46 protein-coding genes, 1 tRNA gene and 8 pseudogenes (1 of these 55 only partly in view) are annotated in these 57,671 nt (G+C 36.3%); 38 read left to right on the top strand and 17 right to left on the bottom strand.

What is annotated here, in order from left to right; all coding sequences use genetic code 11:
* The 4 genes from glyS to ACFILN_RS07440 all read right to left on the bottom strand — a co-directional run.
* Positions 1 to 554, bottom strand: partial view of a glycine--tRNA ligase subunit beta gene (gene glyS, locus ACFILN_RS07455; protein ID WP_375671200.1) — the beginning only. The gene continues 1,669 nt to the left of window position 1, outside the view; 554 of the gene's 2,223 nt are visible here — the first part of the coding sequence; it begins with the start codon at positions 552 to 554; its stop codon lies off the left edge, out of view.
* Positions 554 to 1,495, bottom strand: a complete 942-nt coding sequence (locus ACFILN_RS07450; protein ID WP_375606430.1) for a glycine--tRNA ligase subunit alpha — start codon at positions 1,493 to 1,495, stop codon at positions 554 to 556. Before ACFILN_RS07450 ends, glyS begins: the two co-directional genes overlap by 1 nt.
* Positions 1,496 to 1,587: 92 nt before the next feature.
* The gene (locus tag ACFILN_RS07445) at positions 1,588 to 3,282 is read right to left on the bottom strand and encodes a tetratricopeptide repeat protein (RefSeq protein WP_273790402.1); all 1,695 of its coding nucleotides are present in this window, start codon (positions 3,280 to 3,282) and stop codon (positions 1,588 to 1,590) included.
* 95 nt (positions 3,283 to 3,377) lie between these two features.
* Positions 3,378 to 4,454 (bottom strand): polyprenyl synthetase family protein, encoded by a 1,077-nt coding sequence (locus tag ACFILN_RS07440; RefSeq protein WP_375671198.1) that lies wholly within the window; start codon positions 4,452 to 4,454, stop codon positions 3,378 to 3,380.
* A 179-nt stretch (positions 4,455 to 4,633) separates the two neighbouring features.
* Here ACFILN_RS07440 and ACFILN_RS07435 point away from each other — a divergent pair, with 179 nt between their 5' ends.
* The 6 genes and pseudogenes from ACFILN_RS07435 (at position 4,634) to ACFILN_RS07410 (ending at position 9,246) form a co-directional block, all read left to right on the top strand.
* Positions 4,634 to 5,422: a tRNA1(Val) (adenine(37)-N6)-methyltransferase gene (locus ACFILN_RS07435; protein WP_375631021.1), complete on the top strand. Its 789-nt coding sequence runs from the start codon at positions 4,634 to 4,636 to the stop codon at positions 5,420 to 5,422.
* A gap of 191 nt (positions 5,423 to 5,613) precedes the next feature.
* On the top strand, positions 5,614 to 6,462 hold the full coding sequence (locus tag ACFILN_RS07430; protein ID WP_273790405.1) for a S49 family peptidase: 849 nt from the start codon (positions 5,614 to 5,616) through the stop codon (positions 6,460 to 6,462).
* A gap of 237 nt (positions 6,463 to 6,699) precedes the next feature.
* Positions 6,700 to 7,608 carry a 4-(cytidine 5'-diphospho)-2-C-methyl-D-erythritol kinase gene (locus ACFILN_RS07425; protein ID WP_273790406.1) on the top strand — a complete coding sequence of 303 codons (909 nt, stop codon included), beginning with the start codon at positions 6,700 to 6,702 and terminating at the stop codon, positions 7,606 to 7,608.
* A gap of 165 nt (positions 7,609 to 7,773) precedes the next feature.
* Complete coding sequence (locus tag ACFILN_RS07420; protein WP_375631022.1) at positions 7,774 to 8,442, top strand: ribonuclease HII; 669 nt, start codon at positions 7,774 to 7,776, stop codon at positions 8,440 to 8,442.
* Positions 8,443 to 8,647: 205 nt separating this feature from the next.
* A pseudogene (locus ACFILN_RS07415) lies at positions 8,648 to 8,928 on the top strand (type II toxin-antitoxin system RelE/ParE family toxin).
* A gap of 18 nt (positions 8,929 to 8,946) precedes the next feature.
* Entirely contained in the window at positions 8,947 to 9,246 is a 300-nt protein-coding gene (locus ACFILN_RS07410) for a HigA family addiction module antitoxin (RefSeq protein WP_375671196.1), read from the top strand.
* Positions 9,247 to 9,299: 53 nt separating this feature from the next.
* Here the strand turns inward: ACFILN_RS07410 and ACFILN_RS07405 are convergent.
* The 4 genes and pseudogenes from ACFILN_RS07405 to ACFILN_RS07390 all read right to left on the bottom strand — a co-directional run.
* A pseudogene (locus tag ACFILN_RS07405) lies at positions 9,300 to 10,092 on the bottom strand (phage integrase central domain-containing protein); the annotation flags it as partial.
* Positions 10,044 to 10,343: a hypothetical protein gene (locus ACFILN_RS07400; RefSeq protein ID WP_375637538.1), complete on the bottom strand. Its 300-nt coding sequence runs from the start codon at positions 10,341 to 10,343 to the stop codon at positions 10,044 to 10,046. The pseudogene ACFILN_RS07405 and the gene ACFILN_RS07400, both read right to left, overlap by 49 nt.
* Positions 10,303 to 10,449: a hypothetical protein gene (locus tag ACFILN_RS07395; protein WP_375658099.1), complete on the bottom strand. Its 147-nt coding sequence runs from the start codon at positions 10,447 to 10,449 to the stop codon at positions 10,303 to 10,305. Before ACFILN_RS07395 ends, ACFILN_RS07400 begins: the two co-directional genes overlap by 41 nt.
* Before the next feature lie 252 nt (positions 10,450 to 10,701).
* A complete protein-coding gene (locus ACFILN_RS07390) occupies positions 10,702 to 10,941 on the bottom strand; it encodes a DUF488 family protein (RefSeq protein WP_375671194.1) in 240 nt (79 codons plus the stop codon).
* Between the two features lie 161 nt (positions 10,942 to 11,102).
* Here ACFILN_RS07390 and ACFILN_RS07385 point away from each other — a divergent pair, with 161 nt between their 5' ends.
* From ACFILN_RS07385 to ACFILN_RS07370, 4 genes are all read left to right on the top strand, one after another.
* A complete protein-coding gene (locus tag ACFILN_RS07385; RefSeq protein ID WP_375667868.1) occupies positions 11,103 to 11,462 on the top strand; it encodes a hypothetical protein in 360 nt (119 codons plus the stop codon).
* Positions 11,404 to 11,754, top strand: a complete 351-nt coding sequence (locus tag ACFILN_RS07380; protein ID WP_375671192.1) for a hypothetical protein — start codon at positions 11,404 to 11,406, stop codon at positions 11,752 to 11,754. The genes ACFILN_RS07385 and ACFILN_RS07380 overlap by 59 nt, the downstream gene beginning before the upstream one ends.
* Before the next feature lie 270 nt (positions 11,755 to 12,024).
* Entirely contained in the window at positions 12,025 to 12,339 is a 315-nt protein-coding gene (locus ACFILN_RS07375; protein WP_375631025.1) for a hypothetical protein, read from the top strand.
* A gap of 135 nt (positions 12,340 to 12,474) precedes the next feature.
* On the top strand, positions 12,475 to 12,879 hold the full coding sequence (locus ACFILN_RS07370; RefSeq protein ID WP_375664118.1) for a hypothetical protein: 405 nt from the start codon (positions 12,475 to 12,477) through the stop codon (positions 12,877 to 12,879).
* 100 nt (positions 12,880 to 12,979) lie between these two features.
* On the opposite strand, the gene ACFILN_RS07365 is transcribed toward ACFILN_RS07370, so the two are convergent.
* Together ACFILN_RS07365 and ACFILN_RS07360 are read right to left on the bottom strand one after the other, a co-directional pair.
* Positions 12,980 to 13,180, bottom strand: a complete 201-nt coding sequence (locus ACFILN_RS07365; RefSeq protein WP_004860538.1) for an AlpA family transcriptional regulator — start codon at positions 13,178 to 13,180, stop codon at positions 12,980 to 12,982.
* Between the two features lie 221 nt (positions 13,181 to 13,401).
* Positions 13,402 to 14,569 (bottom strand): annotated as a pseudogene (locus tag ACFILN_RS07360) (tyrosine-type recombinase/integrase).
* Between the two features lie 684 nt (positions 14,570 to 15,253).
* Between ACFILN_RS07360 and ACFILN_RS07355 the strand changes: the two are divergent.
* The 3 genes from ACFILN_RS07355 to ACFILN_RS07345 all read left to right on the top strand — a co-directional run bounded on the left by ACFILN_RS07355 (position 15,254) and on the right by ACFILN_RS07345 (position 20,889).
* A complete protein-coding gene (locus ACFILN_RS07355; RefSeq protein ID WP_375671190.1) occupies positions 15,254 to 17,056 on the top strand; it encodes a porin in 1,803 nt (600 codons plus the stop codon).
* 248 nt (positions 17,057 to 17,304) lie between these two features.
* Positions 17,305 to 20,220: an isoleucine--tRNA ligase gene (ileS, locus tag ACFILN_RS07350; RefSeq protein ID WP_375671188.1), complete on the top strand. Its 2,916-nt coding sequence runs from the start codon at positions 17,305 to 17,307 to the stop codon at positions 20,218 to 20,220.
* A gap of 177 nt (positions 20,221 to 20,397) precedes the next feature.
* Positions 20,398 to 20,889, top strand: coding sequence for a hypothetical protein (locus ACFILN_RS07345; RefSeq protein ID WP_375671186.1), 492 nt, complete (start codon positions 20,398 to 20,400; stop codon positions 20,887 to 20,889).
* A gap of 646 nt (positions 20,890 to 21,535) precedes the next feature.
* Here the strand turns inward: ACFILN_RS07345 and ACFILN_RS07340 are convergent.
* Positions 21,536 to 21,982 (bottom strand): nucleoside deaminase, encoded by a 447-nt coding sequence (locus ACFILN_RS07340; RefSeq protein WP_273790416.1) that lies wholly within the window; start codon positions 21,980 to 21,982, stop codon positions 21,536 to 21,538.
* Between the two features lie 270 nt (positions 21,983 to 22,252).
* On the opposite strand from ACFILN_RS07340, the gene ACFILN_RS07335 reads away from it, so the two are divergent.
* The 3 genes from ACFILN_RS07335 (at position 22,253) to ACFILN_RS07325 (ending at position 25,189) form a co-directional block, all read left to right on the top strand.
* Positions 22,253 to 23,647 carry a pseudouridine synthase gene (locus ACFILN_RS07335; protein WP_375671184.1) on the top strand — a complete coding sequence of 465 codons (1,395 nt, stop codon included), beginning with the start codon at positions 22,253 to 22,255 and terminating at the stop codon, positions 23,645 to 23,647.
* The gene (gene rsmD, locus ACFILN_RS07330) at positions 23,628 to 24,194 is read left to right on the top strand and encodes a 16S rRNA (guanine(966)-N(2))-methyltransferase RsmD (protein WP_273790418.1); all 567 of its coding nucleotides are present in this window, start codon (positions 23,628 to 23,630) and stop codon (positions 24,192 to 24,194) included. The genes ACFILN_RS07335 and rsmD overlap by 20 nt, the downstream gene beginning before the upstream one ends.
* A gap of 545 nt (positions 24,195 to 24,739) precedes the next feature.
* Positions 24,740 to 25,189 carry a hypothetical protein gene (locus tag ACFILN_RS07325; protein ID WP_273790419.1) on the top strand — a complete coding sequence of 150 codons (450 nt, stop codon included), beginning with the start codon at positions 24,740 to 24,742 and terminating at the stop codon, positions 25,187 to 25,189.
* 210 nt (positions 25,190 to 25,399) lie between these two features.
* Here ACFILN_RS07325 and ACFILN_RS07320 read toward each other — a convergent pair whose 3' ends face one another.
* Complete coding sequence (locus ACFILN_RS07320) at positions 25,400 to 25,546, bottom strand: hypothetical protein (RefSeq protein ID WP_273790420.1); 147 nt, start codon at positions 25,544 to 25,546, stop codon at positions 25,400 to 25,402.
* 1,372 nt (positions 25,547 to 26,918) lie between these two features.
* Here ACFILN_RS07320 and ACFILN_RS07315 point away from each other — a divergent pair.
* From ACFILN_RS07315 to lpxK, 5 genes are all read left to right on the top strand, one after another.
* Entirely contained in the window at positions 26,919 to 28,250 is a 1,332-nt protein-coding gene (locus ACFILN_RS07315) for a TldD/PmbA family protein (protein WP_273790421.1), read from the top strand.
* Positions 28,237 to 29,043 carry a 3'(2'),5'-bisphosphate nucleotidase CysQ gene (locus tag ACFILN_RS07310; protein ID WP_273790422.1) on the top strand — a complete coding sequence of 269 codons (807 nt, stop codon included), beginning with the start codon at positions 28,237 to 28,239 and terminating at the stop codon, positions 29,041 to 29,043. Before ACFILN_RS07315 ends, ACFILN_RS07310 begins: the two co-directional genes overlap by 14 nt.
* A gap of 46 nt (positions 29,044 to 29,089) precedes the next feature.
* The gene (locus tag ACFILN_RS07305) at positions 29,090 to 29,335 is read left to right on the top strand and encodes a DUF4170 domain-containing protein (RefSeq protein ID WP_273790423.1); all 246 of its coding nucleotides are present in this window, start codon (positions 29,090 to 29,092) and stop codon (positions 29,333 to 29,335) included.
* A 1,408-nt stretch (positions 29,336 to 30,743) separates the two neighbouring features.
* The gene (gene waaA, locus ACFILN_RS07300; RefSeq protein ID WP_375631033.1) at positions 30,744 to 32,066 is read left to right on the top strand and encodes a lipid IV(A) 3-deoxy-D-manno-octulosonic acid transferase; all 1,323 of its coding nucleotides are present in this window, start codon (positions 30,744 to 30,746) and stop codon (positions 32,064 to 32,066) included.
* A complete protein-coding gene (gene lpxK / locus ACFILN_RS07295) occupies positions 32,056 to 33,096 on the top strand; it encodes a tetraacyldisaccharide 4'-kinase (RefSeq protein ID WP_273790425.1) in 1,041 nt (346 codons plus the stop codon). Before waaA ends, lpxK begins: the two co-directional genes overlap by 11 nt.
* A gap of 19 nt (positions 33,097 to 33,115) precedes the next feature.
* Here lpxK and ACFILN_RS07290 read toward each other — a convergent pair whose 3' ends face one another.
* Together ACFILN_RS07290 and mutL are read right to left on the bottom strand one after the other, a co-directional pair.
* On the bottom strand, positions 33,116 to 33,352 hold the full coding sequence (locus ACFILN_RS07290; RefSeq protein ID WP_273787833.1) for a DUF2093 domain-containing protein: 237 nt from the start codon (positions 33,350 to 33,352) through the stop codon (positions 33,116 to 33,118).
* A 109-nt stretch (positions 33,353 to 33,461) separates the two neighbouring features.
* Positions 33,462 to 35,315 (bottom strand): DNA mismatch repair endonuclease MutL, encoded by a 1,854-nt coding sequence (gene mutL / locus ACFILN_RS07285; protein WP_375671182.1) that lies wholly within the window; start codon positions 35,313 to 35,315, stop codon positions 33,462 to 33,464.
* A gap of 237 nt (positions 35,316 to 35,552) precedes the next feature.
* Here mutL and ACFILN_RS07280 point away from each other — a divergent pair, with 237 nt between their 5' ends.
* The 3 genes and pseudogenes from ACFILN_RS07280 to ACFILN_RS07270 all read left to right on the top strand — a co-directional run bounded on the left by ACFILN_RS07280 (position 35,553) and on the right by ACFILN_RS07270 (position 41,949).
* Positions 35,553 to 36,641: a 2'-deoxycytidine 5'-triphosphate deaminase gene (locus ACFILN_RS07280; RefSeq protein WP_375671180.1), complete on the top strand. Its 1,089-nt coding sequence runs from the start codon at positions 35,553 to 35,555 to the stop codon at positions 36,639 to 36,641.
* Positions 36,642 to 37,779: 1,138 nt separating this feature from the next.
* A complete protein-coding gene (gene lldD / locus ACFILN_RS07275) occupies positions 37,780 to 38,928 on the top strand; it encodes an FMN-dependent L-lactate dehydrogenase LldD (RefSeq protein WP_273790428.1) in 1,149 nt (382 codons plus the stop codon).
* Positions 38,929 to 41,746: 2,818 nt separating this feature from the next.
* Positions 41,747 to 41,949, top strand: a pseudogene (locus ACFILN_RS07270) (helix-turn-helix transcriptional regulator).
* A 99-nt stretch (positions 41,950 to 42,048) separates the two neighbouring features.
* On the opposite strand, the gene ACFILN_RS07265 reads toward ACFILN_RS07270, so the two are convergent.
* Positions 42,049 to 42,124, bottom strand: a tRNA-Thr gene (locus tag ACFILN_RS07265).
* A 455-nt stretch (positions 42,125 to 42,579) separates the two neighbouring features.
* On the opposite strand from ACFILN_RS07265, the gene ACFILN_RS07260 reads away from it, so the two are divergent.
* From ACFILN_RS07260 to ACFILN_RS07235, 6 genes are all read left to right on the top strand, one after another.
* Positions 42,580 to 42,714 (top strand): SlyX family protein, encoded by a 135-nt coding sequence (locus tag ACFILN_RS07260; RefSeq protein WP_273790429.1) that lies wholly within the window; start codon positions 42,580 to 42,582, stop codon positions 42,712 to 42,714.
* A 1,069-nt stretch (positions 42,715 to 43,783) separates the two neighbouring features.
* Positions 43,784 to 45,211 carry an amino acid permease gene (locus tag ACFILN_RS07255; RefSeq protein WP_375631049.1) on the top strand — a complete coding sequence of 476 codons (1,428 nt, stop codon included), beginning with the start codon at positions 43,784 to 43,786 and terminating at the stop codon, positions 45,209 to 45,211.
* Between the two features lie 40 nt (positions 45,212 to 45,251).
* Complete coding sequence (locus ACFILN_RS07250; RefSeq protein ID WP_273790432.1) at positions 45,252 to 45,932, top strand: energy-coupling factor ABC transporter ATP-binding protein; 681 nt, start codon at positions 45,252 to 45,254, stop codon at positions 45,930 to 45,932.
* On the top strand, positions 45,929 to 46,585 hold the full coding sequence (locus ACFILN_RS07245; RefSeq protein ID WP_273790433.1) for an energy-coupling factor transporter transmembrane protein EcfT: 657 nt from the start codon (positions 45,929 to 45,931) through the stop codon (positions 46,583 to 46,585). Before ACFILN_RS07250 ends, ACFILN_RS07245 begins: the two co-directional genes overlap by 4 nt.
* Entirely contained in the window at positions 46,582 to 47,139 is a 558-nt protein-coding gene (locus tag ACFILN_RS07240; RefSeq protein WP_273790434.1) for a biotin transporter BioY, read from the top strand. The genes ACFILN_RS07245 and ACFILN_RS07240 overlap by 4 nt, the downstream gene beginning before the upstream one ends.
* Before the next feature lie 257 nt (positions 47,140 to 47,396).
* Positions 47,397 to 47,963: a biotin transporter BioY gene (locus ACFILN_RS07235; protein ID WP_375671178.1), complete on the top strand. Its 567-nt coding sequence runs from the start codon at positions 47,397 to 47,399 to the stop codon at positions 47,961 to 47,963.
* Between the two features lie 21 nt (positions 47,964 to 47,984).
* Here ACFILN_RS07235 and ACFILN_RS07230 read toward each other — a convergent pair.
* Positions 47,985 to 48,163, bottom strand: a pseudogene (locus tag ACFILN_RS07230) (single-stranded DNA-binding protein); the annotation flags it as partial.
* A 363-nt stretch (positions 48,164 to 48,526) separates the two neighbouring features.
* Between ACFILN_RS07230 and ACFILN_RS07225 the strand changes: the two are divergent.
* The 4 genes and pseudogenes from ACFILN_RS07225 to ACFILN_RS07210 all read left to right on the top strand — a co-directional run bounded on the left by ACFILN_RS07225 (position 48,527) and on the right by ACFILN_RS07210 (position 50,051).
* Positions 48,527 to 48,664 (top strand): hypothetical protein, encoded by a 138-nt coding sequence (locus ACFILN_RS07225; protein ID WP_375631040.1) that lies wholly within the window; start codon positions 48,527 to 48,529, stop codon positions 48,662 to 48,664.
* 25 nt (positions 48,665 to 48,689) lie between these two features.
* On the top strand, positions 48,690 to 48,869 hold the full coding sequence (locus ACFILN_RS07220) for a hypothetical protein (protein WP_375671176.1): 180 nt from the start codon (positions 48,690 to 48,692) through the stop codon (positions 48,867 to 48,869).
* Positions 48,870 to 48,894: 25 nt separating this feature from the next.
* Positions 48,895 to 48,948 (top strand): annotated as a pseudogene (locus ACFILN_RS07215) (hypothetical protein); the annotation flags it as partial.
* A 245-nt stretch (positions 48,949 to 49,193) separates the two neighbouring features.
* Complete coding sequence (locus ACFILN_RS07210; RefSeq protein WP_375665149.1) at positions 49,194 to 50,051, top strand: hypothetical protein; 858 nt, start codon at positions 49,194 to 49,196, stop codon at positions 50,049 to 50,051.
* Here ACFILN_RS07210 and ACFILN_RS07205 read toward each other — a convergent pair.
* Positions 50,035 to 50,574, bottom strand: a complete 540-nt coding sequence (locus tag ACFILN_RS07205) for a hypothetical protein (protein WP_375671175.1) — start codon at positions 50,572 to 50,574, stop codon at positions 50,035 to 50,037. The genes ACFILN_RS07210 and ACFILN_RS07205 overlap by 17 nt on opposite strands.
* A gap of 1,011 nt (positions 50,575 to 51,585) precedes the next feature.
* On the opposite strand from ACFILN_RS07205, the pseudogene ACFILN_RS07200 reads away from it, so the two are divergent.
* The 4 genes and pseudogenes from ACFILN_RS07200 to ACFILN_RS07185 all read left to right on the top strand — a co-directional run.
* A pseudogene (locus tag ACFILN_RS07200) lies at positions 51,586 to 53,269 on the top strand (DUF637 domain-containing protein); the annotation flags it as partial.
* A 12-nt stretch (positions 53,270 to 53,281) separates the two neighbouring features.
* Positions 53,282 to 55,854, top strand: a pseudogene (locus ACFILN_RS07195) (DUF6990 domain-containing protein).
* A gap of 88 nt (positions 55,855 to 55,942) precedes the next feature.
* Positions 55,943 to 56,290 (top strand): HNH/ENDO VII family nuclease, encoded by a 348-nt coding sequence (locus ACFILN_RS07190; RefSeq protein WP_375671173.1) that lies wholly within the window; start codon positions 55,943 to 55,945, stop codon positions 56,288 to 56,290.
* 275 nt (positions 56,291 to 56,565) lie between these two features.
* A complete protein-coding gene (locus ACFILN_RS07185; RefSeq protein ID WP_375621053.1) occupies positions 56,566 to 57,036 on the top strand; it encodes an SMI1/KNR4 family protein in 471 nt (156 codons plus the stop codon).
* Positions 57,037 to 57,671 lie beyond the last annotated feature (635 nt).

Here is a 57,671-nt window from a genome sequence, read left to right as displayed (position 1 = left end):
CTTTTAAGAGAACCAATTGTAAATGGAATAACATGTGTTTCACCAATTTCTGGTCCGAAAATACAAAGAATGTTTTGTAAAGGTCGAATCCACTTCAAAGTACCACTTTGTGCTGAATCTTTTCCCCAACGCATAGATTTCGGCCACGGAAAGTTGCGGATAATATCCGGTAAAATATCGGCAATAATTTCTTCTGCTGCTCGACCTTTTTTAACAATTTTAGCAATATAAAAATGACCTTTTTTATCATCATGTCCAATATGCGCTTCAGAAATATCGTTTAATCCTGTTGCACGTAGAAAACCATCAATTACATGCTGTGGTGATTTTATACTGGGACCTTTGCGTTCTTCATGGATATCTTTTGAGCGTGTGGAAAGTCCGCGTATGTCCAATGTTAGCCGACGAGGTGTCCAATATTCACGAGCAGCTTCATAGATCAATCCAGCATTCACAAGTTGATCTGTAACAGATTTTTTAAGATCAGCAGCAGCTTTTCGTTGCATACGTGCGGGGATTTCTTCACTGAAAAGTTCAAGAAGAAGATCAGACATTAGGCTTCTCCAGTGTATATTTGTCCAGCTTCTGTGAGTAAGAAGGCTTCCCCACAACGGCGCGCGAGATTACGAACGCGAAGAATGTAATTTTGTCGTTCGGTTACAGAAATAACGCCACGTGCTTGCAAAAGGTTAAAGATATGGCTCGCTTTAATACATTGATCATAGGCAGGAAAAACACAGCGATGGAATACATTTTCTTTATTTGGTTTTCCAGCATCAAGAAGTGCGCTGCATTCGCGTTCTGCATCGATAAAGTGCTGATGGAGCAGTTTTGTATCAGCAAATTCAAAATTATAATATGAGTATTCCTGTTCTGCCTGTAAAAAAATATCTCTATAACTTATTTTGTTTTCTCCCTCCAAACCATTAAAGTTAAGGTCATAGACGTTATCAACCCCTTGGATATACATCGCTAGACGCTCAAGACCGTATGTGAGTTCCCCTGAAACTGGAGCGCATTCAATGCCGCACACTTGTTGAAAATAAGTAAATTGAGAGACTTCCATTCCATCGCACCAACATTCCCATCCGAGCCCCCAAGCACCAAGAGTGGGACTTTCCCAATCATCTTCAACAAAGCGAATATCATGCAGTTTTGTATCAAGCCCGATAGCTTGTAGCGACTTTATATAAAGTTCTTGTAGATTGAGCGGAGAGGGTTTGAGAAGCACTTGGAATTGATAATAGTGTTGTAAACGATTTGGATTCTTACCATATCGGCCATCTGTTGGACGTCGAGAGGGTTGGACATAAGCAACTTTCCAAGGGCGTGGACCTAGAGAGCGTAATGTTGTTGCTGGATGAAAAGTCCCAGCTCCGACTTCCATATCGTAAGGTTGCAAAATTGCACATCCATAGTGTGCCCAATAATTTTGCAAAGTTAAGATTAGTCCCTGAAAAGAACGTTTGGGGTTAAGATGTTCAGGCAGTTTCACGCTTTATACTCTTTATATTGGACTAAACAAAAAACCAAAGTAATTTTAGTTTCTCTATTTATTATTTCATGTGGTTTATGGTTAAGCATCATTTATTGCAAACCAAATTTCAACTTTTCTTGAATTTGTTCAGAATTTTCTGGTTTTCCGTCAATTGCGTGGTTCCATTGAAAGATTGCTTCACGTTTACGTCCAACTTTCCAATAAGCATCCCCTAAATGATCATTCAGTGTTGGGTCCTCAGGTTGTAATCTGACAGCATTTTCTAATATTTGCACTGCTTTATTATATTCTTTTAGTTTATAATAAGCCCATCCTAAAGAATCGAGAATATGACTGTTGTGAGCTTGCAAAGCAGAAGCTTTTTGCAGCATACGGAGCGATTCTTCAAGCTTCTCACCACGTTCCACAAGGGAATAGGCTAAATAATTAAGAACTTGCGGTTGGTTTGGGAAAAATTCAAGTGATTTTCGCAAGTCAATTTCTGCTTTTGGCCATTGCTTTAAACGTTCAAAAGCAATACCACGCTGATAAAAGAGTTTCCAATCGTCCTGCTGAAAGTTTTTTATCTTTGTAATAGCGTAGTCTAGAGTTTTAATGGCCTCAAGAAATTTATTGTCCTGCATATAAAAAGCAACGAGCGTTATCAAAATATTACGATCATTGGGAAATTTTTTATTTAACAATGTGAGTAATTTTATTGCTTCTTTGTAATTGTTGTTATTAGCAAGAAGGAATGCAAGATGAAGTTGTCCATCTTTATAATAAGGAGATTTAGGGGATAAAGCGCGATAAAGTTTAATTGCTTGATGTGGATCGTTCAATTTAGCAGAAATGTGTGCGAGCTGAAACAGTGTTGCGTCATTTTGAGGGTATAATGCGAAAGATAATTGCTTAAAAATACGTGCAATTCGCCCTGAGTTTTTGTAGTTGAGGGCTGTTCCAAAATTATATAATACCTCGGCTGCTCCTTGTTGAGGTGTTTTAATAACTCTCTCTAAGAAAGCATTTTTTTCAATTTTTTCTCGAAAGTTTTTAAGGACTTCGCGACCTGACAACATTTGTTCGCCATGCTGGATTGTTTGAAGAGCTTGGTTGCGCATACTATGGCGCAATTGGAATGAGGCATAGGCTATGATAATACGCTCATAAGTATTAGGAGCGATAAGAGTTCCCTGTTTGTTACTCAGTGCTTTAATGAAATATTTTTTTGCATCCTTTGGCCGTTCTGCAAGATCGCTCATAAGTGCTAGATGATAAGATATAAAAAGGTCATACCAGACAGGACCTTTGAGTTTCTTAAGATCAGCGATTGCTTGAGATTTTTGTCCAGATCCAAATGTAATCCAAGCGCCGATGAGTTCAGGTATTGGATTATTGGACGTAGGAAGTTCTTTTAATTGGAGAAGAGTCTTGGCATTCTTATAGTCTTTTTTGATGAGACTTTCTACTGACAAAGTTAAGGAAACAAAGGGAGTTATAACATCGTTCTCTTTGAGTTTTTGGGCTTGTTGGACAGCTTCTTTAAAGTTTCCGACCGAGAGCATAGCTTCAAGGAGCTCTTTTTGTGTTTCAATGTTATCAGGTTGATAAACCAGTGCTTGTTTAAAATAATTGATAGCAAGTTCTGTTTTATTTTCATGATTTGCAACCCTTCCAGCTAAATAAGCACCTGTAAATGAGCTTGTATGAGTTGCTGCACTTATTTTACTGTAGGTGGGGGATGGCATCAGCATGATACCCACGATAAAAAGGGCAAAAAGTCGAGATACCGTTGCAGAGCACATGGAGCTAATCCTTTTCAAGATAATCAATTGATGGTGTTGTTTATAAATCATATCTCATTACTTTGTTGAGAAATACTGCGATTCTTGCAAAGAATTCAGTTTACGCGTGAAATACAAAATTCAACAGTCTCAACGAGAGCATTGTAAGCAAGATTTTCATTCATGGGAACAAGAGCATCAATTGCATATTTTCCATAGATGCGTGCTTGTTCTATTGTATCTATGATACTATCATACTTTTCCATTAAGTGTTGCGCGTGTGCAAAGGATTCATCATTATTATTGCCATCTTCAAGCGCTTTTTTCCAGAAATCTTTTTCTGCCATATTCCCACGCTCATATGCGAGAATAACAGGCATTGTGATTTTTCCTTCTCTAAAATCATCCCCTATATTTTTTCCTAAGTTTTGAGCACTACCGCTATAGTCAAGTGCATCATCAATTAATTGGAAAGCTAAACCTAAGGATGTTCCATATTCACGTAATGAAGAACGCTCTTTATTTCCATAGCCAGCAATAATGGGTCCTACTTCAGCGGCTGCTGAAAAAAGTGCTGCTGTTTTTGCATTGATGATTTTGAGATATTCTGAAGGGCTGGTTTTTATATTTTTTGCGGCAGAAAGTTGCATAACTTCTCCTTCAGCAATAATTGCAGCAGCGTTGGCTAGGACAGAGAGCGCTTCTATGGAACCGACATCGACCATCATTTTAAAGGCCTGGCCCAATAGGAAATCACCAACAAGTACACTTGCTTGATTCCCCCAAATCATCCGTGCTGTAGATTTTCCACGTCGTAAATTACTTTCGTCAATCACATCATCGTGTAGTAATGTTGCTGTATGCATAAATTCAACAGCTGTTGCGAGTTTTATATGCCCGTCACTTTGATAACCGAACATATGAGCAGAAGCGAGCGTAATCATTGGGCGTAATCGCTTTCCACCTGATGAAATAAGATGGTTAGAAATTTCAGGGATCATCTCAACCTCTGATTTTGCCATAGAGAGAATAAATTGATTTACGCAATCCATATCTTTTTGAGTAAGATTGACAAGAGATTGAAGAGAAATTTGATTATTTCTTATTTGTTTTAGTTTGATAGCTGCACTCAATGTGTTTACTCCTAGAGTATTGCAATGGACATATATAAAAATTACTTTATTCATTAGCATAAAGGGGGTTTGGTTTTGACTCAAGCTTTTGATGTCGTTTAAAAGTGTTAGCTTGGAATGTTATTGGCAAGAAATGTTCTTTAGCGAGTGTAATCTTATTGTTATGAAATAATAAAAAATTTAAAATAGCAGCTGAATGGCAAAAATGCAGTTTATAAAGATGAACATTAGGCTTTTAAATGAATAAAGCAGCGAATCAAATTGGTGAAACAATTGACAGTTTTCACCGCGGAAAATTTTATTTGGTTCAACCCCATAAATATGGTCATCGTTCTGGAATGGATGCGATGTTATTAGCTAGTTTGGTTCCAAGTGATTTAAAGGGCAAGGTTGTTGATTTAGGGGCAGGTGCTGGAGCTGCAGGGTTGGCTGTTGCTTCGCGTTGTCTGAAAGTTCATGTTACCTTAGTTGAACGTTCAGCTTTTATGGTATCTTACGCTCAAAAAACGCTTATGCTAAAACAAAATAAACAATTTGCTAGCCGAATTTGTTTGCTAGAAGCAGATGTTACCTTCAAAGGGAATGCCCGTATAAGAGCAGGTTTGATAGATAATAGCTTTGATTTTGCGATTATGAATCCACCTTTTAATAATCCCACCGATCGTAAGACACCTGATAAACAAAAATCTGAAGCACATGTTATGTCTGAAGCGATGTTTGATAACTGGTTGCGGAGTGCAGCAGCCATTGTTAAGCCAGGTGGATACTTAGGGCTCATTGCGCGTCCACAATCGCTGACAGATATCTTGCGTGCTTTAGAAGGGCGTTTTGGTGGTATTTGTATAATTCCTGTGCATGCACGTGCGAAAACAGCAGCAATTCGTCTTTTATTTTACGCAAAACGAGGAAGCAGAGCAGCTTTATCTGTTTTGCCGGCATTGGTTATACATGAAGGTAATGACCATACTTTTTCACCACGGGTTGATGCAATTAATAATGGATATATAAGCTTGTGGGAACTTTTCTAATAGTATCTTGTGTTTTTTAGTTTATTATTTAGAGTCCAAACTTTGTTATTAGGGAGGTTTGACTTTGGGTGAAGTTATATTTCTGCTTGTAATGTGGGGATTGATTGGCGCTTTTGGATATTATCGCGTTCTTCCTTTTTGTTGTCCTTTCCTATTTAATTGTTCTTAATTTATAAGGAGATTTTGTTTTGATGGATTTTATTAAAAGTTTTATTCCACGCCGTTTTTCTTCCGATAAACTTGAAATTCCTGTGGTGCGCCTTCAAGGAGCAATTATGGATTCATCAGCGTCTATATCTCGTACTCTTTCCCTCAGTAGGTGTGCAAATCTTTTAGAGAAGGCTTTCGGACACAAAAAGTCACCGGCTGTTGCACTTATTATTAATTCTCCTGGTGGTTCACCTGTACAGTCGCGTTTTATCTTCAAGCGTATTCGTGATTTGGCAGAAGAAAAAAATAAAAAGGTTCTTGTGTTTATTGAAGATATTGCAGCATCCGGTGGTTATATGATTGCTTGTGCGGGGGATGAAATTTTTGCAGATCCTTCTTCAATTGTTGGTTCCATTGGAGTGGTTTCAGCTTCCTTTGGTTTTCCGGAACTTTTGAAAAAAATTGGTATCGAACGGCGTGTCTACACAGCAGGAAAGAACAAAGTTACATTAGATCCATTTCAGCCAGAAAAAAAGGCGGATATTGAGCATTTGAAATCTCTCCAACTTGAAGTGCATCAAACTTTTATCGATTTGGTTAAAGAACGGCGTGCTGAAAAATTATCAGATGATTCGAATCTCTTTACAGGAATGTTTTGGAGTGGAAAACAAAGCGTTGAGCTTGGTCTTGTTGATGGATTGAATGATGTACGTTCTGTTATTAAAGAGCGCTTTGGTAATGATGCAAAACTTCGACTTATTACGCCTCCAAAAAGTTTTTTAGGACCTAAAACGCCTTCAGGAGTGACGGCACATACGGTTTATACAGTCATTGATAGTGCATTGATGGCAGCAGAAGAGCGAGCACTTTGGCAGCGTTATGGTTTGTGATGGAAAGGATCATTCAAGCCAGAGAGATTTTTATCTAAAAACAGATGCTAGAAGAAAAAAGGCTTGAAATGATACGAATGAGAACATGTCGTTTGTTTTGTATGAGAACTCTTTATATTTATTGTTTTTTAGAAAACGATTAAGAATATTCCAAGCTGTTTATAGGGCTAGTGCTAAAAGTGTGGATAAAAGGGGGGAATTTGTAAAAGAACCCTATACAGGTTAATATTACGTCATATGATGCCAAATGTACAAGCTTCGTTCCAAAGACATTCCTATTTATTTACACCTATTAAATTGAATTTAGCTCTACATGTTGTGGGGCAACGTGCTGATGGGTATCATTTAATAGAAAGTTTGGTTTATTTTAGTCTTAGCGGTGATTGTCTACACTATGCACCTTGTGAAAATAATCAGTTTGTTTTGACGGGGCCGTTTGCAAAAGGACTTGTTTCTCATTTAGACAATTTGGTTATTCGCGCACGGGACTTTATGCATAAGACTTTTCCGGAATGTGCTCAACCTGCTTTTTTTCGGCTTGTAAAAACATTACCTGTTGCTTCAGGCATTGGTGGCGGCTCAGGTGATGCAGCTGGGGTTATCAGCATGTTGCGTCAACAGTGGAATCTTGATTGCCCTTACGAAGAATTAGCAAAAAAGAGCTTAGTTCTTGGTGCTGATGTTCCCATGTGCCTTTGTGCATTAGAATATCAGCAGCCGCTTTTGGTCAAAGGAATTGGTCAAGAGATGATACAAATAAAAGGAGCCTGTTCTCTTGCAATAGTATTGGTTAATCATGGACAAGAGATTTCAACACCAACTGTTTTTAAAGCGTTAGAGAAGCGTCATAATCCTTCTTTAAAAATTAATACAGACGCTTTAAAAAGTGTTGATTCATTGGTTAAAGCTTTACAAGAAACGCGTAATGATCTTTTTTCTCCTGCATTAAAAATAGCACCTCAGTTAGCTGAAGTGTTATCTATATTAGATGAATGTGGAGCTCTTTTTTCCCGTATGTCTGGAACGGGAGCAACTTGCTTTGGCATTTTTAAAAATAAACAAACGGCGCAACAAGCAGCTCTTTTTATCAAATCAATGCACCCAAATTGGTTTGTAAAACCTATCATGACTTTAGGAAATATTTGATAAATAAATATAAAAGCTTTTATTTCATCATGATTTTATTATACATAATGAAAGAGGGGAACCAAAGAAATGTGCTTTTTATCTTTTGTGTAAGAGTTCGCAGAATATTTGAAGAGCCATTTAAAACTGTAATGCTTGCAAAAAATGATCAGGCTACAGAAATAGATGTATGTTTGTTGTATGTGTGATTTATCAAAGATGTTTAATTTGCCGCTTCAACCAAATTTTTCGTGCGAATTGGATTTGCAAAAACAGGGTTTTTTTCATATAGCAGGTGTTGATGAAGTAGGACGGGGGCCTCTCGCGGGACCTGTGGTAACAGCAGCCGTTATCTTGGATAGAGATCGTATTCCTAATGGGTTAAATGATTCAAAAAAACTTTCTTTTTTCCAACGAAATAGACTTTATCATGAAATTTTGCAAAGTGCATTAGCGGTTTCAGTCGCCAGTCTTTGTGCTCGTACAATTGATCAATCTAATATTAGAAAAGCAACTTTAGAAGCAATGCGTCGCTGTATTATAGGATTAGCCATTCCAGCCCACTATGTCCTTGTTGATGGGCGTGATATTCCTTCTGAGTTGTCCTGTTCTGCAATGGCGTTGATTAAGGGCGATCAGCGTTCAGTTTCAATTGCAGCCGCATCTATTATTGCGAAAGTAACGCGTGATCGGATGATGGAATGTGCAGGACAAGTTTATAAAGGGTATGGTTTAGAGAAGCATGTAGGTTATGCAACGCTAGCGCATCGTACAGCTCTTGATAAATATGGACCAGTTATAGGGTTACATCGTTATAGTTTTGCACCACTAAAAGAGTGTAAAAAAGGTAATTAAAATCAGTTACTTATTACAAGAGTAAGGGGTTTTATAATCATTGATTCTATTATGTTTTTTGAGTGTCTATCCCTAACCTTTTTGAAGCTTTTTTATCACTTATTCCTATCTATTTTTTCCAGATATAGAATCAGATATTTCTAACATGGGCTTAACTCTTATTTGTTATTAACCGTATAGCGATGATATACGACAAGGGGTGGTAATGGCAATTGTGAGTTTTAAACATAAGGGCTTAAAATTATTTTGTACAACAGGTTCCACAAAAGCTATTTGACCAGATCATGTAAAAAAATTCGCGTTATCTTAACGGTTTTAACAAGTGCTACTACGCTTGAAATATTGAGAGAGCCTGCCTTTAAAATGCACCATCTTAAAGGTGAACTTATAGAGTACTGTTCTATATGGGTGAATGGAAATTGGCGTGCTACTTTTCGCTTTATAGGAACAGATGTGGAGCTTGTTGATTATCAAGATTACCATTGAAGAAAGGAATGAAAAAAAATGATGCACAACCCCGCACATCCGGGTAAAGTTCTGAAAGTAGCTTTCTTAGAAGAAATGGGGATAACAATACAAAAATTAGCTGATCATGTCCATATGACAAGAGCTTCTTTATCAAGAGTGATTAACGGACATGCTTCTATAAGTACCGAGCTTGCTGTTAAATTAGAATTAGCTGGTTTTAGTAAAGCAAAATTTTGGTTGGGTATGCAAACAAACTATAATTTATGGCAAACAATGCAACAGGCACAACCACCTATTTCTCCTCTGGTTTCTGATACATCTCAAACGCCGCTTTGATTTCGTTAATAATTTTGATAGCAATTTAGTTTGTTAAGCGGTGCTTTGTGAGGCTAACTTTTTTGGAGCTTTTTGATTGCTTCAAGGGAAAGTTTTTACGGTCTGCACTCTTTGTATAAAGGGATGCCATTTTATCTTCGGTTCAACCTAAAAGCGCTTTCATTTGTGAAACCGTAGCACCAGCATTGGCAGTATGTTTTGCTGCTAATTTTTGCAATCCGTGCGCTGATTTTTTAATACCCGCCGCATTACATGCTTCACGAAAGAGGTTGCCAAAACTTTCTTTGATAAGCTTATTTCCACCTTTACCACAAATGAATGTTTCATCACCTATGGGACCAATTTTAAGGGTTGCCTCTAGTTCTGGTAAAACAAGCCCGTATAAAGAAGAAGGTTAATCCAGACGCGTTCATGTGTACCATGTGACCAACGGTGATAATATTTGTCTATGTCCTATTCTAGCCAAGGCAGTAATCCCTCGTTGTTAAGAGATTTTGGTGCTTTTATATTAAAGGCAGGATTTTTATTTAAAAGGGCATTATCAACCGCCCAATTAAAGAGACCGTTTAAAGAGGTCAAAAAATGTTTTGCTGCTGCGAGAGTATGTCGCCTTCTGTCTACGGCGTCAAGGATATGGTGTCTTTCTATACTTTTATATGCACGATCAGCAATATGTTTAGAAACATTATTCAGAATTCGATATTTAACTTTTTGAGTAGATTCTGATTGATTATGCCATTGCATGCTTTGTAAATACTGATGCAATAACCAATTGAAAGAGCCTTTTGTAAGTCTGGTTATTTTCTTGGAGATGCCATTTTGCACTTATTTAATAGCCAGTGTATATTTGCTCTGATGGAAATCAAAGGACTGTCATAAATTTTAGCATTTCTATAAATTTTAGCTTTTCCACTAATAAATGTAGCACCGGAAACTTGTGCATTGGCAAAAACACATGCGTTTTCATAAATATCAGAAATGTTATCAATATAAGCATCACCAAAAACCTTGGCATAACCATAGACTTTTGCATCATCACCTACCCAGCAATTACCATCATGACTTAGGTTGTCTTTTTTTTGTATAAAGCCCGCCAAGATCACCTGCTTTAACAGCATCAAAATCCCTTAAAGCACGAATTCGGTGAAGAGTTTTTCCATCAACCTCAGTTATTTCATCAGTCAGTTCATATTTATTTTCCATGGTTTATTTCCTTGATTTGCGTACAATCCACCCGTAGCGTGAATCATGCATTGTTTAAAAGTTGTTAGGAATGGGGAGAGGGCTAGAGGTTGTAAATGCCCCCCATATGTAAAAAGTTTGTAAGTTTATTTTTTAAAATGTGCTTAATTTCATATTTCCAATCAGACAATTGAGTGAGAGCTAATGCGAGTTGTCCTCTATGACACATGCATACATTGGCTTCAAAACAGGTGATTGCAACACGCTTTTTTTTTAAAAAATTTGATATAATTTGTTTATTGCACAAGAATTATTCTTGAGAGTTGTATTTTGATAATCTTCAAAAAGGCGGTCATAATCTTTTTGTGTTTTCAAATTTCTTCGTTTTTCAGAAGCAATTCCAAGTTCAGGCATATGCATATATTCAATATCAATATTGCTTATAGCTTTCTCTAATTGTCTTTTCGAAAATCCGCGGTTTCTACTTATTGAATTTTTACGAACATCACACAAAAGTTTAATATTATTTTTGATCAGTTGATTGAGATAGTCTTCAGAGGATTTTCTTTCATAGCCAATGGTAAAAAAATAAAGCTCTCATCTTTAGCAGGCTGTATGATGATATGTTTGGTGTTACACACATTTAATTTCCTTAGTAAATGGGTGGGGGCTCTATGAGCGCCTCTTTCCAAAAGGATAAATCCTCTAGCGATTATCATAGTGTTGTGGAGCAATCAGGCATCAAAACCGGTGATGGCGGCTTTAATATCATTGTTAAAGACAAAACGACCCTAACGGGAGGTATCATTGTCAGCAGCGCACCGGCAGACAAAAACAACTTGATCACAGGAAGCATAAGCACCAGTGATATAACCAACAGTGCACATGCTCAAGCTAGCAGCCAAGGGTTTAGCATTTCTGGGAATGACACGATAAAAAACATTGCCAAAAATGCTTTAAGTCACGGCAAAGCCCGTGATGGAGCGGAAGGATATACAAATCCGCTATCAGCGGTGCACCATCATCCTCACTGATACAACTGGACAGAGGGCGATGGGGCAAGATGCTGGACAAATCATTGGCTCTCTCTCAACCACAACACCGCAGCAGTCCACCAGGGCTGTCGCACCGATAGATGCCATATTGCTTGAGGGCATCGTTCATAATCGCTTAGACATGATCAATGATTTATCGCATGAAGGTCTTGGATACTGGGACAAAGTGCGTGAAATGACAAATGTCAAAGAGCATCCAGTAGGTGAGGTTGAGCATGATGAAAATGGCAATGTCCTCTATTTAACTGATGAAAATGGAGAACCTATATAAAGACAGTGATGGAGAATATATTACTCTGTATCACTTTTTAAAAGCTGAAGATGAGCAGCAAGCATTTACAAGTTGGTTCTGATGGCAACAGGCGTATGTTCTAAAATGGCATTTTTAACACATCCGATGATGCAGCGTGTTATGCTGTCCAATTTGCTGACAATGATCATGGTCCCCTTTATTTTACATACTTCCCACAAGCTAAAGACTGGGAAGTGGAAATAGGGATAGCGATTTTTCAGAAGCTTCTGGAAAGTAAACTTTTTTTGATTGACCAATTCAACCAAGAAATTTCAGGATACAATGTATCTTTATGGCAATACAGGATTGCATATTGATGCCCATAGTTGTGGCAGTTTGACAGGCTTTAATATGCTGAATTCTTTCAAACAAGAAGGTATGCACGGGATAGCCGACAACACGAATATCAATTTCTATAGACCAGCCTTTAATGTTTTAGTTGCATCTGGTCTGTTAGGTTATGTGAGTGATGGCAAACAAACTACTATTGGCTTTGATGGGAATAGATATGACTTTGTAAGCAGAATTATTGGTGTATACCTACGAGACAATACCTGCTGGTAGTAACGTTTGGAAAGAATGATTGAGAGTGGCTACAAATCCCATAAGTTCCCATACCTGTCTTGGAGATGCGGGCCAAGCATGTCGGTATATTTACGGCTCATCCAATCGAGTACAAGTCCTTTTAAGGAGGAACAAATGAAACAAACTCTAAAATTATTAAGCGCTGTAACTTTGTTCAGTATAGCCGGATGTCAATTTAACAAACCTCCTCTAGGAGAGGTGACAGCGTGGAAGAAACTAGGAGCAGATTTTACAGAGGTAGGAAAAGCCTTGTTAGAATGTGGAATGCCAACACCTTATTATACCGATCCAGAAAGCAGAAAGCTAAGTAACAATGCATGGGCAACAATTCATGCGTGTATGGTTCAATCAGGTTTCCATTATGAAAATGAACATGAGGGAGGATGGTGTTATACTTTTAGAGACGAAAACCTTCCCATTTGTCGTCCAGGCACTGTCATACCACAGCGAAGTGTCAAGAAGCGCTTAAATAGCCCTTATTGTAAAAAGCATTCAGAACAACTTGAATGCAAACCTTAAGTCGTGCTTCAGCAGAGAAAGCCTTGAATTTACACCAAATAAAGCTCTAGGTTGATGAGCTTGAGAAAGCCTTGTCCGTCCTTACGTGACAAGGTTTTTTTTATGCCGCGTCGTTATAACGTTGCTGCTTTGCTTGCTCGATGACATTGATAAGATCTGATTGTAACCAACGCGATAAAAAACCAAATTTTAAAGGTTTTGGGAGAGAGCCATTGGTTACATGACGGCGGAATGTTGAAACACTCATATGAAGCAATTTTGCACTTTCACGGTCTGTTAAAAGAATATCATTTTCTGTCATAATAATTTCCTTTCACTATCAAAAAATGGTAACAAATCATAAGCATTTATTAACCATATTTTTGTTCATTTTTGAAGGTATTTTATTTATAGAAAACAATATTTTATCATATTTTTTCTGATGTGATAATTGATGTGATAAATTATGACTCTTATTGAGAAAGAATGAGAGACAAGAGAGTTAAAGTTATCCACAGATAATGGGGTTATTCACCCCATATCTTAAGATTGACCGGTGACATAAGCCGCCCATTTATCCATATAAACACGGCGCTGTTCTAGATAATCAGTACGACGATAGGCACGCTCTACTTGCCCTCCTACTGTATGACTTAGAATGGTTTCAGCGACCTCATAAGGGGCATTGGTTGTTTCTGCTAGCCAATCGCGTAAACTAGAGCGAAAACCATGGGGACAAGTTTCAATTTTATTTTTTCTCATATACGCCGCCATCATCGTATGTGAAAGAGGACCACGACCGGTAAGTGAAAAGATGAAATCACTTTTAGAGATACAGCGGGCTTGTTCAATTACTTTTAATGCTTCAGATGATAGGGGCACGCGAAACTCTGTTGTGGCATCACGCTTGCCTTTCATATTCTCAGCAGGGATTGTCCAGATATCATCTTCAATCTGATCTTCACGAATATGACGCAAAGGATTGCTACGAACGCCTGTCAGAATAAGCAAACGCAAAGCCAGTTGTGTTATGGTTGATGCTTCACAGAGTGTTTTATAAAAAGCCGGCACATCTCTCCAATCCATGGCTGGTAAGCTTTGTTTTTTATGACGTTGTTTGCCTAAGAGAGCTTTTGCTTTTTCTACTGCTTGTAAATCAACATCTAACCCTAATGCAGCCGCATGTTTGAGACAAAGATTAAGACGCATCAGTGCTGTTCGAGCAGTTCCAGCTTTTGTATGCCAAATAGGGGCAAGAACATTGCGTATCTCTGTTTGTGTAATCTCAGAAACGGGAAGACAGCCTAGTTTAGGGAGAATATGAAGGCGTAATGGTAAAAACCAATCCTCATCTTTACCATCATTTTTTAATTCAGCTTTACGACTTTCAAAAGCATCCAACGCGATATCTTTTAAATAATGGAGATTACTTATTGCCTCACGCTTTTGTTTTTCACGTTCTTTAATAGGGGCACGCCCTTCACGAAGAACAGAACGCCACCCAGTTGCCAATTCACGAGCTTGTTTTAAAGAAACATCTCGCAACGCTCCCAAGCCCATTTCACGACGCCGACCATGAATGGTACAACGGTAAATCCATTGAGCACCTCCATCTTTACGCTTATGAAGTAACAAGCCGGCACCATCATTATATTTACCAGCTCGTGGGTGTTGCGACAGTCCTTGCATTAAGACGGTTCATAAGAGCCATTTTTAGTCCTTTCTTCTATAGTTTTTACCCATACGCCAGCCCCGCTTGTGATGTGCAAGCAAGCGGTTTTGATTGATTCAAGATAAACAGATTTAAAATGAGAGAATCCTACAGTATTAGTTTTTTCATTCAATATGAAAACAAAAAGTTATCCTTATAAATCAATGTGATGTAGCAGGATGAAGATGTTTATGCAAAGAATCTAAAAGTTTTTTTGCGAGTGTTTGAATAAGTCCTTTGTTTTTCTGAATTTTAGATACAAAATACTATTGCTAAAGTACTAAAAGTAGATCATGCTGGTAAATAGATGAGACTTTGATGATGGCGCTTGGTTTTAAAAAAGGCAATATTTGATTTCACTGTTTGCGCTGGCATTGATTTTGCAATAACAGATAATAGTTTATTGTATGCAGAATACTGTTATTTAGATTTTGATAAAAAGAAATTTATAAAGAATATTATCATTAACAGTTATGCGAAACTTTAATGAAAATGAATCCAACTTTAATACACATAATTTTAGTGTGATTTAGTTTACAAATGCTCATTGAATGCAAAATTAAAAGTTTAAGAAGCCTTATTTTCAAAAATTCTTTATTTTTTTGTGAGTGTGTCATTTTTGCTACAGATCTTTCAAAAAAGATGCTCTATATACATTTCATTTTGGATATTTGGAGAGATTTTATGAATACAAAACGTTTAATAACAGCGTCTATTTTTTCTTTAATTTCAGCGTCTACAGCACTGGCTGCCGATGTTATAATTCCTCATCAGCCAGCATCATCGACTTCTTCTACCATTATCGCGCCTACTTTTTCATGGACAGGTCTTTATTTAGGTGTTCAAGCGGGTGGTTTTTCGAGCAAAGCTGATATGGCTCTTGTTGGTCAAGAAAAGAGTTTAGCACTGGATAAAGAGTTCTCTCCTAAACTTTCAGGTTTTGCAGGTGGTTTTTATGCAGGTTCTAATATTGATCTGGGTGACAACTTTATTTTTGGCATCGATACGGATTTAATGATATCTGGAAAAAAGCACACAAAGACCATTACCATAGGTGCAGCTGATAACACTACAGTAGAAAATGCAGTCGTAAGATCTCGCAGATCCGCAGAAGGTGTAACCACAACAGGAACACCAGTGTCACCAGTAGCAGGAACCCTAACGTCAAATACACCAATACAATCAACTGTCCAAGCGCAATCTACGCAGGCAAATTTAAATCAACAACCAAATCCAGGCGTAAGCCAATCAGGGAAAACAGCAACAACTGGCAATCCTAATTCTACAAAAGTAAAAGAAACAGTGAAAGTGGAAGGAAAAACATTAGGAGTTTCAAATCCAACATCAGCATCGTCAGCTGGACAACGAGGGTCCTCTAAGCCAGTGACAAAACCACAAACAGGCGCAGAAACAGCAACAATTTCTACATCTAAACAATCCTCCTCCAGCACAGAGACAAGAACACTGGTCCAGTCAGAGCTTTCGTTAGGAAGATCAGATACAGAAAACCAATCATCAAGAGTTGAGACAAAAAGAGCAGATGCGCCTGCAAAATCTGCAGAAACAACATCTATATTAGCGGGATCTTCACAAGTACAATCCATCTCAGCCACACCAGCAGTACAGTCAGCGGTGGCGGTACCTGCAAAACCAGTTGTAACAAAACTAACATTCTCTACCCCATCAACAGGAACAGAAGCAAGTCAGCCAGCAGTAAAAGCACCTACACCGGTACAATCTGGATCACAACCATCAGCAGTAGAAAGAACAGTACCGAGCGGGGGGACACTTTTACTCGCGAGATCAGGATCATCCTCTGGTTCAGAGACAAACGCTTCTAATGGAACAAGCGTAGCCCAACGGGGAGGTCATCATAGCTCTTTCCATGGTAGCGGAAATGCTAATTCGCGTGGTGCATCTCATGCAGGTGGGCATGGCTCTGGTGCTCATGCGCATGGTGCTAATCCACATGCTTCTAGTTCTCATGGTGGACGGAATATGGCTGGACACGGTGCACAAAGTACACAAGTGGTGGATAAAAACGATTCCAGTGTGTATGGTATAGAACAAATAAAAAAGATGGCTTCTGAACTTGGTCTTGATCAAGAGTATGAAGTTGAAACGTTAAGTCATACTTTCAAACAAAATTGGGGTGGTGCTACACGGGTACGTATTGGTTTTGCTGCTGATCGCTTTATGCCTTATCTTGCTGGTGGTATTGCTTATGGGCAATTCCAAGACACTGTATCAATATCCGTTAAGGATGAGGATGGAAGAGTCGTTTCTTCTAAGAACTTAGCTGATGAAACAAAAACCATGATTGGTTACACACTTGGTGGTGGCGTTGATTTCTCGCTTCTGGATAATGTGATTGTACGTGCAGAATATCGTTACTCTGATTTTGGTAAAAAGAAATTTGCAAAGGAAAAACTTGAAGTTAACTACAAAACCAATGATTTCCGTGTTGGTGTAGCTTATAAATTCTAATTTTTTAAAGAGTAAATTTCTAAGAGGCTCCACTGTCAGTGGAGCCTTTATTTTTTAAAAGATCACTTTTTGGTTTCTTTTCTTGTGAATTTCATGATAAAGCCCATAGAGTGTGATGATATATTTTCCTGATCGCTGCTTAATACGAATGATAAGCTCGGCTTTCCCTATAGATAAAAACCAGAGTTGCAGGGTTCAGGGAAGTTATGCAAAAATGAAATCGTAAAAGTGGACAGGGATATTTCACAATGGCTGTGAAAAATGAAACAATAGATTATTCAAAAACTCTTTATCTCCCACAGACAAATTTTCCTATGCGTGCAGGGCTTCCGCAAAAAGAGCTTGAATTGATGGCGCGTTGGGAAGATATGGGGCTTTATGCGCAATTGCGCCAACAAGCAAAAGATCGTCCATTTTATATTCTTCATGATGGTCCACCTTATGCAAATGGTCATATTCATATCGGGCATGCTTTAAACAAAGTTCTAAAGGATGTGGTTGTCCGGTCATTCCAAATGCGCGGTTTTAATGCAAATTATGTTCCTGGTTGGGATTGCCATGGGCTTCCAATTGAATGGAAAATTGAAGAAAAATATCGAGCACAAGGAAAAAATAAGGATGAGGTGCCTCTTAACGAGTTTCGTCAAGAATGCCGTGAATTTGCACAGCATTGGGTGACCGTTCAAAGTGAAGAATTTAAACGCCTTGGTGTTGTGGGAGATTTTAACACGCCCTATACTACAATGGCTTTTCATGCAGAAGCGCGCATTGCCAGTGAATTGATAAAATTTGCTATGTCAGATCAGATTTATCGTGGTTCCAAGCCAGTGATGTGGTCTGTTGTGGAGCGTACGGCCTTGGCAGAGGCTGAGATTGAATATCATGATCATGAATCAGAGGTGCTTTGGGTTAAGTTTCCTGTTTTTGAAGCAAATTCTGATGATTTATATGGTGCTCATGTCGTCATTTGGACAACAACACCGTGGACAATTCCAAGCAATCGTGCAGTGAGTTATTCTTCGCAAATTTCTTATAGTATTTACGAAGTTGAAAGTGCTGAAAATGATTTTGGTCCTCAAGTGGGAGAAAAGCTTCTTTTTGCAGACGCTTTAGCGATGAGTTGTGGAGAAAAAGCCAAACTTGTTTTGAAGCGTTTGCGTGTTATTTCTGCTGAGGAATTGAAAGCTCTTGTTCTTTCTCATCCACTCAAAGGTTTGGCTGGGGGGTATAACTTTAAAATTCCATTGCTTGATGGTTCGCACGTAACAGAGAGTGCTGGTACAGGTTTTGTCCATACAGCACCAAGCCATGGACGTGAGGACTTTGAAATTTGGAATGATTATAAGTCCTTACTGGAGCAAGCGGGGATTGATTCATCTATACCGTTTCCTGTTGATGATGCAGGGTTCTATACGAAAGATGTTCCAGGTTTAGGACCAGATCGTGAAGGAGGACCTGCACGTGTTATTGATGATAATGGAAAAATGGGTGACGCCAATAAAGAGGTCATTAACGCTTTAATTAAAGCAGATCGATTGTTTGCACGGGGGCGTTTAAAGCATTCCTATCCCCATAGTTGGCGTTCAAAAAAACCCGTTATTTTTCGCAATACACCACAATGGTTTATTTCAATGGATAAAGATTTTGGGGATGGTTCAACTTTACGTAGTCGGGCTTTGGAAGCTGTTTCAAAAACGCGTTTTGTGCCATCTTCTGGACAAAACCGCCTAGCTTCTATGATAGAGGATCGTCCTGATTGGGTTCTTTCTCGTCAGCGTTCTTGGGGGGTTCCTATTTGTATTTTTGCGAATGAGGATGGTGTTATTCTAAAAGATGAAGGTGTGAACGAGCGTATTTTACGGGCTTTTGAAGCAGAAGGGGCAGATGCATGGTTTGCTGAAGGAGCACGTGAACGTTTTTTAGGTGAGCGTGCACATGAGCCTTGGGTACAGGTTTATGATATTTTGGATGTTTGGTTTGATTCTGGAGCAAGCCATAGCTTTGTGTTAGAAGATCGGGCTGATTTGAAATGGCCTGCTGATGTTTATTTTGAAGGTTCAGATCAACATCGCGGATGGTTCCAATCTTCTCTTTTGGAAAGCTGTGGTACGCGTGCTTGTTCTCCCTATAAAGCCGTGATCACACACGGTTTTACTTTGGATGAGAATGGTAAGAAAATGTCTAAATCTTTAGGCAATACGGTTGTTCCGCAAGAGATCATTAAAACATCTGGAGCTGATATTTTTCGTCTCTGGGTTATGACAACCGATTATTGGGAAGATCAGCGTTTAGGCAAAAAAATTCTTCAAACAAATGTGGATTCATATCGTAAACTACGCAATGCAATTCGTTGGATGCTAGGAACTTTAGCACATGATGATGGGGAAGAAATATCTTATGGTGCACTGCCGGATCTTGAAAAATTTATATTGCATAGGCTTTTTGAACTTGATCAGTTGATTAATCGCGCTTACGACGAATTTGATTTTAAAAAGATTATGCGTGCATTATTGGATTTTTCAATCATTGAGTTATCGGCATTTTATTTTGATATCCGCAAGGATTCTCTTTATTGTGATGCGCCTTCATCAAAAAAACGCAAGGCCTCCTTGCAGGTTGTCCGTGAGATTTTTGAGCGTATGGTAACATGGCTTTCTCCAATGTTGCCTTTTACTATGGAGGAAGCTTGGTTAGAGCGTTATCCAGAAAGCCAATCGGTGCATTTGGAACAATTTCGCTCTGTACCAGAAGAATGGCAAAACCAATCTTTGGCTGAGCGTTGGAAAAAAATTCGGCAGGTCCGTAAAGTTGTGACAGGTGCTTTAGAGCTTGAACGTGCTAATAAGCGTATTGGATCCTCTTTGGAAGCTGCGCCTATTGTTTTTATTTCCAATCTGGTTTTACGAGAGGCATTAGAAAATGTGGATATGGCGGAGATCTGTATTACCAGTGCACTCACAATTAGGCAGGACACGATACCTTCCGATGCTTTTACTTTGAATGATGTTGAAGGTGTTGGTGTATATCCAGAGAAGGCATTAGGAAAAAAATGTGCTCGATCATGGCGTTATACACAAGATGTTGGGAGTGATCCAGCTTATCCGGATGTATCTGCTCGTGATGCAGCTGCTTTGCGGGAACTACAGATTCTTGGTAAGATTTAAAATTTTAAATCAAGGGAAAGGAGTACAAGTATATTTCTCATATTGATGAATATAGTTTTTTGTGGTACAAAGTAAATTCCGTTGTTTTTTCTGCAGGGGGGAAATTTGTGTATGGACCGTTCTCTCATAAATAACGGGAATATTAATCAGCCATATACTTAGGAAATGGAATAGGCAGTGAGAAAACGTGAAATAAAAATATTTCCAATAGGAATTTTAGGGATGTGCTTTGTTCTAACGGGATGCAATTTATCCGCTCCTACCTATGGTACTAATAAACCGGTTTCGATACAGTTTTTTGAAGATGTTGCTAATATTACTTCATTAACACCAACAAATAATAGCAGCCAGATTGTTATGAAACCTCATCCAAAACTTGTAATACCAAGCCCTAGTTCACGCAGATTTTTGCCGGTACCACAACAAGATAGATCTGTCAATGAAATGGCAGCATCGAAGAAGCATCAAGGAAATACTCCTTTTCCTCATAAAGGATCGTCAGTTAATGGCGCTGGTTCAGAAAACCCTTTACAGTTGAATGCGAAGCAACGACAGGAATATTTACGTCGTCAGAGAGCACAAGTTGGAAGTTCAAAATACCGTCGCTATCTCACTGAACCACCTTTAAGTTATCGCCAACCGGCAAAAACCGCACCTATTGGTCGATAAGGGAAAGACAAAATATTTAAAGTAAAGTATTTTTCCAATTACTTATGATACTAAGCTCTCATTCACGCACAGTTATAATGCTGCTGTAGGAGGTGTGTTATTCTCATGAAATAGCAATATGACAACAGCATCGAGAGAGTCCTTATGCGTTTTCTAACACGAAAAATTTCTCAAGCTCATTTTACAACATCGCTCATGTGGATAGTATAACGTAAAATCTATTGTGCTCCAGCAGCTTTATGCTTAGGAAGGAGAAATCTGATACCATCATTTTATTTTCCAGATTCTAATATTGCGACAATTCTTGCATTTGAGAGCCTTCATAAGAGACATTTTTAATCTTTTCTAAAACGTTCTTTATCTAGACGATAATCCCGCTTATGATATGCAAGAAAGTGATTTTTATTGCTTCAATGTAATTTGAAATGAGAGTATATCTACGATATGTTGGACTTTATATTTTATTATATAAAATAATGAATTATTCTTATGAATGAATGTATCATCTAATAGAAGCAATATGCAGGATTAAAAGAGAGAAAAATGCTTCGAAATAGCTTTTACTATATATGTCAGAAGAATTAATAGTCTTTTTGAGAAGTAGGATAGTTTTTTAAGAGTGAAAGTTATGGAAGAAGAATTGTTTTTAGTATCGCTTTTGTACAAAAAAATCTTTAAGTAATTGAGCAGCTTCTTTTTCTTTAAAACCAGAATAAATCTCAGGTTTGTGATGACAGGTTGGTTGCTGATAAAAACGTGGACCATTTTCTATAGCACCCCCTTTGGGATCATTTGTTGCGTAATAGAGACGACGTATGCGTGCAAATGAAATGGCAGCAGCACACATAGCACAAGGCTCAAGTGTTACATAAAGATCGCAATCAGGAAGCCTTTCATTTTGCAATGTTTCGCAAGCCATACGGATTGCGCGTATTTCTGCGTGTCCTGTAGGGTCATATGCAGATTTTATAAAGTTACCAGCGCGTGCAATGATAGCTTTTCCACGTGTAATGACAGCACCTACGGGAACTTCATCTTTTTTTGCAGCCTCTTGTGCTTCTAAAAGGGCTATTTCCATGGGCGTCAAAGTCATAATATTCTTTCTACTGAAGGTATAGAAAATCTAAAGGTTATCTCGATAAGGAATGCTATAGAATGAATAATTTATTACGCTTTTATAATGAAAAGAATACCTCTATTTTTTTTAAGAGTTTAAAACAAACTTGCAAGTCGGCAGATACATTATTGTCGTTAAAGGATAGAAAATGATCAATGATTATGCTACTTCATTTTTCAGGATAAGCGGTATGGTGCATGTGAATAATTTTCTGAACATACTTGCAAAGATTGGTTTGAAACGCAAATGAATGAAAATAATGAGAGTGAACGAATTGCTAAAAGGTTAGCGCGTGCAGGTATTGCTTCGCGTCGAGATGCAGAAATGATGATTGTTGCAGGTCGTATTTCTGTGAATGGTAAAGTCGTGACAACGCCTGCTTTTAATGTTAGCCGCTCTGATGTTATTAAAGTTGATGGCAAACCTTTACCTCCTATAGAACGAACGCGTTTATGGCTTTACCATAAGCCAGCAGGTCTTGTCACCACGAACCGTGATCCTGAAGGCAGACCTACAGTATTTAGTAATTTACCAAAAGGAATGCCGCGTGTTCTTTCTGTTGGAAGGCTTGACATTAACACGGAAGGGCTTTTGCTTTTAACCAATGATGGTGGCTTAGCGCGTGTATTAGAGCTTCCTGTAACAGGATGGGTCCGCAAATATCGCGTCCGTGCTCATGGAAGAGTAAAACAGAGTGCGCTGGATAACCTTAAAAATGGTATTGCGATTAATGGTATTTTTTATGGTTCGATTGAAGCATCAATTGAACGTGAACAAGGGTCGAATATATGGCTTTCTGTTGCGTTGCGTGAAGGAAAAAATCGTGAAATAAAGAATGTTTTAGGGGCATTGGGATTATCAGTTAATCGATTAATCCGTGTATCCTATGGTCCATTTCATCTCTCTGATTTAGAAGAAGGAGCCGTGCAAGAGTTAAAAGGGCGGATGTTACGAGATCAGTTGGGGGAGCGTTTGATTATGCAAGCCAATGCAGATTTTGATGCTCCTATTCTGAAACCCTTTTCAAATTCTGCAGTTGTTGCAGAAAAGCAAAGCCAGAAAAATCTTTCTGTTGCAAATGATGGTTGGGTTTTCTCAAGTGAAAGGGCGATACGGCGCCGACCAAGAGATGGTTCTGTTGAACATAGTCGCGCGCAATTAAGTACAAAGTCTCATGAAAATATAAAGAAGGAGAAAAGTGAAGAAGGAAAAGCAGAGCGTTTTTTACCGCGTTCTCGCCGTGCTAATGTTTGGATGGCTCCTGGTGCGCGTCCCCAGAGTGCACGTAGAAAGCCTTCCTATAGTGAGGAGAAATCGCATGATCATAAGAGCGGTTTGGATGGTAAAAAATCCTTTCATCGAGGCAAGGAAAAACTAAAAGAAAGTCCGTCACACAAAGAGAAGAGGGGAAGTTTTGTTCAAAAACGTGGCAAAACATCTTATGATGAGACGCACCCCTTTGGTAAGAAAGATCGCTTTTTAAAGGATAAAGAGAACATGATAAAAGGTGGTCATGATGAACATTCTTTTGAGAGAAAGAAAAAATCGTTTGGTGGTGCTATGAAAAAATCTAAACCACATAGGGACGGTGCAAAAACTTCGAAGCGATTTGGAGGTCCACGTGCGGATCATAGGCGGTAAATTTGCTGGGCGTGTTTTGTTTTCGCCTGTTAATCAGTCGATTCGCCCAACGAGTGATCGTACACGTGAGAGCCTTTTTAATATTCTTTCTAGCCGTGAAGAACAATTTTGGACCAATAAACGCATTCTTGATCTTTTTGCTGGTACTGGTGCTTTAGGCATCGAAGCACTTTCACGTGGAGCAAAGGCGGCTGTTTTTGTTGAAAACTCGGTTGAGGGGCGTGGGTTGCTTCAAAAAAATATAGAAGCCTTTGAATTACAGTCGATAGGACGGATTTTACGTCGTGATGCGACCAAACTTGGCAATATTGGCACAATGCTTCCATTTGATGTTATCTGCGCTGATCCTCCTTATAGCCGTTGTTTAGGTGAACGTGCTTTCGTAGAAGCTTTGCGAGGGGGGTGGGCAAAAGCTGATACACTCTTCATACTTGAAGAAAAGAAAGATACAATGATTCATTTACCTGATGTCTTTTATTTAGATGATGAGCGGTTTTATGGTGAGACAGCAATACGTCTCTATAAATTACGATCGCTTACATCTTGAGAAAGTTCTTGTTTTTATCCGATAGGATGAAAAAATGCTTCTTCACAGTTTTCTTCATTTTATATGGTTTTTAAAAGGTTAAGCAGAAAATCAATAAAAGATTCTAATGTTAAAGGAATTGATGAATTTTTATTAGCTTTAATACAGAAGGATGTTTTTTCTCCAATAGGATATATATTCCTCGATAATAGTTATGATCTTTTTTATCTAATTTCTTTCTGCCATACCTTAATCATCACATTTCATCAGCAGTTGAAAGCTTTAAGCTATGCAGTCTGCATTGATATCTTATATGATGCGTAACTTCTATTTTTGCTATTGTCTAAACTTAAAACAGATATTTTTTATTTAAGGTAGACAATAGTGTTCATTTATCCTGAATATTTGTGTGTTTAGTTTAGTAATATCGCTTGTTGAGTTAATCATTACATATTAAGTAAATCTGAGAGTATTAATTATCTTATCGTTGTGCAGCTTTAAGGATACTTTTTTATATTATTCTTTATCACTAAAGATAAGTAATTTGTAAAAAAGGGGAGATTATCGTGTTTAATTGGATATATAGTGAAGAGATTAGTACAGAAGCAAGTGCTGAGCAAATTTGGGCTATATGGGAAGATGTGGCATCATGGCCTTGCTGGGATAGTGAACTTGAGTGGGTAGAACTTTCTGGTCCTTTCAAAGAAGGTGCTATAGGACGCATGAAACCTAAAAAGGGACCTACAGTAACTTTTACACTTGATAAAGTTATAAAAAATGTTTGTTTTTCTGATTATGCTAAACTTCCTTTTACACGTATGAGTTTTGATCATGAATATATTTGTTCAACAAAATCGGGTTCTTCAAATAACAAAATTCGTCATACTGTAACCATGTCTGGTTTATTTTCTCCTTTCTTTGGAATGATTATTGGGTCAAAAATTAAGTTACATCTTCGCGATGCAATGATTGAAATGAGCAGACGTGCTCTTACTGAAAACAAAAGCATCTCGTAAGGGGGGCATTTATAAAGAAGTTAATACCTTAAAAAAGGTGCAGAAATCTTAGCCTTGTTAGAATGAAATCAGTTATGAGTATATAGCAAATCGATGAGCTATGATCTGTTTTTTAGTTAGTCGTTGAAATCGTGTCAAATCATCTGAGAAAATTAATTTTGCACCAAAGATCTTATAAAAGCCATTGAATTTTATTCAATATATAAAAGCTTATAAGGCGCGCATTTTTACTGAAAATAAAGAAAGTTGTAGAAGCTTATTTCTGCTCTTGTGAATCTGTAGGTTGATATTGTCATGATATTTGCCAGTTTCTAATGTTGCGATAGTTTTTGATTTGAGAGCATTCATAAAAGACATTTTGACTCCTTCTTAAATAGTTTTTATTCATACGCCCCTTACTGATGATATGCTCGCAAATAGTTGTGATTGATTCAACATGAATAGGTTCGAAACGGAGAAAATTTAATGATATTTGATTCTTTTATGCAAATTACAAAATGATCAATTATGATTATAAATCAAAGTGTTTTTTTGATTAAAAGATTATAAGAACAGATAATTTCTTTGATTACTTTTCTAGAGAGTGCAGTTCTAAAAGGCTCTAGATGATAAAATAAAACCTCCCTTAATTTTCGTAAAAATTAATCTCGTATCGTTGTATGTATTTGGTTTAAATGTTTAAAAAGCGATTTTTTAAAATGCGCACAGATATCCCAGTTTCTGCAAATATTTTTGTATCTATTAAACAATTATGAGCGATAAACTTGCCCAAATTAATTGGAAGAATATGCTTATTGTAGATTGAATTGAACAATAGATACAACATTGAGTTTTATATAAAAGTTTTATTGATTATCGTTTTATAACAATATTACGCTTCTTTATTTTTTAATGGAAGGAAAAGAGGAAGGAGTGTAGTCCTTAAATCAAAATCTATCCAGTATTTTGGGATTTTTGTTTCAGGAAAAAGAGTCTATTAAGTTATATCTGTTTAGTAACAAAATAACCAGTTAAGGATGAGGCATGAAAAATGAGATGCTCTTGATTAGACGCATTAGAAACGAGAGAGAATGTTATGATTATAACTTATTTCTGATAAATATAAAAAATGAGTTCTTTGTGATATCACGCTTATGAGAATAAAGAAGCTAATGACTGCTCATTTTGTTGAAGCAATAACGCAAGAAAAATTTTTTTATTCCGTTTATATTTTTTTGTTTACAAGATTGCCATCTTATTATGAGAGAGTTTATAGAAGCAAAGAAGTATACACAAATATAAGGCATTTTCTTGATTCTTGCTTGGAAATTAAAGAATGCTATAGGAATGAAGGAAGTTATTTGACTATCCAGAGGACATAAGGCTTGTGACTTAAGTCATTTTATACTTTTCGAATTTTTGAGGATTTTGGCTTAAATTCAAATGTTATTGTTAGGCCTTTTGTTAATTGCCAAATTTTCGGTTGATTTGATTGTCAGTACAGATTGGATTATCTAAAATGATAAGGGCCCATGAGAAATCTTGAAACTAAAGAGATTTTACGGCATATACAGCATATTACGTCTTTTCATAAAGAAGCTAAAAGGGAAATGATTTAATGCATTAAAAAAAAGAATGCATGAAATATGCATAATCTTATGAATAAACACACAAGAGTTATATTCTGATTTGTATAAATTTGTCAGAATGCTTATCAATGTAAATAATAAAATATTTTAGGGAGTCTATGATGACTGACAAAAACCAGATTGAGAAAGCAGTTTCGCTGGTTGAAGCAGCAAGGCGTTCTGGGGCAGATGCTGCTGATGCTGTTATTGTTCATGCTCATTCTACCAGTGTATCAGTTCGTTTTGGGAAAGTTGAATCGACAGAAGCAGCAGAGAGCAATGATTTTACTCTAAGGGTTTTTGTTGGAAAAAAAGTAGCAAGTGTTTCTGCTAATTTAGGATCTTATCCGCAAGAACTTGCGGAACGTGCTGTTGCGATGGCTAAAGCTTCTCCCGATAGTTTATTTGAAGGTTTGGCAGATAAAGAGTGTTTGGTTAAGCATCCTAAAGATCTTGATCTTTTTGATGATTTTGTACCTAGCAGTCATTTTTTAACAGAAGATGCTTTAAAAACAGAGGCAGCAGCTCTTGATATTAAAGGTGTAAGCAATTCTGGTGGCGCTGCAACAGCTTATGGCCGTAGTGGGTTTATTCTTGTGACCAGCGATGGTTTTTGTGGAGCCTATCGCTCAAGTTGTTTTTCACGTTCTTGTAGTGCTCTTGCAGGTGAAGGAACACAGATGGAGCGGGATTATGATTATACAACAGCCTTACATTTTTCTGATTTAGAGGCAGCAGAAACTGTGGGAAAGAATGCAGGGCTTGGTGCAGTTCGACGTTTGGGTGCAGTTCGTGCGGCAACTGGGGGCGTTGATGTTATTTTTAATCCGCGTACGGCTCGTGGAATTGCAGGGCATATCGCATCTATGGTCAATGGAGCCTCTGTGGCTCGAAAAACGAGTCTTTTACAGAATTTCCTAGGTAAGGAAGTGATGAAGCCTAATGTTAATGTAACCGATCAACCTTTGCGATTACGTGGAAATGCTTCTCATCCTTTTGATGGAGAAGGGGTAGAGGGACAAACACTCAATATTATTGAAAATGGTATTTTAAAAAATTGGCTTCTTTCATCATCTACAGCACGTGAACTGGGACTTAAAACAAATGGACATGGTGTGCGTTCAGCATCATTAGTGCAGCCGACCAGTACAAATTTTGCTATTGAACCGGGTTTAGTATCGCCTTGCGATATGATAAAAGATTTGCGAAATGGATTTTATGTGACCGAATTATTCGGTCATGGCATTGATTTTATTACTGGTCAGTATAGTCGTGGGGCTTCCGGTTTTTGGATTGAAAATGGTGAAATTGCTTATCCGGTGAGTGAAGTAACGCTAGGCTCTGATTTGCTTCATATGTTAGCACATTTAACACCTGCCAATGATATTGATCGGCGTTATGGTACAGCAGCTCCAACATTATTAATTGAAGGGATGACACTTGCAGGAAAATAATACGCATCATTCTTCTGATTTAAATCTTTTGCGTGACGTTTGTCGAGAGGCAGGAGATTTAGCAATGCGGTATTTTGGATGCACGTTGGATGTCTGGATTAAAGAAGGTAATTCCCCGGTCAGTGAAGCAGATTTTGCTGTTGATCATTTCTTGAAAGAGAAGCTTCTTGGAGCTCGTCCAAATTATGGATGGATTTCAGAAGAAACAAAAGATAATCGAGAAAAACAAGATTATTATGAGCGCTCTTTTGTTGTTGATCCTATTGATGGAACGCGTGGTTTTCTTTCTGGCAGTCCTTATTGGTGTATTTCGGTTGCCATTATTGAGAATGGGCGTCCTATTGTGGGCGTACTACAATGTCCGGCTCAAGGAGATGTTTATACAGCTGTAACGGGTGGAGGGGCAACATTAAATGGGATAAAACTTCCTCGTTTAGCCTTTCAGGTTCATCGAAAATATAAAATTTCACTTGATAAATCGCTCGCACAAAAATTACCAGATGATTTCCTCAATCAAGTTAGTCTTTACCATTATCTTCCTTCTCTTGCTTATCGTATTGTTCTTGTTGCTCAAGATGAAATTGATATCGTATTAGTTCGTCCAAATTGTCATGAATGGGATATTGCCGCTGCTGATCTTATTTTGCAGGAGTGTGGAGGGTGTTTTTTATCGCTTGATGCCTCTTTACTATCTTATGGAATTGAACCTTACCAATATGGACTTTTAATTGCTGGTAAAAATAATTGCTGTCAAGATATGATAGATGTTGTTCGTCAAACAAAGTTAGTTTAATCACGTAAAAGCATGCTAAAATAATTTAAATAATATAGAGGCACATATGACTGAAACCAACGAAAAAAAACAATATTTACATCTTGTATTTGGTGGGGAATTAAAAAATCTTAACAGTAATCAATTCAAGAATCCCGATGATTTAGATGTGGTTGGTATTTTCTCAGATTATAAATCCGCTCAAGAAGCATGGCAGGCAAAAGCGCAAAGCAGTGTAGATAATGCATTACAACGTTATTACATTGTAGATTTGCATCAGTTTCTTGATGCTGAGTTAGGCGATGCAGAATAAAGCTTGAATATTTGGTTATTATAGCCTGTAGATTGCTGCACGCTTTTGTTTAGTCGTCCTTTTCATAGGTACTTTCTTCGAGTAAAATAGAACGTCGTAAAAAAGAATATGCTTGTTGTTTAAAATTCATATGTTTTCTTAAAAAAAACATCTCTCAAGGCACCCAAACCCATTTCATAATAGTGTTCGTGCAAGGTATAAAATCCATTGTTGCACCACCATCTTTGCGCTTAATAAAAATGCAAGACAGTTCTATCAACCTATTTGCAACAGCAATATTATCATGACAGCGATCACTCGAAGTTTATGATTATATTGTGAATAGTCGCTCTGCTCTTGAATGGGTATGAGACATTAATGCGTTAAGATTAATACAAAGAGTAGCATTATTAATGATACGAATTACTACTCTATTGAGATTATTAGCACTCCCTACTTATCCATTGGAATTTTTTCAACGAGTTATTACTATAAGCTTAGAAACCATGAAAGTTGTTAGAAACTTACCAAAATTAGAAACTTAGAGAAACTGAATAGATTTATAAAGTTAACTTACCTCATAAGGGCTTCTTGAGTACTCGTTTAAAACTACAATCTATAAGTTAGTCATTTTGTGTTGATTATATACAATCTTAAAAGGAATAAGATATCATGCAACCTCCTGAAAAGAGAGGATTTAAAATTTTGAAAACTCTTATTAAAATTGCTGTAAGACTTTTAAGAAATTCTCTATTAAACAAGATTAGATTTTTCTGGATTACCTTTAAGAGATGATATCACAATTTAAAATGAGAACTCTATACCATTCAAAAGTTTTTTTTTAAGATTTGTTTGACATATTCATTTTATTGAAATGAAATAATAGAGATTGAGCTTCCTTTTAAACATATTTTATTTATATTAGGTTGTAATGTCTATATGGATTATTTTTTGAAAAATTGACAATACCTAACATATGTAAAAATAAGTTTTTTTCTCTAAAATACCAACGTGTACAATTCAAAGCCTCACTAAAATCATAAGAAGTATTTATTCAGTGAGCTGAAAAAATATGTCATAGGTTGTATGGTATTTATCATTTATATTTTCAAAATTATAATTGATTGAAAAATAGTTTTGTTATTTTTGAGTAAGATTTTTATAGGGTGCAGAATGAAGTGATAAAATTTCATTAAAAGAGATTTAAATAATGTGTATATGTTATTTTTATAGGAAAGTTTTAAAAAAAATATGGTGATAAAATTGCATTTTTTGTCCTTTATATATTGAATTTTCTCATGGATTAAGCGTTTTTTATTTAAGATATGGATGATATTAAAAAAATACGGAAGCAACCACTAGTGTTGATGAATTTTTTAACAAAATAAGCATATAGATATCTTAAAATAGCTGGATGAGGTGATTTTAAATGGTAGAATTAAAGGCACATACGGCTCTTTTAAGCTATCGGATAATTGGTTTTTGCTTATGTCCTGTTATTCCTTTTTATTTGTTCTTTCGTGCTATTCGTGGAAAAGAAGAGTGGTGTCGCAAAAAAGAGCGTTTAGGTAAAAGTTCTCATGTACGCCCCCAAGGTTCATTAGTTTGGTTGCATGCAGCAAGTGTTGGAGAAACACTTGCACTTTTTCCACTTGTAAATTATATTTTATCATTGAAAATAAATGTATTAATGACAACAGGGACTGTGACCTCTTCTACTCTTGTGAAAAAACATTTTGGTAATAGGTTGATTCATCAATATGCTCCTTTGGATTTAGATTTTGCAGTGCGCCGTTTTATTAGTCATTGGAAGCCTGATCTCGTCTTGATTTGTGAATCAGAAATTTGGCCCCTTCGTATTAAAGAACTTGCAAAAATGCGTATTCCGCAGATTTTGGTTAATGCCCATATGTCTGAACGTTCTTTTAAAGCTTGGCAAAAACGACGCGTTCTTGCCAAACATATTTTTAAGGATATTGATTTGGCGATTGGTCAAAACGAAAGAGATGTAGCTTATTACCATAAACTTGGCGTAAAATCTGTTACGTTTTCTGGTAATCTCAAGGCTGATGTTTTTCTGGTTGAAAATCAAGCATTGCTTGCACGTTATCGTAATGCTATCGGCAATCGCCCAGTTTGGGCAGCTGTTTCAACGCATGAAGGGGAAGAGGAGATTGCTTTTGAGGTCCATAAGATTGTTAAAAATTATTTGCCAGATTTATTGACAATTATTGTGCCTCGTCATCCTGAACGTTCAGAAGATCTTATCAGAAAATGCGATAATAAGGGGTTAAGTTTTATTCGTAGGAGTAGAGATGCTGTTCCAAGCATGAATACCGATATTTTATGGGGAGATACCATTGGAGAAATGGGGCTTTTTCTTCGCTTATCGAAAGTTTCTTTCGTTGGTAAATCGTTATGTGGAAATGGTGGACACAATCCATTGGAATTGGCTTTACTTGGTTCCGCTATTTTGACAGGGCCCCATGTTTCAAATTTTCAAGAGATGTTCAAACAATTTCTAACGCATGATGCAGCATATATGGTTCAAGATACAAAACAGCTTGCTATTCAGGTGTATAAGCTTTTAACAAATGAAACATTGCGACAAGAAATGGTTGATAAGGCTCATGAAGTGGCGACAGGTATGGCAGGTGCACTTGAGCGCACATTAAAGATTTTAGATCCATTTTTACAACCCCTTGTAATACAAACAGGTTTACGTCAGCGTCAGGGTAGATATGCATATTAGCGCCCCCCATTTTTGGTGGAAAAATAAAAGCTTTTTGCGTTTTGTATTAGCCCCAGTTTCATGGGGGTATGGTTATTTTTCAAGTCGTTTTATGGCAAGACAGCCTCCCGTGATTAATCTGCCTGTTTTGTGTATTGGAAATTTTACATGTGGTGGTGCGGGTAAAACGCCGGTTGTTATTGCTTTTACCAAGGTGGCTAAAGAACTTGGTTTTGTACCTGGTATTGTATCTCGTGGTTATGGTGGATCAGTTAAAGGGGTACATCTTGTAAATGAGAAATATGATACTCCACACAATGTTGGAGATGAGGCACTTTTACTTGCACGGCATGCTTTTGTAGCTGTATCACCTAATCGTTATGCAGCGGCGCAACGGCTTAAGCAAGAGGGATGTAATCTTATTTTAATGGATGATGGATTTCAAAGTCGCCGTCTTTATATGGATTATGCGTTACTCGTTGTTGATGCGATGCGCGGTTTTGGTAATGGAGCTGTCTTTCCAGCAGGACCTTTGCGCGTACCATTAAAAACGCAGTTTTCTTTTATGGATAGTGTTTTATTGATTGGTCACTCCGATGTGCCTGATAATGTTGCTTTTCTTGTTTCGCGTACTGGAAAGCCTTTATATCGTGCTCATCTTAAAGCCAGTGCTTCTGATGAGGTTTCAGGAAAATCATTTTTGGCATTTGCCGGTATTGGCAATCCAGATAAATTTTTTAAATCTATTAAAGAATTGTCTGGTCATGTGGTGCAAACTTACATATATCCAGACCACTATTTTTTCACAGATGAAAATTTAAAAAGCCTTATACAAAAGGCTAAAATGCACAATTTATGGCTCGCAACAACAGCTAAAGATTATACCCGTATACAGACAATTCACACGCAAAAAGATTTGAAAAATCTTATTGTCTTTGATGTGAATGTCGATTTTGTTCAAAAAGACTTCTGTCGCATGGTCCTTGAGGAGGTCATGACCCGCTTTAGAAAACGTTCCCTTGAGTTTTCTTGTCTAAAAGGCAAAGGCTAAATTTATAGCTTTCAAAGGGTTATTTTTCTTTTGTTTTTAACAATTGCTTGAGATATGGGTTGCACTCAAGTTCACGTTGATAGGAGATTTCACAACTAGCATATGCTTCTTGGCGGTGATGATTCCAATATTTTAAATCATCTATAGGGATTTTTTGCCCGCTAACAGCACAAATAGTATAGGTACCATATTCTATAATGTCATATCCGTTATTAGAATAATGAATTTTTGCTTCGCGTTCACTATCGGAAAACATTATAACTCCTTTTTGCTTGATACAAGAGATTCAAGAAAAGTGCCATAAAATATATTATAAAGTCGAGAGTTAATTTAAAAATATTTTTCTTGTCAAAATGATGAAGAGTTTATTTTCTGCCAAAAAGCCGTTCTATATCTGCCAATTTGAGTTCAATATAAGTAGGGCGTCCATGATTACATGTACTTGTATTAGGTATTGCCTCCATTTGCCGTAATAGTGTGTTCATTTCTTCGGGGCGTAAAAGGCGCCCTGACCGTATTGAGCCGTGACAGGCCATCGTTGCTGCAACATAATCAAGCATTTCTTTTAAATTATTTGTTGTATCATACTCAGCGGCCTCATCTGCGAGATCTTTAATAAGGGCTTGGACGTTGATCTCTCCTAACATGGAAGGTGTTTCACGCACAACAATTGCTCCTGGTCCAAATGGTTCTATTCCTAATCCAAATTTTTGCAAAGCATCTTTATGCGTTAAAAGACATGTTGCATCCTCTTCAGAGAGTTCTACAATTTCAGGAATAAGTAATAACTGTGAAGGAAGCGGTTTGGAATAAAGTGCATTTTTGAGTGCTTCATAAACCAATCGTTCGTGAGCTGCATGCTGATCGACAATGATCAAACTATCTTGTGTTTGGGCGATAATATAGTTTTTATGGATTTGTGCTCTGGCCGCTCCTAATGGATAAGATAACTCTTCTGATGAAGATGTAGTGCTTGGAATGTATGCATCCCCACTTGGTGTATTTAAGCCCTCCATAATAGGAGCGGCATCTTCTTTTAAATCAAAAGAGCTAGTACTATCCAATGGTTTTTGGACCATTGAAACGCTGGTAAAATGATGAGGCTGTGAACTGTAAGAAGAGGACAGGTGCGTGTTCTTAAAATTGCCTAATGGTTGTTGTGCCAATGATTGTTGTGTTTGAAATGCAGCAAGCATTGCTTCAGAACGGGTTGAGGTAGGACGAATACCAGATTGCTGCAATGCTTCACGAATAGCTCCAACAATCAAACCACGAATTAATCCTGGATCACGAAATCGTACATCAGCTTTGGCTGGGTGAACATTAACATCTACCTCAGCAGGTGGGAGATCAATAAAAAGAATAGCGACAGGATAACGATCTCGTGTCATGACATCAGCATAAGCACCTCGGATAGCGCCCCATAGAAACTTGTCACGCACGGGACGCCCATTAACATAAGCAAATTGATGAAGGCTGTTATTTCGGTTGAAAGATGGTAAACAGGCAAAACCTGTTAAGCGCACCGCTTCGCGTTCAGCATTCAGCGCAATGCTATTAGGGGCAAATTCTTTTCCCATAATTTGCGTAATACGTTGTAATTGTCCTTGAATATTATTTTCTGTAGCAGACAGTTCCATAGATGTTCTGTCTAATCCTGAAAGAGAAAAGCGGATATGTGGAAATGCAATAGCAATTCGCTTAATCATATCGCTAATAGCATTTGTTTCAGCCCGATCAGTTTTCATAAATTTTAATCGTGCCGGCGTGACAAAGAAAAGATCACGAACTTCAACAATTGTTCCAAGATTTGCAGCAGCTGGTTTGGGTCCTACAATTTTTCCTGCAGTAACGGAAATTTCAGCAGCGCTCTCAGCATCTTTTGTTCGTGAAATGAGTTTAAGTTTAGCAACAGAACCAATAGAAGGGAGGGCTTCTCCTCTAAATCCAAGGAAGCAGATATTGTGTACGTCATCGGTAATCTTTGAGGTACAATGGCGAGAAACTGCTAAAGTTAACTGATCTGCAGGAATTCCATAACCATTATCACTCACCTTTATAAAATTTTTTCCACCATTTGCTGTAATAATTTCAATGCGTGTTGCACCAGCATCAATAGCGTTTTCAACAAGTTCTTTGACAACATTTGCTGGTCGTTCAATAACTTCACCGGCGGCGATTTGATTAATAATATTTTCGCTAAGATGGCGTATAATCATAATAAATTCTAACAGGAATCTTAAGGGTTCTATAGAAAATTATGATAACATCATTTGCGCGACATTCAAGAACAAGAGAGCTGAGAGGTATTATTTTTACAATACCTCCTATTTTATTTTATGTTAACAAATCAGTTGGAAAAAACATAAAAATAGTTTTTATCACTTTAAAATAGCTTGCACCAATTTATCATCTAGGTCAAAAAAGAAACAATGTAAAAAGGAAAGGCAATATATATGGCGCGTATAAGCGGTATTTTAGCAGATAGTGATATACAAGCTTTGATTGAGAATAACGTTCTCAAGGCTCAGTATCCATTTGATAGATCTCAAATACAACCAGCAAGCCTTGATCTTCGTTTAGGGGAGAAGGCTTATCGTATACGTGCTTCTTTTATGCCGGGATCTGATACAAAAGTTTTGGATAAGCTTGAACGGTTAAAGTTGCATGAGTTTGATTTACGAGGTGGAGCCGTTTTGGAAACGGGGTGTGTTTATATTGTTCCTCTTTTGGAAAGTTTAGCGTTACCAGAATTTTTATCTGCTGTTGCCAATCCCAAAAGTTCTACAGGCCGATTAGATATTTTTACACGTGTCATTACGGATAATGCTCAAGAGTTTGATAAAGTTTGTGCTGGTTATCATGGTCCACTTTATTTGGAAATTAGTCCACGCACATTTCCAATTTTGGTGCATACAGGCTCACATTTATCACAGCTTCGGTTTAGAAAAGGGCAAAGTTATTTAAATGAAATAGAGTTGCACACTTTGCAAAGGCAAGAAACACTGATATCGGATGATTTTCCTAATATTAGTGTTGGTGGTATTGGTCTTTCCATTAATTTAAAGGGAGACGAAAACGGGCTTATAGGTTATCGTGGTAAACATCATACAAGTGTTATTGATATTGATAAACGTGCTGTTGCCCACGTTTTAGATTTTTGGGAACCTCTTTTTGATCGTGGTCAGAGAGAGTTGGTTCTTGATCCTGATGAATTTTACATTTTAGTTTCACGAGAGTCTGTTCATGTGCCTCCGCTTTATGCCGCAGAAATGACTCCTTTTGATCCTTTAGTTGGTGAGTTTAGGGTGCATTATGCAGGCTTTTTTGATCCAGGATTTGGGCATAAGGAGGCGGGTGGAAAAGGAGCAAGAGCGGTTTTAGAAGTGCGGAGCCATGAAGTTCCTTTTATCTTAGAGCATGGTCAAATTATTGGCCGTTTGGTCTATGAGCATATGCTTAATCGACCATCAACCCTTTATGGACATGATGTTGGATCACATTATCAAGCACAGGGTTTAAAGTTGTCCAAGCATTTTAAATGAGTTGGGAACCACGAATTTTGATAACATGTATGCAGAAAGCGTATTTTAGATAAAAGAAAAATTTATCCTTCATAAAACCGGCACTATGCATTTTATTTTCAGTTTTCAAAGTTATGGGAGGGTATGAGAGGCATTTTTACTTCTTTTTTAAAGAGGTTTTATCTATACAAACTCCATTTATGATGTGCAAAAGAATAGTTTTGGTTATTTCATCATGACAAAATCTACAATGAAAGAATTTTACTATATTCAATATGTTATTCATATTTATTATTATAATAAATCAATAGGTTAATAAAATTCAATATAACAGTAGCGTATTCACTTTTCAAAGTAAATATGCGAGATTGGATGCTACACTTGGCGCCATTTTTCTAGAGCTTAAATGACCAGTATATTTTATTTCGTATAAAAATTATCCTTAAAAGCCAATAAATAAGTTTTTCACTACAGTTTAGTAACAATTTTTTTAAACATTGTTCTAATTTTAGTAACTCATTTATAGCCTCAAGATATAATATTGCTAGAAAATTATTCAATTAAATATGAAGAGCTTCTATTAGTATGAACATTAAAAGTTTTTTTATGCTTTATGTGAATTAGACACTGTATATTTTTATAAACTTTCATGAACAAGTAACAGGTTTCAGTTTTGAATATTGATATAAGAAGATTTATGGATGTATGCGACAGCTTTATTTACAGTATTAATAAAGGATTTTTTCATCTTTTGGAGGAGGTTATGGTTTATACTTAATGACACTCTATATTCTTAATAATTGATAATGTAAGGACCTTTGGAGGGAGAAACGACTTTAAATTATAACTAATTAAGCTACGGAGCAATCGCTTTCGAAGAGGTATTTGTTTAACGAGAGTATAACATTTCAATTGCACATGAACGATATATGAGTAGATACGTTATTAATGATACTGCATACTGTGAGATTTTAAATTTGGATAAGAGAAATAAAGACGTTGTTTTTATCAATTAGTTTTTTTAGAAAGTTGCAATCTCTGTTGCTTTTATCTATTCAATAGAGCGTTTTGGGAGGATGTCGAATAGGTAGGTATACGGATTCGCTTTTATGCGTTTTAGGATGTCTTCTTTTTTTATTTAGGAACAATGGTGCCATCAATGATTATTTCTTCAACACTTGATTATCGTAAAGCAGCAAAGCGTCGTCTTCCTCCCTTTCTTTTTCACTATATTGATGGTGGGGCTTATGCTGAAGAAACGATGCGACGTAATTGTACAGAACTTCAAGCACTTGCACTGCGTCAAAGGATTCTAAGGCAAGTTGGTGAAGTTGATCTTTCAATCAAGCTTTTTGATCAGACACTTGATTTACCGATTGTACTTGCACCTGTTGGGCTAACGGGCATGTATGCACGTCGTGGAGAAGTAAAAGCAGCGCGTGCCGCAGCGGCAAAAGGGATTCCTTTTACTCTATCCTCTGTTTCAGTTTGTCCCATTGCGGAAGTACAAGAGGCGGTTGGAGATGCATTTTGGTTTCAACTTTATGTTCTCAAAGATCGCGGTTTCATGCGTGATGCACTAGAACGGGCTTGGTTGGCTGGTGTACGCACGTTGGTTTTTACAGTTGATATGCCAATTCCTGGTGCACGTTATCGTGATGCGCATTCGGGAATGTCTGGTCCTTATGCTGGTTTACGTCGTTTTTTACAAGCTTTGACTCATCCATATTGGGCTTGGAACGTTGGTGTTATGGGGCGCCCTCATGATCTTGGAAATGTCTCCACTTATCTCAAAAAGAAAATTGCATTGGATGATTACGTTGGTTGGCTTGGTGCAAATTTTGATCCATCAATTGGTTGGCATGATCTACAATGGATTCGCGATTTTTGGAAAGGAAAAATGATTTTGAAAGGTATTCTTGATCCAGAAGATGCGCGAGAAGCAGTAAAATTTGGTGCGGATGGTATTGTTGTTTCTAATCACGGCGGACGTCAGCTTGATGGTGTATTATCAACAACACGAGCGTTGCCTGCAATTGCGGATGCTGTAAAGGATCATTTGACTATTTTAGTGGACTCAGGTGTTCGTTCTGGTCTTGATGTTGTACGCATGATAGCACAAGGTGCGGATGCTGTTATGATTGGTCGTGCTTTTGTTTATGCGCTTGCAGCAGCAGGTAAGAAAGGTGTTATGCATCTCCTTGATCTTTTTGCTAATGAAATGCGGGTAGCTATGACACTGACCGGTACTCAGACAATCAAAGATATTACACGCAAAAGTTTAGTGAATATAGATGTTTTTAAGTAACGAAATCAATATGTTATAACTTATTTTAGAAAAAGAAAGTCTTTTTATAGAGGAGCATAATTATATACTTTACAAATATGTTGATAGTTAAATTTAAATAGAAAAGATCAAGAAGCTCCTCTATAAAATCACAGAAAATACTAAGTAACTACAATAATACTAAGTAACTACAATAATATTAACGCAAAAATCTTAATAATAATAAACACAAAAAAAATACTAATAACATTGCATACATCTTTTATTTACGTTATTAACAGCTCATTCTATGGATAAAAAGGAACAAGCGCTGATATTAAAGGCAAAACAACTGTTGATATAGAAAAAATAGATATAAATAATGCTGTGAGCATTTTTCCCTCCTATATATAAAAACATAATATATTAATCACTCTTTTTCCACATTAGCATAAAATATAAACCTCATTTAGTTTTATTTTAATATAGAATAATATTAATTATGATATATAAATAAAATTATTAAAAATGTCAATATGTATTTATTGTAACATTTAATTATAATAAAATTGGATCAATATAAATAATGTTTCTATAATATATATATTATTTATATTAATTTTATTGAATAATATATTATAAGGATATGATATTGTTTTTATGGAGTACGTTTTTAAGCAATGAAAAAAATACCTGTACTATCTTTAAAAAAAGCTGGTTTACTGAGAGCAAGACTGCGTGAATTAATGTGCTTTTCTTGCATACTCAATGATTTATGATGTTTTTGAACTGGCGAATATATTAGGAAGCAGTTGAATATTTTTTTGTATAGTATGTCATTTCTAACACTATTTATGTGTTCTAGATTTATTTCATAATTTGTTAAAAATATCCAGTTTATTTTTATTACAGATGGGGTCGTTGTGTATTCATAATGATACAAATTGGCATAGAATGTTTTGTTCCATAATCGATTTAACAATTACATCTCCAAGCTTCTCCATGGATACTATGCTCTTCACAGACAACAACAGATTGGTGAGATTGGCATAACTCTAGCACAGATATATTATCTCAAAGTTGAATTGTTGGCACACTTGTAATTATTGGGATAACTTCATGTTTTTTGAAGCTCTTCAGTAATATAAAGACAAATCTGAACAGTTTTTTCAGTAGCAAGTAAGAGAACATCTTTTCCTTTTTTTAACAGAAGTTTTGCTGATATCAATTTTTAAAGCATTTTTATGAATATTCATAACAGCACGCTTTCCTAAACCTATATAAACGGGTACAAGATTACTCAGATTAGCAGTTTCCATTTGATCGAATTACTCTCATAAGTAATTGGATAATATTTACTATATCGCTGAATAAAAAATAAAAGTTTTTCTCTCTTTCAAGAGAGGATGGGTTGTCATCTAGCCAATAGGGATAGTTTGCGAGCAATTTGTTCGATGCAAGATAATTTAAATTGCAGTTACTTTTTATCACTTGAAGCTGTGAAAAGAAGGCGAAGATAGATGAAAGAATGTAAAAAATGATGGATATATTTTAGGATAAAAAATTATAATCCTGTTAATTCCACACCTGTTGCAGCTGATATTGGTGGCAAAAGAAATTTTACCAAAAAATTATCAAAATTATTGAGGACATTCCTCATGGCATGTAGACTAAACCTTTTTGTTGGTATGGGTGGGATTTTCTTTGAGCTGAAATTGATTCTATCCCCTGAAATCAGCAATAATCTCTTAGGTTATGGCGTAAACTTTTTGGGGATGTTTCAACACCACTATCGTCCTTTTATGAAAAATGTTAGCATTTCAGATAAGCAGCTGTGAGGAGTTTCAACGTTTAATACAGCGAGATCCAGAAACTCTCACGGATTTAGAACGGGCTTGAAGATTTTTATATTTACAGCGATTAAGTTTTTGAGAGAAAGTAAATCGTACGATGAGAGGTGAAACCCATCGTAGCGCGCGGGGGCTTAAGCCCTTACAATTTGAAGGCGTGCTAAAACTTATTTTCCTCTGTTTAGCAGGTGTTAGCATTGAACATTTAAACTGGTCTATTTTTATTATGCATTATGATTGTCTAAAAATCTTGTTCTATCTTTTACCACTTTAATTGTGGTTCTGAAGGTTATAAAGAAAGGATTTTTTATAAGCGAGAGGATTATCAGCCGATGTCTAAGCTGTTTGCATAAATAAAAGGGAGTGTTTTGTCTTTAAGCAATATGCTAGAAATTCAAAAAACTTTAGTTAACTTCATAAAAGAGATTACACCATCTTATACAGATTGCTCTGCAAATAACACAATTGCTGGTAAGGAATGGGGCATCACCAATTTTGATTTCTAAAAAAGAAACAATACGTATTAAATAGTCTTTAACTTTACAGACTTTTTAAGAATCCTTTCAGAACCTTTTGAAAAAAGTGAATTGATAGAAGATTTTCTACCTTAAGCCGTGTTATCGCTATCTTGAAAGCTTCCTTTGTTTGCTTTTGCTTCTCAACTTTTTTCCCAAGAAAAAAGGCTTTGACTAAAGCTATAAGAAAAGCTGCTATGATCGCTGACCTCACCGTCAGATATTTTTTTCCATATGAATAACGCTTTTGTCTTTTTCATATGAAGTATTTTGTGGGGTGTTCGGGTCCAATGGTATCACCTTTGTCTGGTGTTGTATTGGCTACGTTTCCAGCAGCGTCTTAAGCAAATCAATCAAGCTATTGAAATCTTTTTAGAGGCAATAGCACAAGAGACAAAAAAGATTTTGACAAAAAGCCGCTTAAAGATATAGGAAGTTCTCTCCTCCTAGCCCCCCAGCCCATTTACATAACATAAAAAAGAGAAAGGCAATGAAATGATATTTGATGATGGCGATAGATATGTAACAATCCGTGAATGTGCACAGCTTTTTAGTGTATCCACAACAACGATTCGCCATTAGATGCCTCAGGTGTATTTCCAAAGCCATGCAAGCTAGGGAGAGCAGTAAGGTGAAGGAAAAAAGAGATTTTAGCATTCACTGCAACGAAAAATAAGGAGAAAATAAGAACAAATTAGGTAAAATTATATAAACTGTAGAAGGTGGTCTAAAAGGTGGTCTAAAAATGGCTATTTAAAGAAAAAATCTATATATTTCAATATGTTTAAGAAGTAAAATGGTGCCGCATGCCGGATTCGAACCAGCGACCCCATCATTACGAATGATGTGCTCTACCAACTGAGCTAATGCGGCACAGGTTTGTAAGTCAATGAAACAAAACTAATTTGAGGGTAATAGCTAAAAGTACGTATAAAAGCAAGAATGCATTTTTTCAATAATTTATAAATATGATAATAATTTGAAGGAGAAGTATGTAAAAGTCAGAGGAAAGTATTCTTTGACCTTAATGCTATAAAATGCTTTCCAATTTACGATAACACTTAAATTAAGAAGCTGGGAATGTAGATCTTTAGGATGAAAAATGGTGTCAAGATATCTTAGTAAAGATAAAAACATTTTCTGGTTCTTGAGAAAGAAATTTGTTGCATAAGTGATTGGGAAAATAAAGATCATCATAAACCCTTTATAATGTGCAAATAAGATGAGTAGAATTAGTTTAAAAGTTACTTCTCATTTTTATGGGAAGAAAAAGGGAGGAGGATTAATAAAATTAATCACGTTTTTTTATTTAAGAGGGAGTAAAAATCATGTCGGATGAAGATCGGCTGATAGAACTAGAAATGAAGCTAGCTTACCAAGAAAAATTCATTGAAGAACTTTCTCGAGAGGTAATTAATCAATGGAAAAGTTTGGATGAGATATCTAAAAAGTTGATATTTTAGCGAGACGATTTTCAGATTTAAAAGAACAGAGTGTTACTGAAGCTGTTATCTTACCATTTTCTCAATAGGGAGAAGGTGCGAAATATTTTTTATCATAATTGCAATTATTTACAGATGAGTTTTTATTTCACGCATTTTGTTAGACTTGTAGAATAATTTTTATAAGCTTCTTCATTAATTCTAATAAGTTCTAATCTTATAAGGAGAGCTGATATTAGAAGACGTTTTTTTATATGGGGTTTCTAGTACGAAAATTAAGAAAAGTTTTTGTAGAGTATAAAGAAGCAGCCATAGAAAAATATATGAACTGCAATATTTTAAGTTTTTTCTGTACAGAGTTTTCTTATAGGTGGGAGGTAGATTTATTCGCTAATTTTTTTAAATTGATACAGATGAAGTGATGTTATCGTTATCTATAGAAATCATAAGTGAGCGTCTATATTTATAATAAAGCGTTTTAATTTGTTCTGATGATCAAGTGATTTTCAGTTGTTTTATAGAGTGAGGGGTTTTAAGCGACATCGATTATGTTATAGGACAGAGAGCTCTAGAAGTTTTTTTCAAGATCAAATGTACTCTTCGTTATATGTATATGATATTTTGTGAAAAGGCTTTTGTTTTTCGTAATTTAAGATACAAAATACTATTGCTAAAGCACCAAAGATAGACCATGCGGGTAAATAAGTGAGAGTAATGCAAATTGAGGACAGAAAATCAGGCATTACCTTGCATAGAGATTGATTAAGGTGATAGATATCTGTTTGCAGAAGGTTTATTAAAATTTTATTAAAGGGGGTTGTTGTCCAATGTGATGTGATTACAGAGTGTGCGTTATCAATGACCAATGCTATAATGGTTAGTGTAACGAAAATGAAGGACATTAATTTAAATAAAGGGTGGAGCATATTTTTTCTTAAAACTTCAACGGGACATACGTATAATGCACAAAAAAATGAGGAGTTGCATTATGATGAGAAAATAAGTTTACGTTTGTTTTGTGTTTTTTGAAAGAGGTGCCTAATTTTTCAATAAAAGTTGAGGTTAAGTTCAACAAAAGTAGTGAGGCATGATGTCTGAAAAAAAGCACGAGGAATTGAAGCGTAGCCTTCAAAATCGCCATGTTCAAATGATTGCTTTGGGTGGCGTTATTGGGACGGGACTTTTTTATGGGTCAACCGAGGCAATTCAATTAGCTGGTCCCTCAGTTATTTTATCTTATCTTGTCGGCGGGCTTATTATGTATTTCATTATGCGAATGCTTGGTGAAATGTCAGTAGAAGAACCGTCTTCAGGAGCATTTAGTTTTTTTGCTTATAAATATTGGGGGAGATTAGCTGGTTTCATAACAGGTTGGAATTATTGGTTTCTTTATATTCTTGTGAGCATGGCTGAACTTACAGTGATAGGGTTTTACCTTGATCATTGGATTTTGATTGATCATTGGAAGACATCTTTCATTGTTCTTTTATTTGTTACATTTGTTAATTTGTTTAATGTTCGTTTTTATGGAGAATTTGAATTTGTTTGCGCTTTGATCAAAGTGGCTGCTGTTATTGGTATGATTATTTTGGGAATTTTTCTCATTGTTACTGGACTAGGGGAAAATCAAGCGAATATTCATTATCTTTGGGACCATGGCGGTTTTTTCCCTTATGGAGCAGTAGGGGTTGTTTTAGCAACTTCTGTAGTAATGTTTTCTTTTGGAGGAACGGAGCTTATTGGTATTGCTGCTGGAGAAGCATCTAATCCACAAAAAACAATTCCAGCGGCTATTCGTCAAGTTATGTGGAGGATTATAATTTTTTATATTGGTTCTATCAGCGTTATTATGATAATCAGCCCTTGGAATATGATTGGAAAAAATGGTAGTCCTTTTGTCACAATTTTCGAGACTATAGGAATTCCTGCTGCTGGTCATATTTTGAATTTTGTGGTGATTATGGCTGCTATTTCTGTTTACAATAGTGGCATTTATTCTAATGGCCGTATGCTTTATAGTTTAGCTGTACAAAAAAATGCACCACATATTTTTAGTAAACTGAGTGCTGCTCGTGTTCCTTATATTGCTATCCTTTTTTCATCATTATGTACGGCGTTGATTGTCGTTGTTAATGCTCTTGTTCCTGATAATAGTTTCATGCGGATCATGGCTCTTGCAACTGCAGCAGCAGTGATTACTTGGGCTATTATTGTTATTGTTCATTTGAAATTTCGCAATGCATATAAGAACAGAAAGGGCGATTTTATTTATGCATTTGGTTTATATCCTTACGCTAACTATCTTTGCCTCAGCTTTCTTGCTTTATTGTTTTGCATTATGTTTGTCAGTGGTTTTGGGCAAAATGGATTGATGACTCGACTTTTTGATATGATAGGAATAAGCGTGCCTTTTCTTGAAACATATATTCCTGTACAGATGCCTGATATGAGTTTGGCAGTCATTATTATTCCTCTATGGTGCTTGTTATTACTTTTAGGTTATAAACTGAAACGATAGAGAAAGAAGAGCTAATAAAAGGGATTGATTGGAATAAACTTTGGGGATTATAAAATTTGATGAGGTAACACAAGTTTTTGGTGATTTGTGTGTTTTAAGAAATATTACTGTACAGCTTACCGAAAGACGAATTGCTATTATAGGTGCGAATGGTTCTGGAAAAAGTACATTTGTTCGTCTTATTAATGGGCTCCAATTACCATCTCATGGTTTTGTAAGCGTTGATGGGCTTGATACAAAACGCGATGCAAAAGCAGTAAAGCGTAAAGTTGGATTTGTTTTTCAAAATCCAGATAATCAGATTGTTTTACCATTAGTTGAAGAGGACTTATCCTTTGGTCTCAAAAATTTAAAGCTTAATAAAGATGAAATTAAGGAGCGTGTAGATGAAATTTTACAGCGCTATGAACTTCAAGATTTCAGAAATCACGCTGTCCATTTATTAAGTGGTGGGCAAAAACAACTCGTTGCTATTTCCGGTGTAGTTGCAATGAAACCAGACTATATTATTTTTGATGAGCCGACGACATTACTTGATTTGCGAAATAAGCATCGCGTTACGCAAGTGATAGAAGAATTACCACAAACTGCAATAGTTGTATCGCATGATTTAGAGTTTTTGAAAAAGTTTGATAGAGTGCTGGTTTTTGATAAGGGGGAGATAGCAATTGATGATGTACCTTTTGTTGCTATAAAGGAGTATATAAGAAGAATGTCATGATCGGTTTATATATTCCGAGGGATACATTTATTCATAGGTTAAGGCCTGGAGTTAAGTTATTATTTCTTACGGCGTGTGGAACTTTTATAATAATGGTTTCTTCCATAGCGCTTCTTGGTTTATTTTTGTTGTTTGTCATCTTATTCTATAGAGTCGCCAAGATCCCTTTCAAAACTGTGATAAAGCAATTTAAATCGATGGGATTGCTTTTAGTTCTTCTATTTGTATTTCAAACTATTTTTAGCGGTTGGCTTACGGGGGTTGAGGTCATATTACGTCTTGTTATCCTCTTTTCTTTATCATCAGTTATTTCATTCACAACAAAAGTGTCAGATATGGTGGATGCAATTGAAGCAGGCCTCCAGCCCTTTCGTTGTTTTGGTATAAATCCATCAAAAGTGAGTATGGTTATCTCTATGGCGATCAGGTTTATTCCTCTTTTGAGTGAAAAGTTTAATGAGGTACATGAAGCACAGCAAGCACGGGGACTTAATACTAACATTGTTGCTCTTGCGATACCTTTAATTATACGGACCATAAGAATGGCGTCAGAAGTGGCTGAAGCATTGGAAGCGCGTTCTTATGATGCTGATACTATTGATACAGCATCTCGTAATAATCAGAGTTTTTATAGTAAAAGAAGAATTAAATGAATACAAAAGATTTAGTTTATATTGCTTTATTTGCCGCTATTTATGCTATTTTGGGCCTTTTCCCTTCTATTTATCTTCCTTTTCTTCTAGGGGTACCTGTTACAGCTCAATCGATGGGACCGATGCTAGCAGGGTCTATACTTGGGGCAAAAAGGGGTGCTTTAGCGTCACTCCTTTTTCTTGTTCTTGTTGCGATTGGATTACCTCTGTTGTCTGGTGGTCGTGGTGGAATCAGTGTCTTTTCAGGGATTGCAAGTGGTTATTTAATAGGTTTTCCATTTGCCGCATTTTTTATTGGTTTAATGGTAGAGTTGTTTTGGCAGCGGTTAAATTTTATAACATTATTTATGATAAATACTTTTGGTGGCATTGGGATAGTTTATTCTTTTGGGGTTCCATGGACAGCGTATATGACCAAAGTTTCTTTACTGAATGTTTTAATGGCTTCATCAGTTTTTTTGATAGGCGATTGTTTAAAAGCGTTGATTGCATCCTTTATTGCACTCGCGATTAAAAGATCTGTTCCTCTCATGCATTCAAAGCATAATAACTAAAATAAATGTATTATTTTGTTATGCTGTTGTTATATAATATTCGTATATCACTATTATTGAATTTAACTATAGTAATTTATGATATAATTAAACATTGTAGAATCTAATATGATTCATATAAGTAATATTATTAAAATAAATTATTATAGTATTTTTCTCTATATCTAAGGCATTTAAAGTGTACTTTTATAAATCTGATACTTTTTATTAATTGTACAACAATAACGAAAGCTTTTCCCTAGTGAAGGAATAATTCAGTGAATACAAAGGATTTGGTTTATATTGCTTTATTTGCCTCTATTTACGCTGTTTTGAGTCTTTTTCCTCCTCTTTATCTTCCTTTTTTGCTGGGTGTCCCTATTACAGCTCAGTCTATGGCTCCGATGTTAGCAGGCTCTATACTTGGAGCAAAAAGGGGAGCGTTAGCATCACTTCTTTTCCTTGTTCTTATTGCGATTGGGTTACCTCTATTGCCTAGTGGTCGTGGTGGAATTAGTGTTTTTTCAGGAGTTACGAGTGGTTATCTGATTAGTTTTCCATTTGCTGCATTTTTTATTGGCTTTATGGTAGAATTATTTTGGCAGCGGTTAAATTTTATAATATTATTTGTGATAAATACTGTGGGTGGCATTGGGATAGTCTATTCTTTTGGAGTACCATGGGTAGCGTATATGACACAGGTTCCTTTGCTGACAGTTTTAATAAGTTCATTAGGTTTTTTGGTTAGTGGTTTCTTGAAAGTGCTGATTGCATCCTTTGTAGCGTTGACCATAAAAAAAACCGTTCCTCTCATTCATTCGGAAAAAGGGGCAATTTTGTACTGAAGAACAAGTTTTGCCAAATGTATGTAGATTAAAAAGCATCACGGAATACCATTCTGTTTTGTCTACTTTTTATTGGTATTTTTATCTGTATAGCTCTCAAAGGTAGCCATACGAAAGTTGAATATTTCGGCACCAAAATTCATTTTTTTGCTTTCAGGAGCAGCCCCTACATAGCCAATTAATATCATTTTATTCAACAGGCTTGTAAGTTTTATTCGATTTGCATACTATATGCATAAAGCCTTAGAATAATTTATTATTTTTTTAATATTTTTAGTTAATTAATCACTAATTTTAAAAGTGTTAAATTATATTAATTGTATAAAAACATGGATAATTTAGTGTTCATCTAAAAACTCTTGATGTATATAGTGCCCTTATAAATGTATTAATATAAGGTATAAAAATGAGATTTGAATGGAATGAAGATAAAACAAAAAGTAATCTTAGAAAGCACCGTGTAAAGTTTTGAAATAGCTGCATATGTTTTTTCTGATCCATTCTCCATGGCTAAACAAGACCGTATTGAAAATGGAGAGTATGGTTAGCAAGCTTTATGGCTCATGGATGTTTTTTTATTACTATTCGTAGCGCATATTGTCCATGACGATAAAAATGGCATAGAGGTAATCCGTATTATTTCAGCACGGCGAGCCAATTTGAAAGAGAGTAAACTTTATAAAGAAGAAAGTTCGTTATAAAATTGAGGTAGGTAACTTATCACCTTTGACAGATGAACAGAGAGTTGAAGTTGATAAACTGGCTGTAATGCCGGACAATGCAATTGATTATAGAGATATTCCGTCACTCAATGATGCGTTCTGGAAAAATGCCGTTCGCAATCCATTCTATAAACCACCCAAAACTGTTACAACAGTGCGTGTGGATTCAGACGTTCTAGCGTGACTTTAAAAGTCAAGGGAAAGGATATCAAATGCGTATTAACGCCATTTTACGTGATACTACGCTTCGTTCAATGCACTGATTTCTCCTCCACTTAAAAGCCGGAAAGGGGGGCCCATATTCTAAAAATCTAAGCAGCTTTCACTGCAGAGTTCTCTAAAACTCGTATTGCTTTTGCAATTAAAATTTTATAGCTTTAATTTTCAGCTAAACGATTCTAAACGACGGAATATATTTTGGATACACGATCTTCCCATAATCACTAAGATAACTTGGGCAACATCTACCACCCGATAAGACTACAGACATTGTAATTATGTTAACTTTATGAATACCCTTAACTTCCTTTCTTATAAATATAAAATAGATCCAGCCTCAGAATTAGTCAATATAAATGGTGTTGATAAATTTTTAGAGGAAGGAACATACCGTTTTAACCGTGATAATCAATGTGTTACCTTAATAATTGAAAAGTTTTCTGTGAACTCGAAGATCTGCTATTGGATTTATGTTTTAACGGGAGAAAATAGTCCTTATAATCCAGAAGTGATTGATTCTGAAAACGACTTTCAGAATATTCCTAACCCACGTCCTAGAAAATATGTTGAACAGAATAAGCAATATTTTGGAATTTTGATTCCTATAGAGTTTACTCTTTTTTCTTCAAATAAAGAGTTAAACAAATTCTTGCAGCTACACTACAAAAAATCTTTTCCCCCGAAAACGATTGATATCTCACCTGATATTGTTGGTAAGGAAGAGTTCGAAAAAAAATTGCTTTTAATTAAAGAAATAAAACTGAAATATACACAACCAAAACAATTAGATTTTTTTGCAATGCAATCAGAAGACAACTTGCTAAAGATGGCTAAACTTTTGTTAGGTGAATTTCCCACGGATGATTATTCTGAAATGGAACTTGACTTGGGTATCAAATTTAAAGAAAAAAATAATTTAAAGAATTATTTTTTGAATCTTTTTAAAAAATATAAATTAAATCCAGCATTTAAAAACATAAGTTTTGTTGGAAAGACACATAATAATTTTGATATAATCTTTAATACTGAAACTTTTCAACATAAATTTGCTATTAAAACAAGTAAAAATGATAATGGTATGTATAATGAAGGTCATATAAAAGAAAAATTAAAGCATGAAATCGTAAGTTTTACTGTATCTCTTTAATAGAGCACTGTAGCGTGTAAATAGATATATTTATTAAACTGCGTGTACGCAACATAAGGAAGAATACACAGACTAAAAAAAAGTACCAAATTATAATATTTGAATATCCAAGAGCAATATCTAAGTACCAAAGTACGGTATCCAATGAAAAAGAAAACTTGTGCTCCACGTACTTAGAGATGACAGGCAAAGAAACAGTTTCTTTATAACTACTTGGGAAAATTAAAACGACAAGCGCTAAAATTATTAACTTTAGGAGACTGTGCATATACTGATGTAACTCACATGTTAATCTCTTCCAACCTGTTGTATTGCCGCATTTATATTGTGGGTTGTTTTGCAACTCAGAAGGGATATTAGAATTGCATAAAATTGCAAAAACAGTTGTTACGATCACCAAAGAAATAGACGCGAATGTCAAAATACCCTGAATAAAGTCAAGATTTTTTCTTATTCCTAAAAAACATACAAATATAAAAATTATAACGCCAAACAAGGCTTTTCTCTTCTTATCTGTAAACATATTTATTTCCTGTGAAAAAATTATGATCTCAATTTCTTAAATTATTTTCTGATATAAAAACACAAACTACCTTTTAGTCTTTTTAGCATTTGCTTTTCTTTTAATAGCAATGTCTTCTATTGCATCCAGTTGCTTTTAATATTTTAGTTAACCTCGTCTATGATTTATCTATAGTTGATGATAGCTTTAAACACAGGGCTCCATAATCCCAAACTCTTGCTTGCATTTTGATACCCAAATCCACCTTTCAACAAAGCCCATCGCACTGGCAACCCTTTCATACAGATTAAAGAAAAGCTCTGTTATTTCAAAAGTACACGAAAGGGAATCATAATTGCCGCAACATTTTTTGAGCTGATGCTGGCTACTCATGTTTTTAAAAAAAATATTTTGAAATTCGCGTATCCTAAAATCCTTAATTTGTATTAATGGATTTATTTACTTTATAAATTTGATACTATAGAGCTATTTTAGCTTCTAGAAATATATTGTACATTAAAAAAACTTTTTAATCACTCTTTAAATGCATATCCAATCCAAAAATGATCAGCACTTTTCACTATTTTGCTACTTTTTAGAAATCTATTTTAAACTCTCCTATCATTAGTTCATGAAGAGTTTTGGTGCGTGAAAGAAGGTCTTTTTCAATCTCTTCACAATACTTAGAAAAATCTGTTGCTCTTGGAATGATTGTTTTAGACATGCTTTCTACGTTGCTCTGCAAAATGCGTTTTAAGGACTCTTTCAAAATCAATAAGGAAATACCTTTGAGTTCAGTTTGATAAGCTTGAGAAGAGGTATTATAGTCCATATATTTTCGCGTGTGGAAGCTACCACAAGAGAACAAGCGAAAAGTATTAGAGATATCATCATTTGAAGCTTTTACAGCAATAAACCTGTGAAGCCATATGCAAGTCTCAAGTGCATTTTCTTCATTCGGTTTTTGTTTTTAATTTTCCATACGACACACGGCTATTTCAGGCTATTACTTTGGGTTGATTAAGATTTGTAAGGAAAGTTGATTGGCAAGCAGTTAAGGCTGAATTTAAAGACTGGGATTATAAAGCCCAAGGGCTGACAGAAGCCGGTGCGGCTCTCGTGGCCTTGGCTGTCACGGCGGTTACGGGCGGAGCAGCCTCGGGCGCTACTAGTGCCATTACCGGTGCATTGGGGCTTGGCTCGAGCACCGCCATGAATGCGGTGATACAGGCAGGTGTCCAAGCATTGATTGACAAAAGCGCTGTGGCTTTTGTCAATAATCGCGGCAATATTGCCGGCGCTTTGCATGAGCTTGGCTCTTCAAAGAATGTTCCCAGCATTGTCTCATCGATGTTAATGGCGGGCTTAACCAGTCAAATAACGGAAATGGCAGGTGTTGGACAATCTTTGCCAAAAACCGCTCCTTTTGTCGATCGTATCGCCATTGAAGCGAAAAAGAACTTGATCAAAGCCGCCATTGGCACGAGCGTTCAAACGGCTCTTGAGGGTGGCTCTCTTGACAAGAACTTTTTTAACAATCTGCGCATCGCCCTGTCTGATACGGTTGGCAAATCGTTGGCAGAAGAAATCGGTACCGCCAAGGCAGAAGGCAAAATAGACACGGTCACGCAGATCGTTGCCCACGCTGGTCTTGGCTGCTTAAAAGGCGCTGTTGCGAGCGGCGCTTGCTCTGCCGGTGCTATCGGCGGGGCTGTGGGCGAAGCCACTGCTATGCTTCAGTTTCAATTGTGGTCCCCCAATTTTATACAAAAAGAAATAGCAGCATTGGATGGTCGTATTCCAACGGCAGAAGAACAAGCGCGTATAAATGCAAAGATTGAAGCACAGTTTGCTGACTTTAGCGATCACACCATTGATGTCGCACGGGCTGTGGGGGGCTTTGCTGCTGCCCTTGCTGGTGGTGATGTCAATAAATACTGGCGCGGATGCCGCTGGAAATGCTGCGGAGAATAATTTTCTTCCTGCGGTAGCAGCATTAGCAGCATTCATTGTGTCGCTTACACCAGAAGAGTTGGCAGCTCTGTCTCTTTTTATGGCTGGCGGAGCAACTGTTGTTGGATCCTCTAGCAATAAGACGGCTATAACGGATTTCTTTGGCTATTTGTTTGCATTGAAAAATGCAGAAGAAGACAGCGAAAAAACAAACCAAAACTCAAAAGAAGAAAAAAATAAAAATTCTCAAACGGGCAATGAAAATCCACAAAACAATAATGATGATAATGATGGAAAGGGTAACATATTTGGACAAGTCAGGAAGCATCATGATAAAAAACGCGATGAGAAAAAACAAGAATTAAATGATGAAGGATGTAGAACATGCAAAACAGAAATAGTATTCAAAACTAAGACGGATAAGGGGGTAGTAAGATCTCGTGCGGATATCGTTTATATAGAGAATAGTAAAATAAAAATTGGCGAGGTAAAAACGGGGAAGAATGCTAAATTAAGTGAACAACAAAAGATTTTGAAAGAGGCATATAAAGAAGGAAATGCTGAGTCCACAAAAGGAAAATTTATAAAATTTTTTAAAGAGAACAAAGAGTTCTTAGAGGCATATCAAGAATCTTTCAAAGATTTTAAAGGAAGTGGCAAAGAATTAAACCAAGCTAGTAAAAAATGGGTTAAAGAACAATTGAGTAATAAGTTAGACAAAACAGACATTAACGTTTTTCATTATCTAGGACTTTTTGAATGAAAGTGAATAGCGATGCGAACTAAAGACGTGACAGAGATTTTAAAAACGCTTGGCTGGGAACCTTATCGTGCTGAAGATGGTAGTATGTTTGCGCATTATCATTTTCCCGATCGCATTGTAGGCATTAGTTATGATGTTGTAGATTCTGGAGAGGATGGGGGAAAGTTTCGGCTATCGGCTAATCTTACCACTGCTGCTTATTGCCTTGCTTGGGAATATGCTAGTGGTGAAGTATCACAAGATAAGTATGAAGATGTGCTGTTTTACGCGAAGGAGGATTTTAATGTTAAAGCTTCAGATCTTTCCGAAAGCCATATTAAGGACGCTCTAAATAGAGTGATTGCATGGGCGCAAGCACAGGATATTGAAAAAAAGTTGTGCGAGGAAACTACTAATCATTCTGCCGTTGCACAAGCATTACTTGGTGATATGGAGGCTTTAAGGAGTGATAGATCTACCCCAAAACTATCTGTGCCAGAATTTGCAGATTATAAAACAATGACATCGGATGATCGTCTGCTTTTTTTTGCACAGGCCTATAAAAATGGGGAATTAGACGATATTCTAATGCGTAAAAAGCCAAAAAAGCAACAGATGAGTCTCACAGCAGCAATGCGCGTTCTTAAAACACAAGGGTGGTTTTCTACGGAGCCTAGAAAAATGTGGTTGGTTTTGCCCGACCGCTTTATTCAATTTGATTTTGGTTTTATACGTCTTCATGATAATTACAATGTCCGTATTGAAGCTGAAATATCTAATGAAATGATTTCTGTAGCTTGTAAATATATTCACTATAGTGGGGAGTATCGGTGCATATCACCTACAAATATTTATAATTCTTTTAACACGATTGGGGGGGGATTTTTAGTGGTTTTGATAAAGGCATTGATATTTGTGTAGAGACATTAGATGAGCAAGAGCTTATCAAAATCTCTGAGCGAATAATACAATGGGCACGTGCCCAAGATTTACAAGCATCAATAGAAAGCAAAACACGTGTTCAAAAGTATAGCTACAATATACGTATAGTCTGGCATTTGGCTTGTTTAGCATTGACAGGTCAAATTGATATCCTGAAATCTTATCAAAATTTTTTAGAAGCCGATACGATTTCTGGACATTTAGAAGACCGTGAAGTGGAGAAGTATGTTAATCACGCAGTTCAATTTGCTGAAGAGCATCTGAAAATCTTTAATGAGCGAAAAGCCATAGATGATCGTCTTAGTTTGCAAGATTTGTCTTTTCTTAATACAGTTTCTGAAGACTTAAAAAGGATGGGGTGGACAGTTTATCGCGATAAGAACTATGATCGCAATGCTTATTTTGTAAGTAAAGACCGTATCATCAATATAATGTATAACCTTCAAAGTGATGAAGAAGAGCCGATTGTTGTATTTAAGGCTTCGCTTTCAACACTTGGCTTTTCTACTGCTCATAGAGAGATGTTTCCTAGATTGCCCCAATATATAGCTCTCAAAGAGGCAGAAGAATTTTATACAGTTTCTAGTACTGAATTGGATGAAGGCAAGCTAAAGGAGATTTTTACAGATATACTTGAGTGGGCTGATCGGCAAAATGTCAATCAAATCATCTATGATTATGCCGCTTTGCCAACAAACAGTGAAGCTCACCTTGTGGCACGTCACTTTATAGCACTCATTCTGATTGGTGATATTGAAAAGCTCAAATTTTATAAGGAAAGTTTCAGGGCAAAGAACCATCTAGGCTTTGTGGAAGGTATCACGAAATATACGATTGACAACGCTCTTACTCTTGCACGGCGTTATCGGACTGGTTTTTCCAAAAACGCTCCGATTTTGAGTTTGGATGCGCAAACAGCATCTGTTGCTTCTAAAACAACTTCTGTTGAAGTGGCAGAGGAAGTGGATGAAGCAGATGACACTGATGATCGTCTTACCATGGAAAGTGCTCATGCACTTTTAAAAAGCCTAGGCTGGTCAACCGAGAAAATCAATGAGAATGACCATATGGCAAGCTATCAATTGGCTGATCGTGAAGTAGATATTCTTTATAACGACGAAATTGCCAAAGACTACCCGCAATTTGATAGCGCCTTTATGATTAGCACGGGCATTCTTTCCACCGCTTGTAAATTCATTGATCCTACCCACACGGAAGATATTCCAGATATACAGCTTAATTTTGAAGCAAAGGGGTTAGAAATCTTTGAACCAGAAGTCACTGCGGATCGCTTAAAGAAAGCACTTGATGATGCGCTAGAATGGTCAGTCAAAGACATTGACCTTTCTAAAAGACTTCGCTCTGATTATGGCACTGCTCCTTGGCAACAAGATGCAACATCTAAAGCAGATAATACGGATTATGCTTTACTTCATCTTGGCGCTCTTGCTTTATTGGGTGATGTTGAGACCTTACAATCTTATCAGAAAAGCTTTACGGCAGGTGATCACCTAGGCTTTGACGAGAGCATCAACAAAACCCACCTTGAACGTGCATTAGCTTTAGCCAAAGAAGTAGCAAAGGTGAAGCAAGTGAGCTACGCTTTGATTGAACGGGTAGCAAAAGATTTTGATGATCACTCAGAGCTTTCTAGCGAGGAATAACCTCGCTCTTGGAAGGAGAGTTTATTTAAGTCTATTTAGAACAAAGAATAAATTGATTATTTTGAAAAAATCGAGGGGATTATGAATCATGAAATGGATAAAGAAAAAAAGTATGGGGGCAGCTGAGCCGGTGGAATTTAAAAGTCAAAAAGTTTATCAGGAAGATGAACTGTTTGAGCCCGAAACAGTTTCTTCTTGGAAAGAAGAAGGACAGATAGTAACGGGTACAAATCTGGAAAGAATGGTATCAGGAAGAGCACCTATTGGAGTCGATTTTAGACCTATTATGTTACATCCTGTGACACAAGAACAAGATAGTCCTCTCGTTGAGGTTCTCTACTCATTTTATCAAGGCAGGAGTTTGCTTGCTCCTATGAATCCAAAGACAAATTTTATCAGAAAAGTTATTTGTTGGATTTCAAAAAAAAATTCCTAAGTAGGAAAAAAAGAAAAAGTAATTATTGCAAATATTGGAGTAATGTCCCTAAAAGGCGCTCTCTAAACTTTAATGATCACCTCCTTTAATTCCATCATATATTGTAAATGCGAGATGATTGTACAGAGACAGATGAGAAAAGAGCTCCGTCAAGAACATATCTCTTATGATTTTATCAATCTCATCTCAATTCCATTGGCTATAGTAGAAAAAGATTGATCATTAGGAACACTCATTATGAGTAAAAACACGCTGTGACTTATGGAGAAAAATTTATGAAAAGTTATACTTTATCAGATGTTGCACAATATGTTGATATGCATAGTCATGTTATTAATTTTGGTACTCAAGATAATGCCCCTGATGATGTACGGATTAAAACAGCTGAGAACACTCTTGGTTTACAATTTACCTCTTCCTATAAGAATTTTTTAAAAAATTATGGAGGAGGAGAAATTGGAGGTGAAGAAATATTCAGTATTTATGAAATCTGTGCAGGTATTCCTGCTGGTGATATTGTTTACCGAAATTTGCTCGATAGAAGAGATGGCTTTACGGACCCCAAACAACTTGTTATCTGCACAACTGATTTTGGTGAAACCTTTTATTTTGATTATACGCAGTTTAGGGATGGTGAATGCCCTCTCTATCTCAAGTATACATCTGAAGATTCCGAATATTACGCAAGTAATTTTTATGAATTTCTCTGCAAAAGAATTAAAGAGTATGCAGGGGAAGATTCATGAAAACTTATACCTTAGATGATGTTATACAACTAGTTGATAAATAGGATAATTGTAATTTATAGACTGTTATGAAAACATCTCAATAGAAACTGATCATTATAAAGATTAGAAAAATCCCTTTTAATAGACCGTGTCAGTGTTGTCAGTTCTTTTTAGAGCCTATATTATTTTTTTTAAATGAGAGAAAATTAAAAACATAATATTTCAATAGATTAATGTTTTTAAGACATAATTCATATCAAGAGTACAATCTTTAAAGATAACCAATGATGTGAATTGATTAAAACTTGTCAGGTTGTGTCAGTAAATTGAACTGATAAACTAGATTATTTTAGTAAGTAATTACAACACGTCTTATAAAAAGCGTATGAAAGTAAAAACTGATTACGTTATTAAAATCCCTTGTATGAATTTTATCAGTTCATTTGAATAGATAAACTTATGATTTTAGTGAGTGATTAAAACGTGCTTTATGAAAAGCATATGCTCCTTTAAAGCCTTTCAAAAGATAGTTTGTAACTCATAAGAAGTGCTATCAAGACCATTATGATTATGAGTTTTGAAGATTTTGAGTATTTTGAGGGTTCCTTTTACGCCCCTTTATATATTTTTTTCAATCAAAAAATAAAAGTTAT

Origin of the sequence: Bartonella sp. CL434QHHD, assembly GCF_042195145.1 — a bacterium.
Lineage (GTDB): Bacteria > Pseudomonadota > Alphaproteobacteria > Rhizobiales > Rhizobiaceae > Bartonella.
This window is presented reverse-complemented; position numbering and strand designations above follow the sequence as displayed.

Coding starts and splice junctions, on each gene's coding strand:
- ACFILN_RS07305 (WP_273790423.1), top strand. CDS start 29,090: ATGACTGAAACCAACGAAAAAAAACAATATTTACATCTTGTATTTGGT.
- ACFILN_RS07425 (WP_273790406.1), top strand. CDS start 6,700: ATGATGCCAAATGTACAAGCTTCGTTCCAAAGACATTCCTATTTATTT.
- ACFILN_RS07255 (WP_375631049.1), top strand. CDS start 43,784: ATGTCTGAAAAAAAGCACGAGGAATTGAAGCGTAGCCTTCAAAATCGC.
- ACFILN_RS07225 (WP_375631040.1), top strand. CDS start 48,527: ATGGATGTTTTTTTATTACTATTCGTAGCGCATATTGTCCATGACGAT.
- ACFILN_RS07365 (WP_004860538.1), bottom strand. CDS start 13,180: ATGACAGAAAATGATATTCTTTTAACAGACCGTGAAAGTGCAAAATTG.
- ACFILN_RS07420 (WP_375631022.1), top strand. CDS start 7,774: ATGTATGTTTGTTGTATGTGTGATTTATCAAAGATGTTTAATTTGCCG.
- ACFILN_RS07240 (WP_273790434.1), top strand. CDS start 46,582: ATGAATACAAAAGATTTAGTTTATATTGCTTTATTTGCCGCTATTTAT.
- ACFILN_RS07445 (WP_273790402.1), bottom strand. CDS start 3,282: ATGTGCTCTGCAACGGTATCTCGACTTTTTGCCCTTTTTATCGTGGGT.
- ACFILN_RS07280 (WP_375671180.1), top strand. CDS start 35,553: ATGGCGCGTATAAGCGGTATTTTAGCAGATAGTGATATACAAGCTTTG.
- ACFILN_RS07395 (WP_375658099.1), bottom strand. CDS start 10,449: ATGGAAAATAAATATGAACTGACTGATGAAATAACTGAGGTTGATGGA.
- ACFILN_RS07290 (WP_273787833.1), bottom strand. CDS start 33,352: ATGTTTTCCGATAGTGAACGCGAAGCAAAAATTCATTATTCTAATAAC.
- ACFILN_RS07430 (WP_273790405.1), top strand. CDS start 5,614: ATGGATTTTATTAAAAGTTTTATTCCACGCCGTTTTTCTTCCGATAAA.
- ACFILN_RS07335 (WP_375671184.1), top strand. CDS start 22,253: ATGAATGAAAATAATGAGAGTGAACGAATTGCTAAAAGGTTAGCGCGT.
- ACFILN_RS07245 (WP_273790433.1), top strand. CDS start 45,929: ATGATCGGTTTATATATTCCGAGGGATACATTTATTCATAGGTTAAGG.
- ACFILN_RS07210 (WP_375665149.1), top strand. CDS start 49,194: ATGAATACCCTTAACTTCCTTTCTTATAAATATAAAATAGATCCAGCC.
- ACFILN_RS07315 (WP_273790421.1), top strand. CDS start 26,919: ATGACTGACAAAAACCAGATTGAGAAAGCAGTTTCGCTGGTTGAAGCA.
- ACFILN_RS07385 (WP_375667868.1), top strand. CDS start 11,103: ATGAGCGCCTCTTTCCAAAAGGATAAATCCTCTAGCGATTATCATAGT.
- ACFILN_RS07260 (WP_273790429.1), top strand. CDS start 42,580: ATGTCGGATGAAGATCGGCTGATAGAACTAGAAATGAAGCTAGCTTAC.
- ACFILN_RS07340 (WP_273790416.1), bottom strand. CDS start 21,982: ATGACTTTGACGCCCATGGAAATAGCCCTTTTAGAAGCACAAGAGGCT.
- mutL (WP_375671182.1), bottom strand. CDS start 35,315: ATGATTATACGCCATCTTAGCGAAAATATTATTAATCAAATCGCCGCC.
- ACFILN_RS07205 (WP_375671175.1), bottom strand. CDS start 50,574: ATGTTTACAGATAAGAAGAGAAAAGCCTTGTTTGGCGTTATAATTTTT.
- ACFILN_RS07320 (WP_273790420.1), bottom strand. CDS start 25,546: ATGTCTTTTATGAATGCTCTCAAATCAAAAACTATCGCAACATTAGAA.
- ileS (WP_375671188.1), top strand. CDS start 17,305: ATGGCTGTGAAAAATGAAACAATAGATTATTCAAAAACTCTTTATCTC.
- ACFILN_RS07355 (WP_375671190.1), top strand. CDS start 15,254: ATGAATACAAAACGTTTAATAACAGCGTCTATTTTTTCTTTAATTTCA.
- waaA (WP_375631033.1), top strand. CDS start 30,744: ATGGTAGAATTAAAGGCACATACGGCTCTTTTAAGCTATCGGATAATT.
- ACFILN_RS07410 (WP_375671196.1), top strand. CDS start 8,947: ATGATGCACAACCCCGCACATCCGGGTAAAGTTCTGAAAGTAGCTTTC.
- ACFILN_RS07190 (WP_375671173.1), top strand. CDS start 55,943: ATGAAATGGATAAAGAAAAAAAGTATGGGGGCAGCTGAGCCGGTGGAA.
- ACFILN_RS07185 (WP_375621053.1), top strand. CDS start 56,566: ATGAAAAGTTATACTTTATCAGATGTTGCACAATATGTTGATATGCAT.
- ACFILN_RS07435 (WP_375631021.1), top strand. CDS start 4,634: ATGAATAAAGCAGCGAATCAAATTGGTGAAACAATTGACAGTTTTCAC.
- lpxK (WP_273790425.1), top strand. CDS start 32,056: ATGCATATTAGCGCCCCCCATTTTTGGTGGAAAAATAAAAGCTTTTTG.
- ACFILN_RS07370 (WP_375664118.1), top strand. CDS start 12,475: ATGAAACAAACTCTAAAATTATTAAGCGCTGTAACTTTGTTCAGTATA.
- ACFILN_RS07440 (WP_375671198.1), bottom strand. CDS start 4,454: ATGCTAATGAATAAAGTAATTTTTATATATGTCCATTGCAATACTCTA.
- lldD (WP_273790428.1), top strand. CDS start 37,780: ATGATTATTTCTTCAACACTTGATTATCGTAAAGCAGCAAAGCGTCGT.